The sequence below is a fragment of the Streptomyces sp. NPDC051567 genome (assembly GCF_044454165.1).
In the GTDB taxonomy this organism is placed as follows: Bacteria; Actinomycetota; Actinomycetes; order Streptomycetales; family Streptomycetaceae; genus Streptomyces.
This window is the reverse complement of the sequence record NZ_JBITDK010000019.1, coordinates 1-50,571: the sequence shown is the minus strand read 5'-3', so window position 1 is coordinate 50,571 and position 50,571 is coordinate 1. Positions and strand designations below refer to the sequence as shown.

The following is a 50,571-nucleotide window of genomic DNA, read 5'->3' as shown; positions in this document are numbered from 1 at the left end:
GGGGGGCCGCCCGCCCGCCCCCCCCGGCGCGCCCCGCCCCCCGCCCCGGGGCCGCCCCCCCCCCCCCCCCGCGGGGGGCGGCCCCCCCCCCCCCCCCCCCCCCCCCGGCGCCCCCCCCCCCTCGACCGGCCCGGCCGGTCCTGGCTCGTCGGATGCGAGGCGCGGGCCTGTGTCAGCGGTCCTCGGGTTCGGCATGGGTAGCCGGAGCGGACGTGAGCCGCTCGGTCTCATCCTGTATTTCCGCGGCGATCTTCTTGAGTTCCGGCTCGAACTTGCGCCCGTGGTGGGCGCAGAAGAGCAGTTCACCGCCGCTCAGCAGGACGACGCGCAGATATGCCTGGGCGCCGCAACGGTCGCATCGGTCAGCGGCCGTCAGCGGGGTCGCGGGTGTCAGAACAGTAGTCACGTCGCCTCTTCTCTAGCTCGACGAGCTGTCGTACCAGGGTCAACATCCAACCAGGCCGAAAACGTTCCCGCTCGCGGCTTTTCCTCGAAACTTCCTTCCGAAGCTGGCCGGCTGTTGCCGGTTGGCGGCGAAGGAGCCGTATTGCGTTGCTTTACGGTTTCGCGTTGTCAGTCGTTCGCAGTCGGTCGCTTGTCGCAGTTCCATCCTCGCCGGCGTGAGTGCCGGGTTGTTCATGAGGACGTGCCCGAACCCTAAATGGTTCATGCCTGGAAGGGAACGTGATGTTTGCTTCACCCTCTTGGTGGATCGAACATCCGTGCGGATCTGGACTAGGCTGAGGAAGCCCCGAGGGTGGCGTTGCATCGGCTCTACCAGGCATCGGTACCCTTCGACCGGCAACCGAGCCACCCCTGCGCCCGACCGGGCCAGAAAAGAAATTCAGCGAGGAGCGAACTGCGTGACCGCCGACACGTCCGTGCCTTCCAGCGCGCTGCTGCCCGGAGCAGACCGGGACGGCTCCAACTACACCGCGCGGCACCTGCTCGTCCTCGAGGGCCTAGAGGCCGTACGCAAGCGCCCCGGCATGTATATCGGCTCCACCGACAGCCGGGGCCTCATGCACTGCCTCTGGGAGATCATCGACAATTCCGTCGACGAGGCCCTGGGCGGCTACTGCGACCACATCGAGGTGATCCTGCACGAGGACGCCTCCGTCGAGGTCCGGGACAACGGGCGCGGCATCCCCGTCGACGTCGAGCCCAAGACCGGCCTGTCCGGCGTCGAGGTCGTCCTGACCAAGCTGCACGCCGGCGGCAAGTTCGGCGGTGGTTCGTACGCGGCCTCCGGCGGTCTGCACGGAGTCGGCGCCTCCGTGGTCAACGCCCTCTCCGCCCGTCTGGACGTCGAGGTCGACCGCAACAGTGCGACGCACGCCATCAGCTTCCGGCGCGGCGTCCCCGGGGCCTTCGCCGAGCAGGGGCCCGACAGCCCCTTCGACCCCGCCAACGGGCTCCGCAAGGCCAAGCGGGTTCCCAAGGGCCGCACCGGGACCAGGGTCCGCTACTGGGCCGACCGCCAGATTTTCCTCAAGGACGCCCGGCTCAACCTGGAGAACCTTTACCAGCGCGCCCGCCAGACGGCCTTCCTCGTCCCCGGCCTGACCCTGGTCGTCCGCGACGAGCGGGGCATCGACGGGGCGGGCAAGACGGAGGAGACCTTCCGCTTCGACGGGGGCATCAGCGAGTTCTGCGAGTACCTCGCCCAGGACAAGGCCGTCTGCGACGTGCTGCGCCTGACCGGCACGGGCACCTTCAAGGAGACCGTCCCCGTCCTCGACGACCGCGGCCACATGACCCCCACCGAGGTCACCCGTGAACTCGGCGTGGACATCGCCCTGCGCTGGGGCACGGGGTACGAGTCCAACGTCAAGTCCTTCGTGAACATCATCGCCACCCCCAAGGGCGGTACCCACATCTCCGGCTTCGAGCGCTCCGTCGCCAAGACGGTGAACGAGGTGCTGCGCTCGGCGAAGCTGCTGCGCGTCGCCGAGGACGACGTGGTCAAGGACGACGCGATGGAGGGCATGACGGCCGTCGTCACCGTCCGCCTCGCCGAGCCGCAGTTCGAGGGCCAGACCAAGGAGGTCCTCGGCACCTCGGCTGCCACCCGGATCGTCGCCGCTGTGGTCGCCAAGGAACTCAAGGCGTTCCTGACCTCGGTCAAGCGCGACGACAAGCAGCAGGCCCGCGCGGTGATGGAGAAGATCGTCGCGGCTGCCCGGACCAGGATCGCGGCCCGCCAGCACAAGGAGGCGCAGCGTCGCAAGACCGCGCTGGAGACCTCCTCGCTGCCCGCCAAGCTGGCCGACTGCCGCAGTGACGACGTGGACCGCAGCGAGCTCTTCATCGTCGAGGGCGACTCCGCCCTCGGTACCGCCAAGCTCGCCCGGAACTCGGAGTTCCAGGCGCTCCTGCCGATCCGCGGCAAGATCCTCAATGTCCAGAAGTCGTCGGTCTCGGACATGCTCAAGAACACCGAGTGCGGTGCGATCATCCAGGTCATAGGAGCCGGTTCCGGCCGGACCTTCGATCTCGACGCCGCTCGCTACGGGAAGATCGTCCTGCTCGTGGACGCCGATGTGGACGGCGCGCACATCCGCTGCCTGCTGCTCACGCTCTTCCAGCGGTACATGCGGCCGATGGTCCAGGCGGGCCGGGTCTTCGCGGCGGTGCCGCCGCTCCACCGGATCGAGCTGGTCCAGCCGAAGAAGGGCCAGGACAAGTACGTCTACACGTATTCGGACAGCGAGCTGCGCCAGAAGCTGCTGGAGTACCAGCGCAAGAACATCCGCTACAAGGACTCGATCCAGCGCTACAAGGGTCTTGGCGAGATGGACGCGGACCAGCTGGCGGAGACCACCATGGACCCCCGCTTCCGCACCCTGCGCCGGATCAACATCGGCGACCTGGACTCGGCCGAGCAGGTCTTCGACCTGCTCATGGGCAATGAGGTGGCTCCGCGCAAGGAGTTCATCACCAGCTCCGCGGCGACCCTGGACCGCTCGCGCATCGACGCCTGACCCGGTCGCGGGCGGCGGGTGCCAGGTGTAGCGGTGCTCCGGGCGGCCGGCCTCGCCGTAACGCAGGGCGAGGGTGACCCGTCCGCTGCGGTCCAGGAGCTTCAGGTAGCGCTGGGCGGTCTGGCGGCTGATGCCCGCGCGGTCGGCGATCTGCTGGGTGGAGAGCGGGCCGTCGGCGGAGCGCAGCACCTGGCGGACCAGTTCCGCCGTGGTGGTGGAGTGCCCTTTGGGCAGCTCGTTCGGTGTCCGGGCGCTGGCCAGGGCGCCGAAGATCCGGTCCACCTGGTCCTGTTCCGCCTCGCCGCCGGTGTCCAGTGCGCGGCGCAGGCTCCCGTACGCCTCCAGCCGGGTGCGCAGGCCGGCGAAGGTGAAGGGTTTGACCAGGTACTGGAGTGCGCCGAGCCGCATGGCGGCCTGGACGGTGGCCAGGTCACGGGCGGCCGTGACCATGATCACGTCGGTGTGGTGGCCCAGCTGGCGCATCCGGCGGACCAGGTCCAGGCCGTTCTCGTCCGGCATGTAGTGGTCCAGCAGGACCAGGTCGATGGTCCGGGACTCCAGCAGCTCCAGGGCCTCGGCCGCCGAATGTGCCTGGGCCGTCACCTGGAAGCCGGGAACCTTCGCCACGTACGCCGCGTTGATCCGGGCAACACGCATGTCGTCATCGACGACCAATACGTGGATCGGGGTCTCGTTCACCGCAGGGCCTCCGGGAGTACGACGGAGAATTCCGCCCCTCCGTCCGCTGCTTCCCCGGCCCGTACCGTACCGCCCTGCCGTTCCGCGAGACGGCGGACGAGGGCGAGGCCCAGCCCGCGCTTGCGGTGGGCCTTGGGCTGCTTGGTCGACCAGCCTTCCGTGAAGATCTCCTCGCGGCGCGCGGCGGGGACCCCGGGGCCGCTGTCGCGCACCCGCAGGACGGCGGTGTGGCCCTTGGCCCGGATGTCGACCTCGACCAGGGGCGCGGCCGAGCCCGTGGCGGCGTCCAGGGCGTTGTCCACCAGGTTGCCGATGATGGTGACGAGGCCGCCCGGGTCCACGAGGCGGTCGGGGAGGAGGGTGGCCGGGGCCAGCCGCAGCGGGACGCCGCGTTCGGCCGCCACGGTCGCCTTGCCCACCAGGAGGGCGGCCACCAGGGGGTCGTGGACCTTCTCGGTGACCTGTTCGGCCGTGGTCCGGTGCACCCCGACGACCTCGGTGACGAACTCCACCGCTTCCTCGTGCAGGCCCAGCTCCAGGAGGCCGAGGAGGGTGTGGAGGCGGTTGGCGTGCTCGTGGTCCTGTGCGCGCAGGGCGTCGATCAGGCCCCGGGTGGAGTCCAGCTCGCGGCCCAGGCGCTCCAGCTCGGTGCGGTCGCGCAGCGTGGCGACGGCGCCGCCGTCCTCGGTGGGCATCCGGTTGGTGACCAGGACCCGGGAGCCCTGGACGGTGAGCAGGTCGTGGCCGGTGACCCGTCCGGTCAGGACGTCCGTGGTGCGGCCGGGGCCCAGGACGTCGTCCAGCGCGCGCCCGGCGACGGCGGCGGCCGAGTCCGGGGTGAGGCCCAGCAGCCGGGCGGCCTCGTCGTTGACGAGCCGGACGCGGCCGGCCCGGTCGAGGGCGATCACGCCTTCGCGGATGGAGTGCAGCATCGCCTCGCGCTCGGCGAGCAGGCCGGCGATGTCGGAGAAGGCCAGGTCCCGGGTCTGGCGCTGAATCCTGCGGGAGAGCAGGAAGGCGGCGAGCGCCCCCGCCGCGAGAGCGCCGCCCGCGTAGGCGAGGAGACCGGGGATGGCGCCGAGCAGCCGTTCGCGGACGCTGTCGTAGGCGATGCCGACGGAGACGGCGCCGACGATCTTCCCGTCGATGGTGAGGAGCGGGACCTTGCCGCGGGCGGAGCGGCCCAGGGTGCCCTGGTCGATCTCCATGACCTCATGGCCCGCGAGGGCGTCGCTCGGGTCGGTGGAGACGGGCAGCCCGATGAGGTCGGTGCTGGGGTGCGAGCGGCGGATGCCGTTCAGGTCGAGGACGACCACGTACTGGGCTCCGGTGGCCCGGCGAATCCGTTCGGCCGACGTCTGTACCGGGGTCCGCGCCGAGGGGCCGGAGGCCAGGAGCGCGGTGGCCAGGGACGGATCGGCGGCGGTGCTCTGGGCGATGGCCAGCGCGCGCCGCATGGCCTGGTCGTCCAGCTGGGCGCTGAGCGGGGCCAGGAAGAGTCCGGTGGCCAGCGCGACGACCCCGGCGGCTATGGCCAGCTGGGTCAGGAGGATCTGGGAGACGGCCCGTCTGGGCAGCCCCAGGCGCCGAGCACTCATGGGAAGGAACCGCATGAGGAGCAACGGTAGGTCGGCTTCGGCGTAAGCGGAATTTATCCGGTGCACGCAAGACGCTTGCGGGCGGTACGCGCAGCTTGCGGAGGTGTCGATGGACTGAGAGTGCGCCCTCCGCGGTGGTCCAGGGAACGGTTTAGCGCAAACTCTGGATGATCGGGCGTAAATCTCCGCTCGGTCCGGTGCGGATCGTCCATGTCAAGGGGCGGGAGCCTATGAGAAGGCACACCCGGCGGGGGTGGGCTCCGGCTGCTCCGATCAGGTGCGCTGCCACCGTTCCGAGTGCCGGCCGAGGCGGCGCGCCCCGGCGCTCCCGGGCGGCGGGTGTGCGTCGTGGACCAGACTCCACCGGACCGCAAGAAACTTGCACCACTTGCGTTATTCTTGCGCACATGACGCGACGACTTGCTCACGTGGCGAAGAAGGTGGGGGTCAGCGAGGCAACGGTCAGCCGGGTGCTCAACGGCAAGCCGGGAGTCTCGGAGGCGACCCGCCGCTCCGTGCTCACCGCCCTCGACGTGCTCGGTTACGAGCGCCCCAGCCAGCTGCGCGGCGAACGTGCCCGGCTGGTCGGACTGGTGCTGCCGGAGCTCCAGAACCCCGTCCTCCCGGCCTTCGCCGAGGCCATCGGCGGCGCCTTGGCCCAGCAGGGGCTGACCCCGGTGCTGTGCATCCAGAGCGCCGGCGGGGTTTCTGAGGCGGACCACGTCGACCTGCTGCTCCAGCAGCAGGTGTCCGGTGTCGTCTTCGTCGGCGGGCTCTTCGCGCACGCCGACGCCCCGCACGGGCACTACCGGCTGCTCTCCGAACGCAAGGTCCCGGTGGTACTCGTCAACGCCTCCGCCGAAGGCCTCGGCTTCCCATGCGTGGCCTGCGACGACGCCGTCGCGGTCGAACACGCCTGGCGCCACCTGGCCTCCCTCGGGCACGAGCGGATCGGCCTGGTACTGGGCCCGCCGGACCACGTCCCCTCGCTGCGCAAGCTGGTGGCCGCCCGCGCGGCGGCGGCCCTGACCGGCGCCAGGCTGCCCGAAGCCCATGTGGAACGGTCGCTGTTCTCCCTGGAGGGCGGCCACGCGGCCGCCTCCCGGCTGCTGGACCGCGGGATCACCGGGATCATCTGCGCGAGCGACCCCCTGGCGCTCGGGGCGGTACGGGCCGCCCGGCGCCGGGGTCTGGCCGTCCCCCGGGAGATCTCCGTGGTGGGCCACGACGACTCCGCGTTCATGAGCTGCACCGAGCCCCCGCTGACCACCGTCCGCCAGCCCGTCGAGGCCATGGGCCGGGCCGCGGTCGAACTGCTCACCGCGCAGATACAGGGGGCCGCCGTACCGCCGGGCGAGCTGCTCTTCGAGCCGGAGCTGGTGGTCCGCGGCTCCACCGCGCAGGCCCCCCGCGGGTAGCCCCGTACCCGCCCGGTCCGGACCGCTGTCGGGTTCTTGCGCGGTCCGCGCGGATGCCGTGCCCGCCGGGGGGCACGGCTGACTACGATCGTCCGGGTGAACAGCAGGCAGGCCATCCCCGTCGTCGTCCTCGCCGGATTCCTCGGCTCCGGCAAGACCACCGTCCTCAACCACCTCCTCGCCCACCGCGGCGGCACCCGGATCGGGGTCGTCGTCAACGACTTCGGGTCGATCGAGATCGACGCGATGTCCGTGGCCGGGCAGGTCGGCGACTCGATGGTCTCCCTCGGCGGCGGCTGCCTGTGCTGCGCCGTCGACGGCAGTGAGCTGGACGCGTACCTGGAGAAGCTCTCCGCCCCCGCCCAGCGCATCGATGTGATCGTCATCGAGGCGAGCGGCCTGGCCGAGCCCCAGGAGATGATCCGGATGCTGATGGCCAGTGAGAACCCGGCGATCCGCTACGGCGGCACGGTGCAGGTCGTGGACGCGGCCGAGTTCGACGCGACCCGCGCCGGACATCCGGAGACCGACCGGCACCTGGCCGTCGCGGACCTGGTGGTGCTGAACAAGACCGACCGGGTGGACGCCGTCGAGCGGGCCCGTATCGAGGACGTGCTCGACGGGCTCTCCGCTCCCGGCATCCCCGTCGTCGGCGTCGACCACGGCAGGATCGACCCCGAGCTGCTCTTCGACCGCCGCCCCTGGACGGAGACCCGCGGTCAGCTCTCCTTCGAGGACCTGCTCGCGCGGGCCGGGGACCACGGCGAGGGCGGGGGCGCCGACCACCGCGGGCACGCGCACGCCGCGTACGAGAGCGTCGAGTTCACCACCGGACAGGGCCTCTCCCCCCGCCGGTTCATCGACTTCCTCGACCGCAGGCCCGCCGGGCTCTACCGGATCAAGGGCTTCGTCCGGTTCGGCGTGCCCGGCCACGGCGAGCGCTACGAGGTCCACGCGGTCGGCCGCTTCCTGCGGTTCACCGTCGGCTCCTGGGCGCGGGACGAGCCCCGCCGCACGCAGCTGGTCCTGATCGGCTCCGGCATCGACGGCCCGGCGCTCCTGCGCGAGCTGGAGGCCTGCCGCGAACCGGACCCGCGGGAGGCGCGCCCCGAGAGCATGTGGGGCGTCCTGCGCTACGTGCCCCGCCGTGGGGGCGCGGACGAGGGGTGACGGCGCCGGAGTCGCGGTGGCCGCTCAGGCCACGTCGATGCCGTGCTCGCGCAACAGGTCCTCCAGGCCGCCCCGGTAGCCCTTGCCGCCGATCACGAAGTCCCAGTCGCCGTTGGCCCGGCGCCGGAACGAGCCGAGGACCAGGGCCGTCTCCCCGGCGCGGCCGTCCGAGACCTCCAGGCGGCCCAGTTCCTCCCCGGCCGGGTCCAGCAGCCGGACCTGCGCGTCGGTGAAACCGGCCAGGTCGGCGTCCGGGTTGACCTCCGGGTCGATCGCGGCGGCCAGGACCAGCCGGTCGGCGGCCACCGGCAGTGCGTCGAAGCCGACCTCCAGCGCCGCCTTGTCGGGCGCCGGGTGCGCCCGGGCCCGTACCGAACCGTCCGGGGTGCGCGGATTGTTGAAGAAGACGAAGTGGTCCTCGCTCAGCACCCGGCCGCCCGCGCAGACCAGCGCGCACACGTCCAGCGCGACCGACCCCGACCAGGACATGCCCAGGACATTGCGCCCGCCGCCGCCGCCGTCGTCGTTGCCGTCGTCCCCTTCGTTCCCGGCCGGGTCGGGCCCCGTCATGCGCTGGGCCGGGAGCGTCGGCGCCTCGGAACCGGAAGCCGCCCCCGTCGAAGCCTCAGAAGCACCGGACGCGCCGGAGCCGCCCAGCCGTCCCCGCAGCCCGTACTGGTGCAGCAGCTCCACGAGTTCGGCCCCGGGAACCAACTCCAGCGGCTTGCCGTTGGCAAAGGTGTACGACCCGGGTCCGAAGGACGAGGTGGTCACCAGCACCCCCTTGTTGGCCCCCGCGTCCTGGACCGTGCCGTACAGGTCCCGTACCGCCGTCGGCGGCACGGTGTTGCGGTAGCGCTTGACCTGCACCACGATCCGTCCGCCCCGGATCGGGGCCGGGTCCAGCGCCTCCACGTCGACCCCGCCGTCGCCCGACCGACGCGTGGTCACCGCCTCCATGCCCATCGCCCGGAACAGCTCGGCCACCAGGTTCTCGAAGGCGATGGGGTCCATCACGAAGAGGTCCGGCTCGTCCTGCCCGCCGTCCCCCCGGCCCGCCGCCGCGCCGCCGCCGTGGGTCACCACCCCGCCGCCGACCTCACCGGGCCGCCGACCGGCCCGGACCGGGGTGAGCTGGTCGGGGCGGGCCGACAACTGCCCCCGCAACCCGTCGACCAGGCAGTCCACCGCGCTCACCTGCGCCAGCCGCAGCTCCATGAACACGGGCCGCGCCACGAGCACACTGGCGAGCACGAGGTGGGCCCGGTGCCCCGTCACCGGATCGTGGTCGTCCACGAACCCGTTGACCACCACCGACTCCAGCGCGCCGAACTCGTCCGCCGCGTACAGCTCGCGCACCACCAGCAACACGCACTGCGCCAGCAGGTCCCGGTACAGGGCCCGCCGCTGCCCGGCCGGGCGGGCCGTCTCCTTGTCCTCGTCCGTGCCCGGCAGGTACCGGACGGACTTGACCGCGGGCACCACCTCGTACCGGGGCAGCTCCCAGTCGAGGACCAACTGCCGCGCCCCCGGGTCGTACGCGGCCGTGAGCTGCCGGGGAAGTTCCCGGGGCCAGGCCGTGGAGGCGTAGAGCGCGGCCGAGAAGTACTCCACCGCCGCCTCGGGGTCGCCCGTGCGCAGCGACCGCGCCAGCTCGGTGAGCCCGTCGTTGTGCGCGCGGATCGCGGCGAGCTGCCCGGCCGCCCAGGCGTCGTACTGCTCGCGGTAGGCCGCCAGTTGCCGCCGCCGCTGCGAATCGGCGGCGTGCGCGGCCTGCCACGCCTCGGTGTACCGGGCGTGCGCCTCCCGCTCGGCCCGTCCCCGCCCGCCCACCGACCAGCCGGACCGCGTCTGGAACTGCTCGATCCGGGGCATCTGCACGGGCTCCGCCAGGGCGCCGGGGGCGAAGGGTTCGAGTTGCTCGGGCCGGACCAGGGAGCCCGTCCGGAAGGCCGGAGCACGGCAGCCCGCGGCCAGCAGGCCCCGCAGGGTCTCCGTCTCCGCGTCGAGCCGCTCGGTGCGCCGGCGCGCCTGCGCCTCGCGCTGCTGCCGGTAGGCGGCCTGCTGTTCGCGCAGGCCCCGGGCCGTGTCCCGCTCCCAGGCCCGCCGGCGGCGTTCGGCCTCCCGCTGCTGGATCAGTTGTGTCTGCTGCTGTCGGCGCTGGGCCTCGGCCCAGTCCCCGATCGGTCCGCCCGGCCGACGACTCATCAGCTGTCTTCCCCCTGCCCCACCCGCCCGCGTCAACGGTGAAGACAGTAGTCGGCGGCCGGGGGACGAGGCCCCCCGGCCGCCGTACGTCCTACAGCGCGGCCCCGGCCAGTGCCGTGACGACGGAGGGCAGCGCGGCCCCCGAGCCGTCCCGGCGCGGGTCCACGGCCGGCAGCTCGGCCGGGGCGCCGTTCGCCCCCGCCGCGCGGACCGGCCGGGCCCCGGCCCAGGCCAGCACCAGCACGTCCTCGCCCTTCAGGAACCGCTGGCAGCGCACGCCGCCGGTGGCCCGGCCCTTGCGCGGGTACTGGTCGAACGGGGTCAGCTTCCCGGAGATCACCGAGTCGTCCAGCGTCCCCTGCGAGCCCGCGACCGTGAACACCACGGCGTCCCGGGCCGGGTCGACGGCCGAGAAGTGGATCACCTTGGCGTTCTCGGAGAGCTTGACGCCCGCCATCCCGCCCGCCGGGCGGCCCTGCGGGCGCACCTGGCCCGCCGGGTAGCGCAGCAGCTGGGCGTCGTCGGTGATGAAGACGAGGTCCTCCTCGCCCGTGCGCAGCTCCACCGCGCCGACGATCCGGTCACCGTCCTTGAGGGTGATGACCTCCAGCTCGTCCTTGTTGGCCGGGTAGTCCGGCACGACGCGCTTGACCACGCCCTGCTCGGTGCCCAGCGCGAGCCCCTGCGAGGACTCGTCCAGGGAGGTCAGACAGACCACCTTCTCGTCCGCCTCCAGCCCGGAGAGGAACTCCGCGACCGGGGCGCCGCCCGCCAGGTTCGGTGCCGCGTGGGTGTCCGGCAGCTGCGGCAGGTCGATGACCGACAGCCGCAGCAGCCGCCCGTACGAGGTGACCGCGCCCACATCGGCGCGGGCCGTCGCCGCGACCTGCGAGACGATCAGGTCGTGCCGGGCGCGGGCACCGTCCTCCTCCTCCGGCAGCGGCTCGCCGTTCGCCGTGCGCGCCAGCAGGCCCGTCGAGGAGAGCAGCACGCGGCACGGGTCGTCCGCGACCTCCAGCGGGACCGACGCCACCGCGGTCCCGGCCGACTCCAGCAGGACCGTGCGGCGCTCGGTGCCGAACTTCTTCGCCACCGCCGCCAGCTCCGAGGAGACCAGCTTGCGCAGCTCGGTGTCGGACTCCAGGATGCCCGTCAGCTCGTCGATCTCGCCGGTCAGCCGGTCCCGCTCGGACTCCAGCTCGATCCGGTCGAAGCGGGTGAGCCGGCGCAGCGGGGTGTCCAGGATGTACTGGGTCTGGACCTCGCTCAGCGAGAACCGCTCCATCAGCCGGGCCTTGGCCTGCGAGGAGTTCTCGCTGTCCCGGATGATCCGGATGACCTCGTCGATCCCGACGAGCGCCACCAGCAGGCCCTCGACCAGGTGCAGCCGGTCGCGGCGCTTGGTGCGGCGGAACTCGCTGCGGCGCCGGACTACCTCGAAGCGGTGGTCGAGGTAGACCTCCAGCAGCTCCTTGAGGCCCAGCGTCAGCGGCTGTCCGTCGACGAGCGCGACGTTGTTGATGCCGAAGGACTCCTCCATCGGCGTCAGTTTGTAGAGCTGCTCCAGCACGGCCTCCGGGTGGAAGCCGTTCTTGATCTCGATGACCAGACGCAGGCCGTGCGAGCGGTCGGTGAGGTCCTTGACGTCCGCGATGCCCTGGAGCTTCTTGGAGCCGACGAGGTCCTTGATCTTCGCGATGACCTTCTCGGGGCCGACCGTGAAGGGCAGTTCGGTGACGACCAGGCCCTTGCGGCGCGGTGTCACGTTCTCCACCGCCACCGTCGCGCGGATCCTGAAGGTGCCGCGGCCCTTCTCGTAGGCGTCCTTGATGCCCGAGAGGCCCACGATCCGGCCGCCGGTGGGCAGATCGGGACCCGGGACGAAGCGCATCAGCGCCTCCAGGTCCGCCCCCGGGTGGCGGATCAGGTGGCGGGCCGCCGCGATCACCTCGCCCAGGTTGTGCGGCGGCATGTTGGTGGCCATGCCGACCGCGATCCCGGACGCGCCGTTGACCAGCAGGTTCGGGTAGGCGGCGGGGAGCGCGACCGGCTCCTGCTCCTGGCCGTCGTAGTTTCCGGTGAAGTCGACGGTGTCCTCGTCGATCGACTCCGTCATCAGCGAGGCGGCGTCGGCCATCTTGCACTCGGTGTAACGCATCGCGGCCGGCGGGTCGTCGTTGCCGAGCGAACCGAAGTTGCCGTGGCCGTCGACCAGCGGCAGCCGCATCGAGAAGGGCTGGGCCATGCGTACGAGGGCGTCGTAGATCGACGCGTCACCGTGCGGGTGGAGCTTGCCCATGACCTCGCCCACGACACGGGCGCACTTCACGTAGCCGCGGTCGGGGCGCAGGCCCATCTCGTTCATCTGGTAGACGATGCGCCGGTGCACCGGCTTCAGGCCGTCCCGGGCGTCCGGCAGGGCACGGGAGTAGATCACCGAGTACGCGTACTCGAGGAAGGAGCCCTGCATTTCGTCGACGACGTCGATGTCGAGGATCTTCTCCTCGAAATCCTCCGGCGGCGGGGTCTTCGTGCTGCGGCGGGCCATCGCTGCGCGGCTCCTTAACCAAGAAAGGGATGTACGGGTGTCCTGCGGGTGTCCGAAGGGGGTTGACGCGGACCATTGTGGCCCGAGGCTCGGACAACGCCGACTCCGACCCAGGTGTGACCCGGGAACTTCTCCGGCGGCCGACGCGCTTGCATACAGTGGCAGGTCTGACAGAAATCTCTGCATCGCGATCGAAGGGACCACATGCCCATGGGTCACACGGCCACAGCTCAGGCCGGCTCCGGCGGCCTGACAGCGACCGAGCACCGGCTGGCCAACGGCCTGCGCGTGGTGCTCTCCGAGGACCACCTGACCCCGGTCGCCGCGGTCTGCCTCTGGTACGACGTCGGCTCGCGCCATGAAGTCAAGGGGCGCACCGGCCTGGCTCACCTCTTCGAGCACCTGATGTTCCAGGGCTCGGCGAGCGTACCGGGCAACGGGCACTTCGAGCTGGTCCAGGGGGCCGGCGGTTCCCTCAACGGCACCACGAGCTTCGAGCGCACCAACTATTTCGAGACGATGCCGACCCATCAGCTGGAGCTGGCGCTCTGGCTGGAGGCGGACCGGATGGGTTCGCTGCTGACCGCCCTGGACGACGAGTCCATGGAGAACCAGCGCGACGTCGTCAAGAACGAGCGCCGCCAGCGGTACGACAACGTCCCGTACGGCACGGCGTTCGAGAAGCTGACCGCCCTCGCGTACCCCGAGGGCCACCCGTACCACCACACCCCGATCGGCTCCATGGCCGATCTGGACGCCGCCTCCCTCCAGGACGCGCGCGAGTTCTTCCGTACGTACTACGCGCCCAACAACGCGGTGCTGTCGGTCGTCGGCGACATCGACCCCGAGCAGACGCTCGCCTGGGTCGAGAAGTACTTCGCCACCATCCCCGCGCACGACGGCAAGCAGCCGCCGCGCGACGGTGCGCTGCCCGAGACCATCGGCGGCGAGCTCCGCGAGGTGCTGGTCGAGGAGGTCCCGGCGCGGGCGCTGATGGCCGCCTACCGGCTGCCGCACGACGGCACCCGCGAGTGCGACGCCGCCGACGTGGCGCTGACCGTCCTGGGCAGCGGCGAGTCCTCCCGGCTCCACAACCGCCTGGTACGCCGTGACCAGACGGCCGTGGCGGCCGGTTTCGGCATGCTGCGCCTGGCCGGGGCGCCCTCGCTGGGCTGGCTGGACGTCAAGACCTCCGGCGGGGTCGAGGTGCCCGACATCGAGGCGGCCGTGGACGAGGAGCTCGCGCGGTTCGCCGCCGAGGGCCCGACGGCCGAGGAGATGGAGCGCGCCCAGGCGCAGCTGGAGCGCGAGTGGCTGGACCGGCTGAGCACGGTGGCCGGCCGCGCCGACGAACTGTGCCGCTTCGCGGTGCTCTTCGGGGACCCGCAGCTGGCGCTCACCGCCGTGCGGCGCGTCCTCGACATCACCGCCGAGGAGGTGCAGGCCGTGGCCGCGGCCCGGCTGCGCCCGGACAACCGCGCGGTGCTCGTGTACGAGCCGCTGCCGGACACCGGGGCCGACGGGGCCGACGATCACGCCGATCACGCCGATCACGCAGGGAACGACGAGAACGAGGGGGCGGAGCAGTGACCGACACCGCAGCCGTCACGATGACCTTCCACCCGCGCCCGCAGGCGGGCGCACCGCAGCCGTGGGCCTTCCCGGCCCCCGAGCGGGGCACGCTGTCCAACGGCCTGACCCTGCTGCGCTGTCACCGGCCGGGCCAGCAGGTGGTGGCGGTCGAGATCAACCTCGCCGCCCCGCTGGACGCCGAGCCCGAGGGCCTGGACGGGGTGGCGACCCTCATGGCCCGCGCGCTGTTCGAGGGCACCGACAAGCACTCCGCCGAGGAGTTCGCGGCCGAGCTGGAGCGCTGCGGCGCCACGCTCGACGCACACGCCGACCACCCCGGCATCCGGGTCTCCCTGGAGGTCCCGGCCTCCCGCCTGCACAAGGCGCTGGGCCTGCTCGCCGAGGCGCTGCGCGCCCCCGCCTTCGCCGACTCCGAGGTCGACCGGCTGGTGCGCAACCGGCTCGACGAGATCCCGCACGAGCTGGCCAACCCGCAGCGCCGCGCCGCCAAGGAGCTCTCCAAGGAACTCTTCCCGGCCTCCCTGCGGATCTCCCGCCCGCGCCAGGGCACCGAGGAGACGGTGGCCCGCGTCGACTCCGGGGCCGTGCGCGCCTTCTACGAGGCCCACGTGCGCCCCGCCACGGCCACCGCGGTGGTCGTCGGCGACCTGACCGGCATCGACCTGGACGCCGTCCTCGCGGACACCCTGTCCACCTGGACCGGCGACACCGCCGAGCCGCGGCCGGTCCCGCCGATCACGGCGGACGACACCGGCCGGGTGGTCGTCGTCGACCGGCCCGGCGCGGTCCAGACGCAGCTGCTGATCGGCCGGATCGGGGCGGACCGGCACGACCGGGTCTGGGCCCCGCAGGTGCTCGGCACGTACTGCCTGGGCGGCACCCTGACCTCCCGTCTGGACAAGGTGCTGCGCGAGGAGAAGGGGTACACGTACGGCGTGCGCGCCTTCGGCCAGGTGCTGCGCTCCACCGCCGACGGCAAGGGCGCCTCGATGCTCGCCATCAGCGGCTCGGTGGACACCCCCCACACCGGCCCGGCGCTGGAGGACCTCTGGAAGGTGCTGCGCACCCTCGCCCAGGAGGGCCTGACCGACGCCGAGCGGGACGTGGCGGTGCAGAACCTGGTGGGCGTGGCCCCGCTGAAGTTCGAGACGGCGGCCTCCGTCGCGGGCACCCTCGCGGACCAGGTCGAGCAGGAGCTGCCGGACGACTACCAGGCGCAGTTGTACGCGCGGCTGGCCGGGACCGGCACGGTGGAGGCGACGTCGGCGGTCGTGAACGCCTTCCCCGTGGACCGGCTGGTCACGGTCCTGGTGGGCGACGCGGCGCTGATCGAGGAGCCCGTGCGGGCCCTCGGGATCGGTGACGTGACGGTCGTCACCAACTGAACCGGGCGGCCCGGCCGGACGGCCGGGCGGGAGGGCTCCGACGGATTGTCCGCCGGGGCCCTCTTTGCCTGTTTGGTGGGGACGTTGCTCGTATGTGATGTGACGTACGCAACAAAAAGGCTCGCGTGTTTGGCGATCGGCTGATGATCCGCCTAGCGTCAGCCGTGCTGTCCGTCATTTGTGCCCGCCGCACCGGCGGCACCGGGCAGCGATCGCCGAGTCCCCGTCAGGCGCGAGCCTGGGGAGCCGGGGACCCACATCAGTCCCTGGGGTGAATCGGACCGCCTCGCAAGAGGAGGTCCGTAGGAGACCTTCCTGCTCCGAACCCGTCAGCTAACCCGGTAGGCGAGAAGGAAGGAAAGGATCAATCCCTTCATGGCGTTTGGCAGCAGTCGTGTCGCCGGTAAGCACCGTGGTTCCAGCCGTCTGAGCCGCAAGACCGCCGGTTATGCCGGTATAGCCGCCCTCGCCACCACGGGCGTCGTCGGCACTCTTGCCGCTCCGGCCTTCGCCGCGGACACCGACCACAAGATCCAGGACACCGGCCTCAACGCCGTCGTCGTCGCCGAGGACCTCGCGGGCGAGATCGAGAGCCAGGCCGCGTCCCAGCAGTACGCCGCCGAGACGGCCGCCTTCACGGCGCAGGCCGACGCCCTCAGGGCGCAGGCCGAGGCGGACGCGAAGCAGCAGGCCGCCGAGGCCCGGCAGCTCGCCGAGGTCAAGGCCAAGGCCGAGCGCGACGCCAAGGAGCGCGCCGAGCGCGAGGCCGAGCGCAAGCGCGCCAACACCTTCGTCTCCCCGATCGCCGGCTCGTACGTCAGCACCCAGTACGGGGCGGGCGGCAGCATGTGGTCCTCCGGCAGCCACACCGGCATCGACTTCCACGCCGACCTGGGCACCGTGATCCGGGCGGTCGGCGCGGGCGTCGTCGTCGAGTCGGGTGACGGCGGCGCGTACGGCAACAACGTCATCATCAAGCACAACGACGGCACCTACACCCAGTACGGCCACATGTCCCGGCTGAGCGTCTCCGCCGGCCAGCAGGTCTTCGCGGGCCAGCAGATCGGCCTGGCGGGCAACACCGGCAACTCCAGCGGCGTGCACCTGCACTTCGAGGCCCGCACCAGCGCCCAGTACGGCTCGGACATCAACCCGCTCGCGTACCTGCGCTCGCACGGCGTCAACATCTGACCCGCGCCCCCGTTCCACCGACGACCCCGGCTCCCCGAGCCGGGGTCGTCGTGTTCGTGCGCCGTTCCGTATTTCCGGCCGTCGTCTCCGGCCGCTCTCGGAAATGCGGGTGTGTTGCCATAGGGTCGCAGCACACGCGTCAATGGCGGGTGTGCGGCAATTCCGTCACCCGTCAATGGCGGCGGAAGTCGTGAAGAGGCGGAGGTCCGGTCTTGCGTATTCCCGCGCACACGGTATGCACAGCGATCCGCGACGACATCGTCTCCGGGTTCTTCGGTCCGGGCGGCAGGCTGACCGAGGAGGCGCTGGCCCGCCGGTACGGGGTCTCGCGCGTCCCGGTCCGCGAGGCGCTGCGGACGCTGGAGTCCGAGGGGTTCGTCACCACGCGGCGCCACGCGGGCGCCTGTGTGGCCGAGCCGACCGCGCAGGAGGCCGCCGACCTGCTGGAGCTGCGGGCCCTGCTGGAGCCGCTGGCCGCGGCCCGTGCGGCCCGGCGGCGCACCGAGGCCCACCTCAGGGTGTTGCGCGGACTGGTCCGGCTGGGCCGGGAGCGGGCCGGTCAGGGCCAGGTGGAGGACGTACGGGCGCTGGGCGGCTGGTTCCACGAGACGCTGGCCCAGGCGTCCGGCAGCCCGGGGCTGATCGCGCTGCTCACCCAGACGCGCCGCAAGATCGCGTGGATGTACGTGGTGGAGTCCTCCGCGGGGGCGGTGCGGTCCTGGGCGGAGCACGGCGCGATCGTGGACGCGGTGGCGCGGGGGGACGCCGAGCGGGCGCGCGCGACGACCGCGCTCCACTGCGACCGGACGGCCGGGTCCCACCGGCCGCGGGTCCGGCCCGCGGTGAGGACTTCGCAACCTGCCGTCAACATGTCGGGCGGCCGGTATTAACAGGGGCCGGATAGAAAGGGCGGGTGGCCGTGCGGGGCCGCCGTAATTCCGGTGACACGAAACCGTGCCGTGCCGTATTGCGGACCCGTTCGCGCCGCATTCATGCCGGTGCATTCAGGCCGCCGCATTCGGTCGGTGTATTCGGGTCGGCGCATTCCGGGCCGGACCGTACTCCAGTTGATCTCCAGCGGATCTCCGGTCGACTCCGGTCGACTCCGGTCGCGGCGCGGCCCGGCGGGACCGCGTCGCGGCCGCGCGGGACGCCGTCCCCCACCGGCTGTTCCGCGCGTGCGGGCCGCCGGGCCGCGCCGCGACCGGCCGCGCCGCGGCGGGCAGTCGGCGCCGGTGCCGTCCGGCGCCGCCCGTCCGGCGCGGGAAACAGCGAAGCCGCAGCCTCCGGTGGAGCGGTGGCTGCGGCTTCGCCGCGGGTCGGACCGGAAAGGCCCCGACGGGATCTGGAAGGACCCGGCAGAAGGGGTCAGACGGTCTCCGGGAGCTGCTCAAGGCCCTCGGCGACCAGCTTCGCGAGGCGGTCCAGCGCGGCGTCCGCACCCTCGGCGTCGGAGGCCAGGACGATCTCCTCGCCACCCTGGGCGCCCAGGCCCAGGACCGCCAGCATGGAGGCGGCGTTGACGGGTTCGCCACCGGCCTTCGCGATGGTCACCGGGACGCCGGAAGCGGTCGTCGCGCGGACGAAGATCGAGGCGGGACGAGCGTGCAGGCCCTCGGCCCAGCCGACGTTGACGCGGCGCTCTGCCATGGTGATGCCCTTCAAGTGCTTATGGTTGTCTAGACCAGTCTCTCATGACGCTCGGAATGCTCCGACCGACTTCGGACCCGGACCTCCCTGCCGTTCGGCCCTCCCCAGCTTGCACCGGAGCCCCCCGTCGCGCCGCACGCGCCGCGCCAGGGCGGACCGGTGGACCCCGGCCTTAAGGTGGCCCCATGACCACCGAGTCGGACCCTTCGTACCCGGCCCACTGGGAGGCGGACGTCGTCCTGCGCGACGGCGCCACCGCCCGGATCAGGCCGATCACCACCGAGGACGCCGAGCGACTGGTCAGCTTCTACGAACAGGTCTCCGACGAGTCGAAGTACTACCGTTTCTTCGCCCCGTACCCCCGCCTCTCCGACCGGGACGTGCACCGCTTCACGCACCACGACTACGTCGACCGGGTCGGGCTCGCCGCGACCGTCGGCGGGGAGTTCATCGCCACCGTCCGCTACGACCGGATCGGCGCCGACGGCCGGGCCGCCGGCGCCCCCGCCGACGAGGCCGAGGTCGCCTTCCTCGTCCAGGACGCCCACCAGGGCCGCGGGGTCGCCTCCGCCCTCCTCGAACACATCGGCGCGGTGGCCCGGGAGCGCGGCATCCGCCGGTTCGCCGCCGAGGTGCTGCCCGCCAACACCAAGATGATCAAGGTGTTCACGGACGTCGGCTACCAGCAGAAACGCAGCTTCGAGGACGGCTCCGTCCACCTCACCCTCGACCTCGAACCGACCGCCGAGTCCCTCGCCGTGCAGCGCGCCCGCGAGCAGCGCGCCGAGGCCCGCTCCGTGCAACGCCTGCTCGCCCCGGGCTCCGTCGCGGTGATCGGGGTCAGCCGGTCCGGCGCGGGCGTCGGCGCGGCGGCCCTGCGCAACCTGCGGGACAGCGGCTTCCGCGGCCGGCTCCACGCGGTCAACGAGGCCGTCACCACCGGCCTGCTGGACGGCGTGCCCGCCAGCTCCTCGCTCGACGGCATCGGCGCCCCCGTCGACCTCGCGGTGGTCGCGGTCCCCGCGGAACGGGTCCCGGAGGCGGTCGCGGCCTGCGGCGAGCACGGGGTGCAGGGGCTGGTCGTCCTGTCCGCCGGGTACGGCGAGAGCGGCCCGGCCGGCCTCGCCCGCCAGCGCGAGCTGCTGCGGCAGGTGCGTTCGTACGGGATGCGGCTGATCGGGCCCAACGCGTTCGGGGTGATCAACACGGCCCCCGAGGTGGCGCTCAACGCCTCGCTGGCGCCCGCGCCGATGCCCAGGCGGGGCAGGGTCGGACTGTTCACGCAGTCCGGGGCGATCGGGATCGCGCTGCTGGCCGGGCTGATCCGCCGGGGCGAGGGAGTCTCCTCCTTCGTCTCGGCCGGGAACCGGGCCGACGTCTCCGGCAACGACATCCTCCAGTACTGGTACGACGACGCCGACACGGACGTCGCCCTGCTCTACCTGGAGACCCTCGGCAACCCGCGCAAGTTCACCCGCCTCGCGCGGCGCACCTCGGCCGTGAAACCGGTGGTCGTGGCCAAGGGCGGCCGGCACACCCCGGCCGGGCACGTCGTCCCCGGGACCCGGCTGCCGGACGCCACCGTCTCGGCCCTGCTGCGGCAGGCGGGGGTGATCCGGGTCGACACGGTGACCGCGCTGGTCGACGTGGGCCTGCTGCTCGCCTCGCAGCCCCTGCCCGCCGGGCCGAGGGTCGCGATCCTCGGCAACTCCGAGTCCCTCGGGGTCCTCACCTACGACGCCTGCCTGACGGAGGGGCTGCGCCCGCTGCCGCCGCTGGACCTGACGACGGCGGCGGCGCCGGCCGACTTCCACGCCGCCCTGGTCGCCGCGCTGGCCTCCGACGACTGCGACGCGGTGGTCGTCACGGCCATCCCGTGGGTGAGCGAGCACGCGCTCGCCGACGACCTGGCCGAGGCCCTGCGCGAGGCCCTGGCCGAGGTGCCGGGCAAGCCGGTGGCGGTGGTCCAGGTCGAGCTGGGCGCCCTGGTCGAGGCGCTCTCCGCCGCCCGGGACACCGGCCCCGCACGCTCCCCGGCCCCCCGCTCCACCCCCGCCCCCCGCCCCGCCGCGTCCGGGGCCGCGTCCGGGGCGGGGGCCCGTACCGGGTCCGGCCCGGGGGAGGAGCCCGGGGCGGCCGGCCGCATCCCCAGCTACCCCGCCGTCGAGCGGGCCGTACGGGCCCTCGCCGAGGCCTTCCGCTACGGCCGGTGGCGGCGGGCCGCCGCCGAGGCCGGGCAGGTGCCCGAGTACGAGGACATCGACGAGTCCGGGGCCGCCGCCCAGCTCGCCGGGGTCCTGGCCGGAGTCAAGGGCCGGGCCGGTCTGGAGCTGGACGACGGGGCCGCCCGCGAACTGCTCGGGCGGTACGGCATCCACGTCCTGCCCACCCTGCCCGCGCCCACCCCCGACGCCGCCGCGGAGGCCGCCCGGAGCCTGGGCTACCCCGTCGCGCTCAAGACCACCGCCCCCCACCTGCGCCACCGCGCGGACCTGGGCGGCGTCCGGCTGGGCCTGGCGGGCGAGGCCGAGCTGCGGCGCGCGTACGCGGAACTCACCGAGGCCCTCGGCCGCCCCGCCGAGCTGCGGCCCGTGGTCCAGGCCATGGCGCCCCGGGGCGTCGACACCGTGGTCCGCTCCGTCGTCGACCCGGCCGCCGGCTCCGTCCTCTCCTTCGGGCTCGCCGGTGTCGCCTCCGAGCTGCTCGGGGACACCGCCCACCGTCTCGTTCCGGCCACCGACCGGGACGTCGCCGCGCTCATCCGGTCCATCCGGGCCGCGCCCCTCCTCTTCGGCTGGCGCGGCAGCGACCCCGTGGACACCGCCGCCCTGGAGGAGCTGCTCCTGCGCCTGTCCCGCCTCGTGGACGACCACCCCGAGGTGACGGGTGTCTGCCTGGAGCCCGTCGTGGTCGCCACCGAGGGTCTCTCCGTGCTCAGCGCCGCCGTCCGCGTCGCCCACCCGCCCGCCCGCGACGACCTCGGGCCCCGCACCCTGCCCAGTTACTGACCGGCCAGACCTGACGGGACCGGGTCCGGCGCGGCCGGGGTGCCCCGTACGGGCCTTAGGATGGACCTCATGGCGAAATCCGGTACGACGACCCAGGGGCTGCGCACGGCGATCGAGCGCAGCGGCTACTACCCGGCCCTCGTGGCCGAGGCCGTGGAGGCCGCGGTGGGCGGCGAGCCGATCTCGTCGTACCTGGTCCACCAGGAGACGACCTTCGACTCCAACGAAGTGCGCCGCCACGTCACCGTGCTGGTCCTGACCGGCAACCGCTTCATCGTCAGCCACACCGACGAGCAGGCCGCCGACGCCGGTTCCCCGTCCCCGTACGCGACCACCTCCACCGAGTCGGTCAAGCTCTCCAGCATCTCCTCCGTGGTGCTCAGCCGTGTCGTCGCCAACCCGGAGTCCTACACCCCCGGCACCCTGCCCCGCGAGGTCGTGCTGACCATCGGCTGGGGCGCCGTCTCCCGGATCGACCTGGAGCCCGCCGCCTGCGGGGACCCGAACTGCGACTCCGACCACGGCTACACCGGCAACTCCACCGCCGACGACCTCAGCCTGCGCGTCAGCGAGGCGGGCGACGGCCCGGAGGCCGTGCGCCAGACCCTCGTCTTCGCCCAGGCCCTCAGCGAGGCGACGGCGGCGACCTCCACCCCCGCCCGCTGATGCCGTACTCCGCAGCGCAGCACTGGCAGGAACCGGAACTGCTCGACCCGGCCGCCGCCCCCCTCCCGGAGTACGGGAGCGGCTCCCTCGCCGACCTGCTGCCCACCCTCGCGGCGGGCCAGGGCGTCCCCGGCTGCGCCGCGACCATCGCCGAGCTGACCCCGGCCGACCGGAACTGCGTGTTCCTGGTCGACGGCATGGGCTGGGAGCAGATCAAGGCCCACCCGGACGAGGCCCCGTACCTCACCTCGCTCCTGTCCACCTCGCGCGGCGGCACCGGCCGTCCGCTCACCGCCGGGTTCCCGGCGACCACCGCGACCTCGCTCGCCTCCGTCGGCACCGGTCTGCCGCCCGGCCGGCACGGCCTGCCCGGCTACGCCGTCCGCAACCCGGCCACCGGCGCCCTGATGAACCAGCTCCGCTGGTACCCGTGGGTCGAGCCCCGGACCTGGCAGCCCTACCCGACCGTCTTCCAGCTCGCCGACAAGGCCGGTGTGGCGACCGCCCAGGTCTCCTCCCCGGCCTTCCGGACCACCCCGCTGACCAAGGTCGCGCTGAGCGGCGGCGCCTTCCACGGCCGGATGACGGGCGAGGAGCGCATGGACCTCGCGGCGATCCAGCTCGCCGCCGGTGACCGCTCGCTGGTGTACACGTACTACAGCGAGCTCGACGGGGCCGGGCACCGCCACGGCGTGGACTCCGACGCCTGGCGCGGCCAGCTCATGTACGTCGACCGGCTCGTCCAGCGGCTCGCCGAGCAGCTCCCGCCGCGCACCGCGCTGTACGTGACCGCCGACCACGGCATGGTGGACGTCCCCTTCGACGAGGACTCCCGCATCGACTTCGACGAGGACTGGGAGCTGGGCGCGGGCGTGGCCCTGCTGGGCGGCGAGGGCCGGGCCCGGCACGTGTACGCGGTGCCGGGCGCGCAGGCCGACGTCCTGACCGTGTGGCGCGAGGTGCTCGGCGACCGGTTCTGGGTCGCGAGCCGCGAGGAGGCCCTGGAACTGGGCTGGTTCGGTCCGCCCGGGGAGTGCGACGAGCGGGTGCTCGGGAGGATCGGCGACGTGGTCGCGGCGGCGCAGGCCGATGTCGCGATCACCGCGTCGGTGAAGGAGCCCAACGAGTCGGCGCTCACCGGAATGCACGGCTCCATGACCCCGGCCGAGCAGCTCGTCCCGCTGCTGGAAGTCCGTACCTCCTGACCGGAGCCCCCGCCCGGCCCCACCCGACCGCCACTGCCTCCCCCCGGCCTGCCCGACCCCGAAAGGTCACCCTCCGCTGATGTCCGAATTGGTATTTTTCTCCGGAACGATGGATTGCGGGAAGAGTACGCTGGCGCTCCAGATCGGACACAACCGTTCGGCCCGCGGGCTCCAGGGCGTGATCTTCACCCGTGACGACCGGGCGGGCGAGGGCAAGCTCTCCTCCCGCCTGGGCCTGGTGACCGAGGCCGTGGAGGTCTCGGACGGCATGGACGTCTACGGGTACCTGGTCGATCTCCTCTCCAAGGGCGGCAAGGCCGACTACGTGATCGTCGACGAGGCGCAGTTCCTCGCGCCGGGCCAGATCGACCAGCTCGCGCGGGTCGTGGACGACCTGGGGATGGACGTGTTCGCCTTCGGCATCACCACCGACTTCCGCACCAAGCTCTTCCCGGGCTCGCAGCGGCTGATCGAGCTGGCCGACCGGATCGAACAGCTCCAGGTCGAGGCGTTGTGCTGGTGCGGCGCCCGCGCGACCCACAACGCCCGTACGGTGGACGGCGCGATGGTGGTCGAGGGCGCCCAGGTCGTGGTCGGCGACGTCAACCGCCCGGCCGGGGAGATCGGTTACGAGGTCCTCTGCCGCCGTCACCACCGCCGCCTGATGACCTCGGCGGCGGCCCACGCCGGCGCCCTCTCCCCGGACGTCCTCCCGGTCAACCACGCCTGAGCGCCCGACCGCCTTCCCACGGGCGGGCCGGCCCGGAGCACGCGGAAGGCCGGCGGAGCGGGTGCTCTGCCGGCCTTCCGGTCAGGAGGTCAGGTCGTCAGCGGGGCAGCGGGGCGGCGGGTCAGGGAGTCGTCTTGCCCACCTCCAGGTCCGCGGTCGGGTCCTTGACCGTGCCTCCGGGCGGGCCCGCGGGCGTGCTCGTGTTGTTCTCCGGCTTGGGGTCCTCGGTCAGGGCGTCGACGGTGGCGGTGTTGCGGATGTCCGAGCCGTTCCCGGTGTACGCCGGGTCCAGCTTCACCTTGATCACCCAGGTCATCGAGGCACCCGGGGCCAGGGTCGGCAGCGGGCCGCAGACGACGGTCTGCTCGGAGTCGCAGGTGGCGTCGCCCGACACGTAGCTCAGCGCGGTCGGCAGGGTGTCGGTGACGGTGATCTGTTCGGCCTGCGAGGGGCCGTTGTTGGTGACGGTCAGGGCGTAGTCGAAGGTCTCGCCCGGGGCCACGGGGGTGGTCTGGACGGGCTTCTTGGTGATGGCGAGGTCCGCGGCGGGGTCGGCGACGTGGCCGCCGGGCACGGTCGCGGTGCCCTTGTCGTTCTCGCTCGCGGGGTCGATGTTGTCGGCCGTCACCTGGGCGGTGTTCAGCAGGTCGCTGCCGTCACCGCTGTAGTCGGGGTTCACCTTGACGGTGAGCAGGTACTCGACGGTCTCGCCGACCGGGAGCGGGGCGGTGCGCCTGCACGACACCAGGTGTCCGGCGACGGTGCACCCGGCGGGGGAGGACGTCACGTACGAGAGGCCCTCGGGGAGGTTGTCGGTGAGCTTGACGTTGAACGCGTCGGCCGACGGACCGTTGTTGGTGACCCGGATGCGGTAGACGAAGGTCTCACCCGGCACGGGCGGCTTGGTGCCCAGGGCCTCCTTGGTCACCGCCAGGTCCGCGGTCGGCTTGTTGACGGTGCTGCCGGGCAGGCCCGCGGGGCTGCTCGTGTTGTTCTCCGGCTTGGGGTCCTTGGTCTGCGAGGTGGCGGTCGCCGTGTTGCGCACGTCCGATCCGTCGCCGGTGTAGGCGCTGTCGAGGCGGACGGTGAACCGCCAGGTCCGGGACGCCCCGGGTTCCAGTACGGCCACCGGGCCGCAGCTGACCGTACCGGCCGTGGCCGTGCAGCCGTCGGGGGAGGAGACGAAGGCGAGCTGCGTGGGCAGCGTGTCGGTGATCGTGGTGGAGACGGCCCGGGAAGGCCCGTCGTTGGTCGCGGTCACCACGTAGTCGAAGGTCTGTCCGGGGGCGATCGGGGTGTCGGTGGCCGGCCGCTTGGTCGTCCACACGTCGGCCTGCGGGACGGTGACCCCGCCCGGCGGCAGCACGGGGTGCGAGGTGTTGTCGGTGGGCTCCGGGTCCTTGGACGCGGAGGAGGAGGTCGCGGTGTTGCGCAGGTCGCTGCCGTCCCCGGTGTAGGCGGCGCTCAGCTTCACCTTGAAGATCCACACCACCTCGCCGCCCGGGACGAGGCGGGCCAGCGGACCGCAGGTGACGGTCTGTCCGGCCGCCGCGCACGGGTCCGCCGAGGAGACGAAGGTCAGCCCGGCGGGCAGGGCGTCGGTCACCACGACGTTGCGCGCGTCGGAGGGGCCCTTGTTGGTCGTACGGATCTCGTACTCGTACTCCTGGCCCGGAACCGTCGGCCCCGCGCCCAGCGGGATCTTGACGGTGGCCAGGTCCGAGACGGGGTCGAACGGACCCGGCGGCAGCACCGGATCGGGCTTGTTGTTGTCGGGATCGGGATCGGTGGCGTCCGAGGTGCCGACGGCGCTGTTGCCGAGGTCGGAACCGTCGCCCTGGTACGAGGGGCTCAGCCGGGTCTGGAAGCTCCAGCTCTTGGTCTGGCCGGCGGCCAGCTGGGGCTCGGGCCCGCAGGTGACGGTCCGGCCGGTGGCGGTGCAGCCGTCGGAGGAGCCCACGAAGGACATCCAGTCGGGGAGCTTGTCCGTCGCGATGACGTTCCGGGCCACCGACGGGCCCTTGTTCTTCGCGGTGAGGGTGTAGGTGACCAGGTCACCGGGGGCCTTGGCCTGTTGTGCCGTCACCTCGACCGTGTGCCCTGCCCGGGGCAGGGCGGACGCGGGGACCGGTCCGGCCCACAGTGCCGCGGCGCAGAGCAGCGGGGCCAGGGCCCGCACCGCCGGCCGCCGGCCTGGTGTCGTCGTCATCGCGCATCGTTTCCGTTTCGTGCGGGAGAGGACCGTGCAGAGCGCTGCACGGGAGTTCGGGGGAGTTCAGGAGAGTTCGGGGCAGTTCGGGGCAGTTCGGGGGAGGGCGCCGGGTCAGTCCGCGGTGGCGCGCTTGGAGAGTTCGATGTCGGCGGTCGGCGGGCGGACGCGTCCGCCCGGCGTACCGGCGGACCCGCTGTTGTCGAGCGGATCGGGGTCGGCGGTGTCGGAGCGGACGGTCGCGGTGTTCCGCAGCGCCGTGCCGTCCCCCGAGTACGCCGGGTCGAGCCGCACGGTGAAGGTCCACGACCGGCTCCCGCCCGGCGCCAGCACCGCCTCGGGGCCGCAGGTGACGTTCTGCCCGGCGGCGGTGCACCCCGGGGCCGGGGAGACGAAGGCGAGCGCCGGGGGCAGCGGGTCGGTGACCGTGACCTGCCGGGCCACGGACGGGCCGCCGTTGCGCACGGTCAGGGTGTACGCGAACGTCTCCCCGGGCGCGACGGGCGGGACGTTCGCGGCGGCCTTGACCAGCGAGAGGTCGGCCTGCGCGGCCGTCACCCCGCCGGGCGGCGCGGTGGCCCCGCTGGTGTTGTTCCCCGGCCGCGGGTCGGTGACGGCGTGCCGGACCGTCGCGACGTTCCCGAGGTCCGAGCCGTCCCCCTGGTAGGCCGGGTCCAGCCGTACGCGCACGGTCCACGAGGTGCTCGTCCCGGCGGCCAGGGCGGCGCGGGCCGGGCAGGACAGCTGCTGCCCCGAGGCCGTGCAGCCGTCGGGGGAGGAGACGAACCCCAGCGGCCCGGGAAGGGTGTCGGCGAGCTGGACCGCGGTCGTGTCGGAGGGCCCCAGGTTGCGTGCCGTGATCCGGTAGTCGAACTCCTGGCCAGGGGCCACCGGCCCGGACCCGACCCCCTCCTTCTCCGCGGCCACGTCGGCGCGCGCGGTCACCACCGTGCCGGGGGCCGTGGCGCTGTTGTCGGCCGGATTGGTGTCCGCGCGGTCCGCCGGGGCGGTCACGGTGACCGTGTTGTTCAGGGTGGTGGGCTGGGCCGGGGCCGTGCCGGTGATCGTGTAGGTGACGGAGCCGCCCCGGGCGAAGTCGGCCGTCGTGTCGAGGGTGTTCCCGCTGCCGGAGGCGCTCGTGCACCTGCCCCCGGGACCGGCGAGGCAGGTCCAGGTCACGCCGGTCAGACCGGGCACGACGTCGCGCACGGCGGCGCCGATGACCTCGTTGGCCACGCTGTTGGAGACGGTGACGGTGTAGGTCACCGGTCCGCCGCCCGCCGGGACGCTCGCGGGGGTTCCCGTCTTGGTGACGGTCAGGTCCGCCGGCACGTTGATCTTGAGGTCGTCGATCTCGTGCACGTTCGTCGCGGCGCCGGTGCTCGCGGAGAAGCCCACCTTGAGGGTGGCGGGCAGCGCCGGCTGGCCGGCGATGGTCGTGACGTCGTAGTCGCTGATCAGCTTGTTCATGCTGGTGCCGGGGCCGCTGTCGGCCCACACCGACAGGAGCATCTTCCCGCCGGCGCCGGGCAGCAGGGAGACGCGCACCGTGCGCTCGTTCGCGCGGCTGCCGGTCTCCACGGTCCCGCCCGGTCCGTCCGCGGCCGTGGCGTAGCGGTAGCCCGTCACGCTGTTGCCCCCGCCGCGCACCACGATCTTGTTGGCCTGACCGCCCGGCCCGCCGTTGCCGACCGCGGCCGAGGAGAAGTTGCCGAACTCGTCCAGTCCGATGCCGAGGTAGGAGCCCGGTACGCCCGCGGTCGTGCAGCGGGACGCCGCGCCCGTGCAGGCGTAGCCGAGGGCGCCGCCGGGCGGGCCGACCCGGTCGACCGCCGTGCCGTCGGTCAGGTAGAACGACAGGCCGTCACCCCGCCTGCCGTCGAAGGCGGTTCCGCCGTAGCTGGCGTAGCTGAACTCGGCGACGATGCCGAGGCTGGAGGGGAAGGCGTCCTTCATCTTCCAGGTACCGGCCTGGTTGGTGCTCGCGGACGTCAGCCGCAGCCAGCCGCCCCCCGGATAGCTCGCGCTGCCGCTGGTGGTGCCCAGGTTGGTGGAGCTGTCGAACATCTCGTCGACGGGGAAGGCGAGCGTCCGGGCCCCGGGGCCGTCGGACTGCCCGGCCGCCGTGCCCACCGGGGACAGGACCAGCGCGACCGCGCACAGCAAGGGGGTGGCGGCCCTGCGCCACCAGGCACTCCAGGGCATGGTCATACCGGAACGTCCCTCGTCTTCTCGCTCGGTGGTTGCACCCCCGGACGCGGCCCGCCACGGAGGCCGCGGCGGCCCGTCGCTCACGTGCGCCCCCGGAACGCCGTCCGCAGCGCCCCGCCACCGGCCACCAGGGCGACCGAGGCCCACAGCAGCCAGGGCGGGACCCCGGCGCCGGAGTCGGCCAGACCCTCCCGGCCGTCGTGGTGGTCCTTCCCGTCGTGGTGGTCCCCGCCCCGGTCGGACACCAGGCACAGCCGGCCGCCGTCCGGCCCCGTGGTACCGGGGTCGTTGGCGTTGTCCGAAAGGTCGGGGTCGAGGCTCGCGGAGGTCACGCGGGCGATGTTCTCGATGGGCGTGCACCGGCCGGCCGGGGGCTGGGCCCGCTCGGCGGTGGCCGCGCGCACGGTGATCCGGAACTGCGCCGTCCCACCGGCCGCCAGGCGCTCCACCTGAGGACACACCACCAGCCGGTCCTCCCCTTCCGGGATCGCGCAGCCGTCCGGCGAGGAGAGCAGCACCAGCGAGGACGGCAGCCGGTCGGTGACCTGGAGCCCGCGTGCCGTGGCCGGGCCGTGGTTGCGCACCGTGATCAGGTACGTGAACTTCTCGCCCGGCCTGACGTGTTCGCGTCCCGGCGCGAGCAGCGCGGTCTTGCGCAGCGACAGGTCCGCCTCCCGCGCGGCGGGCGGAATCTCCAGGCCCGTCAGCGTCGCCGTGTTGTTCCCGGAATCGGGGTCCGGGGTGTCGGAGCCGACGATCGCCTCGTTGACGATGTCCGCACCGTCACCGCGGTAGTCGGCCGACAGCCGTACGGTGATCACCCAGCTGTGGGACCTGCCCACCGCCAGGGTGGCCAGCGGCCCGCACGTCACCGCCCCGCCGTCCGCGGAGCAGCCGTCGCGGGAGCCGACGAACTCCAGGGCGGCGGGCAGCCGGTCGGTGACGCGCACCTGCCGGGCGGTGGACGGCCCGTGGTTGGTCACCGTCACGAGGTAGTCGAAGGTCTCCCGCCGTGACGGGCCGCCGCTCTCCCGGTGCTCCCGGGCGCCGGAGGTCCCCCGGCGCACCACGCCCGATACCGTCAGGTCCGCGCTCCCGGGGGTCCGTGCGGCGGGAGGCGCCCCGGCGCCGGTCGCGGCCGTGGGTGCGGCAGGTGCCGCAGGCACCGCCGGGGGAACGGTGGTTGCGGGAGACGCGGAGGGTACGGGGGGTGCGGGAGACGCGGGTGGTACGGCGGATGCGGCGGGAGGTGCGACGGGTGCGGCGGACGCCACGGGTGCGGCGGGGGCCGTGTCCCCGGGTGCGGCGCCGCCGTGCGCCGACGCCACCGAGGGCGTCAGGGGCAGGAGCCAGCACGCCGCCACCGCGCCGACCGCGCCCAGCCTGCGCCCGCAGGAGCGACCAGGGTGTTTTCTGACGGCACGTGGCATCGGTTGCCCTTCGGTGAAGCCGGCCGGTCTAAGGAGGAGCAGCGCGGTCAGCTATTCACAGAAATGGGCAGAAAGGGTGCAGCGACGTTGATCGTCTCTGGCTAATGGGTGATCAGATTCAGTCGGTCGGCCGCACGGCCGTACTGCCGCACCGCCCCCGGAGGCGGGCGCCCCTACGGCCGGGACCGGACGAGGGTGAAGACCGCGCCCTCCGGGTCCGCGACCGTGGCCAGCCTGCCGCTGAGGCCGTCGCGGGGCGGCGCCAGGACGCGCCCGCCCAGCTCGGTGACGCGGGCGGCGGCCAGGTCGGTGTCCTCCACCTCGAAGTACGCCATCCAGTGCGGCCCCCGGTCGTGCGGGAGCGAGCGCCCCACCCCGTGCACGCCTGCGACCGGGCGGCCCGCCAGGGACAGGGTCAGGTAGTCGAAGTCGGCGGTGGCCGTGGAGTGCGCCCGCGCCTCGTGGCCGAAGACGTGCTCGTAGAACGTGCCGACCGCCGAGGCGTCCTGGGTGACCAGCTCGTTCCAGACCGGGGTGCCCGGCGCGCCGTGACCGAGGCTGCCCGGATGGGCGTCGGCCTGCCAGAGCCCGAAGATCGCGCCCAGCGGGTCGGAGCAGATCGCCATCCGCCCCGCGACCCCGGCGTCCAGCGGGCCCACCGCGACCGTGCCGCCGCAGGCGCGGACCGCCTCGGCCGCCACGTCCGCGTCGTCCGTGGCAAGGTACGTCGTCCAGGCCACCGGAAGCTGCCGGTCCGGCGGCATCTCACCGATCCCGGCCACCTCGCGCCCGTTCAGCAGGGCCCGGACGTACGGGCCGAGCTGATCGGGGCCCGGTACGTACTCCCAGCCGAACAGGTCGGTGTAGAACTCCTCGGTGGTCCCGAGGCTGTGCACCATCAGGCTCACCCAGCACGGTGTACCGGGCGTGCGCCGCGTTGCTTCCGCTGCCTCGGTCATGTCAGCCGTCTCTTTCGTCGGGTCGCTTCCTGGGGCTGATGCTTCCACTGCGCGGGGCCCGGCGCGCCCCGACCGGGCCGCACGGCGGGGGCGCGGGACAGAGATGACCGAATCGGGGTGCCCCGCCGATGTCGGGCGTGTTACGGGGCTCCGGGCGGGGAGGAGGATGGGCCGTATGACTGAGAAATCCACGATCCTCTCCGCCGCCGCCCTGGCGGCCGAGCTGGCCGGCCCCCGCCCGCCCGTACTGCTCGACGTCCGCTGGCAGCTCGGCGGCCCCGGCCGGCGCCCCGCGTACGAGGCCGGTCACCTGCCGGGCGCGGTCTACGTCGACCTGGACCGCGAACTGGCAGGTCCGGCCGGGTCGGGCGGACGGCACCCGCTGCCGGACCCGGAGGCGTTCGGCGCGGTGATGCGGCGGGCCGGGGTCTCCTCGGACGGCCCGGTGGTCGTCTACGACGGCGGCCAGGGCTGGGCGGCGGCCCGGGCCTGGTGGCTGCTGCGCTGGACGGGGCACCCCGGGGTGCGGGTGCTGGACGGGGGGCTGGCCGCGTGGACGGCGGCGGGCGGCGTGGTGACGGCCGGGGCGGTGCATCCCGTCGAGGGTGATTTCAAGCCAACTCCGGGCGCGGTGGGGCTGTTGGACGCGGACGCGGCGGGCGCGCTGGCCGGGTCGGGGCTCCTGCTGGACGCCCGCGCGGGGGAGCGGTACCGGGGCGAGGTCGAGCCGATCGACCGCGTCGGCGGCCACATCCCGGGCGCGGTCTCGGCCCCGACCACGGAGAACGTCGGCCCGGACGGGCTGCTGCGGCCGGCGCCGGAACTGCGGGCCCGCTTCGCGGAGCTGGGCGCTTCCGGTGGTACTCCGGTGGGCGTGTACTGCGGCTCCGGGGTGTCGGGGGCGCACCAGGTGCTGGCGCTGGAGGTGGCGGGCATCCCGGCCGCGCTCTACGCGGGCAGCTGGTCCGAGTGGTCCTTCGACCCGGCCCGCCCGGTGGCCACCGGCCCGGACCCGAGGTAGCCGGTCCGGCGGCCCCCGCGGCGCTGCGGGGGCCGCCGCGCGGACGGCCGTCGCGACCACGGTCAGGCGGTCGCCGCCGCGGTCACTCCTGCTTCTTGCGGCGGGTGCCGAAGACGATCTCGTCCCAGCTCGGGACCGCCGCGCGGCGGCCGGGGCGGACCCCGTCGGCCTCGGCCTGGCGGTCGGTGGTCCCGGTGAGCCGGTCGTGGTGGCCCGCGACCGTACGGGGCATCAGCACATCGGCGTACGCGGCGCCCGCGCCCGCCGAGGCGGCCGGAGCGGGGGGTTCCTCGGCCTCCGCCTCGTCCGACGGGTCGCCGCGTTCGGGGACCACCAGGTCGCCGCGGAAGCTCGGGACCGCCTCCAGCAGGCTCGTGAGGGTGTCCCGTTCCTCGTCCGCGTCCGGTGCGAGGGGGCGCTCGAACGGCCGGTCCAGGGCGCGGTCCAGCGGCCGGTCCCGGGGCAGCCGCGCGATCCTGGGCACGAACGGGAAGCTCGGTTCCGGTACCGCCGGCAGGTCGTCGGCCTCACCGATCAGGGAGCGGGCCTCGTCGTCCACGGCCGCGACCAGCCGACGCGGCGGGTCGTAGCTCCAGCTCGCCGAGTGCGGCTCGCCCGCGACCCGGTAGACCAGCAGGACCTCCCAGGTGCCGTCGTCGCGGCGCCAGGAGTCCCACTGGGCGGCTTCCTTGTCGGCCCCGCGCAGCGTCAGCCGTTCCTGCACGGCCTCGCCCAGCAGGGGGCCGGTGTTCTCGCCGGGACGGCGCACGGGGGTCTTGCGGGCCCGCTCCGCCATGAAGGCGCGCTCGGCGAGGACGGGGCCCTCGAAGCGGCGGACGCGTTCGACGGGGATGCCGGCGAGCTGGGCGACTTCCTCCGCGGAGGCACCGGCCCGTATCCGGGCCTGGATGTCGCGGGGGCGGAGGTGGCTCTCCACCTCGATCTCGATCTGGTTCAGCCGCGCGCGGTCGTTGCGTACGGCGGCCCGCAGTCGCTCGTCGATCGCAAGCGTGTACTCCGTGCTGTCCGCAGCCTTGAGCACCAGTCGTGTGCCGTCGTTGGAGACGGCCACGACACGCAGTTCGGGCATGGGGACCTCCCGGGTGGTGCCTGCCGACGTCACGTGCGTCGCTGCTTCCGCTAGTCGAGTGTGGCGTGCCCGGGTGCAGCCTGCCACAACCTTGCCGAGTTCTCCCGGCGCGTCGGGCGCGTGCCCTTGTTCGCGGAGCTGGCACGGTCACCCGTTGGGCACGCACAGTGACCGAATGGTTACTGTGTGCAGCAGGAACCCGTGCGATGCCGCGGCAACGCCGGTCTTGAGTGCCGTTTCTTCATCGATCGGCCCCTCTCCCGAGTCCGGACGTCCATGAGGAAGGACGGCCCCAGGGCTCGCCACAGTACTCCATTCGGGCCACCTGGGTGGACCGCCGCGCCGCCGAACTTCTCCCGGGCGGCGGCGGTGGGAACGCCCCTCACCGGGCCGTACCTGCGGCCCGTTCGTTTTCGGGTGTCCTGCTTCACAGAATCCCCAGAAACGGAACTATTCGTTTCGCTCGGGTGTCGGTACCTGCTGTAAGCGCTGAGGCTGAGGCGGACGAGGCAGGCAACCCGGGGGACGGGATGGGGCAGAGGACGACGCGGGACACCACAGTGACGGAGGAGGTCCAGGAGGCGGCGGGGCGCAAGAAGCTCGACCTGAGCGTGGCTCAGGTGGCGGCCAGCTCCCTCGCCACCGTCGCGGCGGCGCTCCTCGCCTCGGAGCTGGGCGTCTACGGGACCATCCTCGGCGCCGGAGTGGTCAGTGTGGTCGCGACCGCGGGCGGGCCCGTCATCCAGCACTTCTTCCGGCGCACCGGCGACCAGTTGCGCGAGAGCGCCCGGCCCGGTCCCCGTCCGCCGGGGCGGCGGGCCCCGGCGGGTGCGGAGCCGCTCCCCGGGGGGTTCGGCCGGGCCACCGTGCACGGCACCCGGGGCCGCCGGCGCCGGCGCACGGCGGCCCTTGCGGGCGCCGTCTTCGCCCTCTCGCTCGGCGCGCTCGGGACGTACGAGGCGGTGGCCGGGACCTCGGTCAGCAGCGACGGCGCCACCCTCTTCTCCGGCGGCACCCGCACGGCCCCCGACCACCGCCCCGCCCCGCCGGCGCGGGAACCGGGCAAGGGCGCCGGGGAGAAGGGGAACAAGGAGGACAAGGGGAACGAGGGAGGAAAGGGAGGAGCGCAGGACGGGACGCAGGACGGCGACGGCGGGCGGAGCCCGGCGCCCGGGAACTCCCCGGGCCCCCCGGCGCCGCAGGACGGCGGCGACCGGAGCCCCGGCCCGGTGCCCCCGCCCTCCGGGGACCCGGCCCCGGACCCGTCCACGGCGCCGACCACCTCCGTGACCCCGCTCCCGTCCGCCCCGCCGGGCTCGACGGTCCCGCCCGGCCCGGCCCCGTCCGGCGCCGGGCCGCGCGACGGCTCCTGACCGGCCACGACCACGACGGGGGCGCGGCCGGGACGGGGCCGCCCGCGGCTCACTCGCCCAGGACCCGCCGCAGGTAGTCGTTGCCGAACACCCGGTCCGGGTCCAGCCGGTCACGGACCGCCGCGAACTCGGCGAACCTCGGGTAGACCCCGGCGAGGTACTCCGCGTCCCGGGTGTGCACCTTGCCCCAGTGCGGCCGTCCGCCGTGCGCCGTGAAGATCCGCTCCGCCGCGGTGAAGTACTCCCGGTAGGGCGTGCCCCGGTACATGTGCACCGCGAGGTAGGCGCTCTCGCGCCCCGAGGCCGTCGACAGGGGGATGTCGTCCGCCGGGGCCGTCCGTATCTCGACCGGGAAGCTGATCCGCAGCCCCGAGCGGTCGATCACGGCCCGCAGCTCCCGCAGCGCCGCGACGGCCCGCTCGCGGGGGAGGGCGTACTCCATCTCCACGAACCGGACCCGGCGCGTGGAGGTGAACACCCGGTACGGGACGTCCGTGTAGGTGCGCGCCGACAGGGCGCGGCTGGCGACGCGGGCGACGGCGGGGACGGTGGCGGGGACCGCGCGGCCGAGCGAGTTGACGGCCTGGAAGAGGCCGTTGGACAGCAGCTCGTCCTCGATCCAGGCGCTGACCGGTCCGGGCGGGGCGGCCGGGCCCTGGCTGCGGTTGTTGCGCTTGGTGTTGCAGTTGCCGGTGTGCGGGAACCAGTAGAACTCGAAGTGCTCGTTCTCCGCCACGTGCTGGTCGAACTCGGCCGTCACCCGGTCGAAGCCCATGGGCTCCTCACGGGCGGTCAGGAAGAAGAGCGGCTCGACGGCGAAGGTGAGCGCGGTGACGACGCCGAGCGCCCCGATGCCCGTCCGGGCCGCCGCGAAGACCTCCGGGTGCTCCTTCTCGGAGCAGGTCAGCAGCCGGCCGTCGGCCGTGACCAGCTCCAGGCCGCGGACCAGGGCGGAGAGGGAGGCCGAGTCGCGGCCGGTGCCGTGGGTGCCGGTGGCGGTGGCCCCCGAGACGGTCTGCTCCATGATGTCGCCCATGTTGGCGAGCGAGAGCCCTTCCCGGGCCAGGGCCCGGTTCAGGTCCCTGAGCACCGTGCCCGCCCCCACCGTGACGGTGGAGGCGGACCGGTCGATCGCGGTGATCCCGGCCAGGGCGTGCGGGCGCAGGAGGACTCCGCCGGTCGCGGCGGCGGCGGTGAAGGAGTGGCCGGAGCCGACCGCCTTCACCCGCTGCCCGTCCGCGACGGCCCGGCGGACCGCCTCCCGCAGCTCCTCCACCGTGCCCGGGCTCACCACCCGGGCGGGGGTGGCGCTGACGTTGCCCGCCCAGTTACGCCACGTGGTCGGACTGTTCTTCCTTGCTGTCCTCATCGGCAGCCGGCTCCTCCCCTAGCGCCGACCTCGTCAGCCGGCGGTAACCCGCGAACGCCACCACCGCCGCGGCGGCCCCCGCCGAGATGGAGACCACGTACCCGGGCCGCGCACCGGCCGCGTCGATGACCCAGCCGGCCGCGGACGAGCCGAGCGCGATGCCGACCGCGAGGCCGGTGCTGATCCAGGTCATGCCCTCGGTCAGCTTCGCGCGGGGTACGTGCGCCTCGATCAGGGCCATCGTGGTGATCATCGTGGGAGCGATGGCGAGGCCCGAGACGAAGAGCGCCACGGCCAGGATCGGAAGGTTCCCGGCCAGTAGGAGGGGGATCATACTCACGGCCATCGCGGCCACGCCCAGCACCCACCTGACCTCGGCCCGCCCCTTGAGGTGCAGGAGGCCGAAGACGATGCCGGCGATGCAGGAACCGGCCGCCCAGACGGCGAGGACGAGGCTGGCGGCGGCCTTGGAGCCCTGCTCCTCGGCGAAGGCCAGGGTCACCACGTCGATGGAGCCGAAGATCGCGCCGGTCGCCACGAAGGTGGCCATCAGGACCTGGAGCCCGGGGGAGGCCAGGGCCGAGCGCCGGTCGGAGTTCTCGTCACGGGGGTGCAGCGGCGGCTCGGTGGCGCGCTGCGCGGTCAGCCACCAGACGCCGGCCAGCAGACAGACCGCCGCGACCAGCGGGCCCGCCTCGGGGAACCAGGTGGTGGAGAGGCCGATGGCGATGATCGGGCCGAAGATGAAGCAGATCTCGTCCATGACGGACTCGAAGGAGTACGCCGTGTGCAGCTCGCGGGGGGAGTCCCGGTAGATCGCCGTCCAGCGGGCACGGATCATCGAGCCGACGCTCGGCACCCCGCCCGCGGCGGCCGAGAAGACGAACAGGGTCCAGTCCGGGGCGCCGTTCGCGGCGCAGAGCAGCAGTCCGGAGACCGCGGCGACGGCGATCAGGGTCGCCGGGCGCAGGACCCGCCGCTGGCCGTACACGTCGACCAGCCGGGAGACCTGCGGGCCGACGACGGCGGCCGAGAGGGCGAGGGTGGCGGTGAGCGCGCCGGCCAGCGCGTAGCGGCCGGTGAGCTCGGAGATCATGGTGAGGATGCCGATGCCGACCATGGACAGGGGCATCCGGCCTATGAGGCCGGCCGCGCTGAACTCCTTGGAGCCGGGTGAGGCGAAGATCGCGCGGTAAGGACTGGGCAAGGTGCCCTCCGTAAGGGAAGTCATTGGCCCATACAGGTTATGGCCGCCGACAAGGCACCCGCACGGGGAAAATCCAGACAGTTCAACTTAGGGTCACCTTACCGGCGATGCGGGCCGGTTCGGGGCCGGGCCGGTTCCCGCGCGGGGAGGCCGGGTGGCAGGATGCGACGCATGTCAGACCAGCTCTTCCCGCCGCCCGGCGGGCCCGCCGCCCCCTACGACGCCCTGCTGCTGCTCTCCTTCGGCGGCCCCGAGGGACCCGACGACGTCGTGCCGTTCCTGGAGAACGTCACGCGCGGGCGCGGCATCCCGCGCGAGCGGCTCAAGGAGGTCGGGCAGCACTACTTCGGCTTCGGCGGGGTCAGCCCGATCAACGGGCACAACCGCGCGCTGCTCGACGCGCTGCGCGAGGACTTCACCGCCCAGGGCCTGGACCTGCCGGTCTACTGGGGCAACCGCAACTGGGCCCCGTACCTGACCGACGTGCTGCGGGAGATGGCCGCCGCCGGGCACCGCCGGATCGCCGTGCTCACGACCAGCGCGTACGCCTCGTACTCGGGCTGCCGGCAGTACCGGGAGAACCTCGCCGACGCGCTGGCCGTGCTCGCCCGGGAGGGGACGGCGGTGGCGGAGCTGCCGCGGGTGGACAAGCTGCGGCACTACTTCAACCACCCCGGCTTCGTCGGCCCGATGACCGACGGGGTCCTCGACGCGCTCCGGTCGCTGCCGCCGGAGGTCCGGGGCGGCGCCCACCTGGTCTTCACCACGCACTCGATCCCGGTCGCCGCCGCCGACACCTCGGGCCCGGCCGGGGACCACACCGTCCGCGGCGGGGGCGGGGCCTACGTCCGCCAGCACCTGGACGTCGCGCGGCTGATCGCGGAGGCGGTGCGGGCCGGGACGGGCACCGAGCGCCCCTGGGAACTCGTCTACCAGTCGCGCAGCGGCGCCCCGCACGTCCCCTGGCTGGAACCGGACGTCTGCGACCACCTGGAGGCGCTGCACGCGGCGGGCGCCCCGGCGGCGGTGATGGTGCCCATCGGCTTCGTCTCGGACCACATGGAGGTCCTGTACGACCTCGACACGGAGGCGACGGCGAAGGCGGCGGAGCTGGGCCTGCCGGTCGCCCGCTCGGCGACGGTCGGCGCCGACCCGCGGTTCGCGGCGGCGGTACGGGAACTCCTGCTGGAACGGGCCGCGGCCGAGCGGGGCGAGCCCGTGGAGCGGTGCGCGCTGGGGCTGCTGGGCCCGAGTCACGACCGGTGCGCCGTGGACTGCTGCCCGGCGCGGGCGCCCCGGCCGGCCGCCGCGGACAGCCCGTACGCACAGGAAGTGGGACCGTGATCTCCGAAGAGCTGAAGGCCGTACTGCTGGACGTGGGCCTGGAGGCCGCCCGCCGGGCGGGGACCCTGCTGCGCGACGGCCGGCCGGCCGATCTGGCGGTGGCGGCGACGAAGACCAGCCCGATCGACGTGGTGACCGAGATGGACATCGCGGCGGAGAAGCTGATCACCGCCGTCCTCGCGGAGCGGCGGCCCGGGGACGGGCTGCTGGGCGAGGAGGGCGCGGACACCCCGGGCACCACCGGGGTGCGGTGGGTGATCGACCCGCTGGACGGCACCGTGAACTACCTGTACGGGCTGCCGAGCTGGGGCGTGTCGATCGCGGCCGAGTACCGGGGCGAGACGGTGGTGGGCGTGGTGGCGGCGCCCCTGCGCGGCGAGACCTACCACGCGGTGCTCGGCGGCGGGGCCTGGCTGGACCGCACCCGGCTGACCTGCCGGGGGCCCGCGCCGCTGGACCAGGCACTGCTGGGGACCGGGTTCGGTTACGTCCGGTCCCGGCGGGAGCACCAGGCGGAGGTCGCGCGGCGGATCATCCCGCTGGTGCGCGACATCCGGCGGGGCGGGTCGGCGGCGCTGGACCTGTGCGACGTCGCGGCCGGCCGGATGGACGGCTACTACGAGCGCGGGCTGAACCCGTGGGACCTGGCCGCGGGCGAGCTGATCGCCCGGGAGGCCGGGGCGGTGACCGGGGGCCGGCCGGGGCGGCCCGCCTCGGGGGAGCTCGCGCTGGCGGCGACACCGGCCGTGTTCGCCTCGCTCCAGCCGGTGCTGGAGGAGGCCGGGGCCTGGCACGACTGAACCCGGGCCCGTCATGTCCCCGGCCGGCCGGGGACATGACGGAACCCCGGCCGCCCGCTGGAGCGGCCGGGGCCGGGCGGGCAGAATCAGTGGGCGGGAGCGGGAGCGGAGACCGCGACGCCGTGCTCGGCGGCGAGCCGCTGGAGGTCCTCCAGCTCCGCCAGTTCCACTTCCGCGAGGAAGTCGTCGCCCGCCTCGCGGGCCTGCCTGAGGTCCGTCTGCGTGGCCCTGATGCGCTGCAGGAGACCTGCGGTGAATGCGTCCATGGTGGGTGCGCCCCCTCTTCATGGGTCGGCGGCGGCATGAGGCAGTGCGCCGTCAGGAGTGGTGGTGGGGTGTGCTCTCGTCCTCCCCGGAGCCCGGGTCCCAGAAACCTCGTAAGGGTGGGGAATCATCACTTCCGCCCGCTCGGAGTGGACCGGACGGCGTCTTACAGCCGGTTTACGGCCGAAACGGGCAGGATGGGCGGCGCCATACACATGTGCCCACTGGGCTCGGAGGAAGGAAACGACGTGCGCGTACTCGTCGTCGAGGACGAGCAGCTGCTCGCCGATGCGGTGGCCACCGGCCTGCGCCGGGAGGCCATGGCCGTGGACGTCGTGTACGACGGCGCGGCCGCCCTGGAGCGGGTCGGGGTCAACGACTACGACGTGGTCGTGCTCGACCGGGACCTGCCCCTGGTCCACGGGGACGACGTCTGCCGCCGGATCGTCGAGCTGGGGATGCCCACCCGGGTGCTGATGCTGACCGCCTCCGGTGACGTGAGCGACCGGGTGGAGGGGCTGGAGATCGGGGCCGACGACTACCTTCCCAAGCCCTTCGCGTTCAGCGAGCTGACCGCCCGGGTGCGGGCGCTCGGGCGGCGGACCACCGTCGCCCTGCCGCCCGTGCTGGAGCGCGCCGGGATCAAGCTGGACCCGAACCGGCGCGAGGTCTTCCGTGAGGGCCGGGAGGTGCAGCTGGCGCCGAAGGAGTTCGCGGTGCTGGAGGTCCTCATGCGCAGCGAGGGGACGGTGGTCTCCGCCGAGCAGCTGCTGGAGAAGGCGTGGGACGAGAACACCGACCCCTTCACCAACGTCGTGCGGGTGACCGTCATGACCCTGCGGCGCAAGCTCGGCGAGCCGCCGGTCATCGTGACCGTGCCCGGTTCCGGATACCGGATCTGACGCGGGTGCCGACGACCGCGGCGCCACCCCCGGCGCCACCGAAACCGACCTGGGACCCCGGCCCGCCCGAGGGTCCCTTCCCTTGGCTGCGGCCGACCATCCGGATACGTCTCACGCTGCTGTACGGCGGGATGTTCCTGATCGCCGGCATCCTGCTGCTGTCGATCATCTACCTGCTGGCCGCGCAGGCGCTGCGGGAGGGCAACGCGCCCCCGTACACGATCGTCGGCGGGCAGAACGTCAAGGTGACCAGCACGAGCTGTCCCGGCGTGGTGGGCGTCGACCAGTCGTACGACCAGTTCAACACCGCGATCAGCCAGTGCAGCATCGAGCAGCGCACGCACGCCCTGGACGACCTGCTGCGCCGGTCGCTGATGGCGCTGCTGGGCCTGAGCATCATCGCCTTCGCCTTCGGCTACGCGATGGCCGGCCGGGTCCTCTCACCGCTCGGCAAGATCACCCGGACCGCCCGCCGGGTGGTCGGCTCCGACCTGACCCGGCGGATCGAGCTGGACGGGCCGGACGACGAGCTCAAGGAGCTCGCCGACACCTTCGACGAGATGCTCGACCGGCTGGAGCGGGCCTTCACCGCCCAGCAGCGGTTCGTGGCGAACGCCTCGCACGAGCTGAGGACCCCCCTCGCCATCAACCGGACGCTGCTGGAGGTGCACCTCTCCGATCCGGCGGCCCCCGTCGAGCTCCAGCAGCTCGGCAGGACCCTGCTGGCCACCAACGAGCGGAGCGAGCAGCTGGTGGAGGGCCTGCTGCTGCTCGCCCGCAGCGACAGCCAGATCGTCGAGCGCAAACCCGTGGACCTGGCGGAGGTCGCCTCGCGCGCCCTGGACCAGGCGTGCGGGGAGGCCGAGACGAAGGGGGTGCAGATCCGCGGCGAGCGGGAAGCGGCCGTCGTCCAGGGCAACGGCGTGCTGCTGGAGCGGATCGCCCTCAACCTGGTGCAGAACGCCGTCCGGTACAACGTGCCGGAGGGCGGCTGGGTGGAGGTCACCACCGAGGTCCAGCACGGGCTGGCGGTCCTCGTCGTGTCGAACACGGGTCCCGTGGTTCCCGCGTACGAGGTGGACAACCTCTTCGAGCCCTTCAGGAGGCTGCGTACGGAGCGCACGGGCAGCGACAAGGGTGTGGGGCTCGGGCTCTCCATCGCGCGCTCCGTGGCGCGCGCACACGGCGGCAGGATCCAGGCGGTCCCCCGGCCGGGCGGTGGTCTCGTGATGCGTGTCACGCTTCCCTTGTGAGACCTTCGCCGCGTGTTCGCTGTCAGCGGAACGCGTGGCGTGTGAAGGTAATCATTTCTGTGTGATCGATCACATTGTCGGGCATGGGGTCATGTGTGTTCGGTGGCCCCGAGACGGCCGGAACGCCCGGGAAGTCCGGGTTTCCGGCCCCCACGCAGGCGGAAAGTACACCGGGTGGCGTTTGTGCACGACGCCCCCCGGACCGTGTACGGTCCCGGTCGTCATCCCAGCCAATTGCTCCTTCGGGCGTGCGGCTGGGTGTCGATTGAGTAACAGACCTTGATGTGAGGCAAAATCTCCGCCTCGGGTCGGGCACAAGTCCGGCCTCTCGCGCGTTACGTGCGCTGAGACACGCGTGACATGCGCAGTGAGACAACCGCTAACACCCAGAGGGGGAGAGCGAACAATGGCAACGGACTACGACACCCCACGCAAGACCGACGACGACGTCGACAACGACAGCATTGAAGAGCTGAAGGCCCGGCGTAACGAGAAGTCGTCCACGGCTTCCGACATGGACGAGTTCGACTCGGTCGAGAGCCTTGAACTGCCCGGAGCGGACCTCTCCAACGAGGAACTCGCCGTCCGGGTCCTGCCCAAGCAGGCCGATGAGTTCACCTGCATGAGCTGCTTCCTGGTGCACCACCGCAGCCAGCTGGCCCGCGAGAAGAACGGTCAGCCGATCTGCCGCGACTGCGACTGAGAGGCGTCGGCCGTGACAGGCTCGACACCATTTCGGAAGCTGCGCTTCCGTAGAACTGGTGATCCGGCGGAGACGCAGGTGGCAACCACGGACCCGGAAACGGGTCCGGGAGCCCCCGGCGTACCCGCCGTGCCCTCCGACACCGCCGTGGCGGTGCCGTCGGCCTCCGAGGCCGACGAGGGGTCCCGGCACCCTTCCGGGGCCCGTCGGCTGCAAGCCGTCAAGAACGGTGTACGCAAGGGCGGCGAAAGTGCCAGGGCCGCCGCCCTCCGCCTCACCGACCTGATCATCGAGAACGCCCCCCGCGTTCCGGTTCGGGACCTCGCGACCCTGCGCGCGCAGTTCCCGGGCCTCGGTCCCGATCAGCTTGCCGACAAGCTGATCGCGGGCGCCGCCAACGGCACCTCGACCGTCGGCGCGGGCATCGGCGCGGCGGCCATGCTGCCCGTGCCGCCCGCGATGACGGCGGAACTGGCCGCCGAGGTCACCGGCGTCGCGGCGATCGAGCTCAAGCTCGTCGCCGAGCTCTACGAGGTCTACGGCCTCCGCCCGCCCGGCACCGCCCGCGAGCGCAGCCTCGCCTACCTGACCGCGTGGACGCAGGAGCGCGGGATCGACCTGACCAAGCCGACGACGCTGAACCTGGCGCTCGGCGGGCAGATGAAGCGCGAACTGCGCCAGCAGATCATGAAGCGCATGGTCCGCAACCTGCCGAACCTGATGCCCTTCATGGTGGGCGCCGTCGTCGGAGCGGTCATGAACCGCCGCGACACCAGAAAACTCGCCGAGAAGGTCCGGGCGGACCTGCGCGTCCGCGCCGTGCCCTGGGAGGCGCTGGAGCGGCTGCCGCCCCTGGAACAGCCCGCCCGGCCCCTTCCCGAGGCCACCCGGGCCGCCCTGGAGCGTGTCCACCCGCAGGACTGAGCGCGGTCCCCGGGCGGCGCCGGACCCGGACCGGTCCGGCGCCGCCCGGGGACTCCTCGTACCGTGCCCCGCTACCCCTTCGCCGCCCGGATCGCCGCGGCCAGCGCCTGCGGCTCACGGGTGGAGAGGTAGACGTACGGGGTCGGGTCGGCCGGGTCGGTGATCTCGACGCGGACCGCCGTCAGCACGTAGCTGCGCATCAGCATGAAGGCGCGCACGTCGGCCTTGTAGGTGCGCCAGGCGCGCGACTCCTCGGCGTCCAGGACCTCGGGCTCCCCCAGGGCCGTCACCGGGATGCGCGCGTCCCCGGCCGTCAGCGCCCCGTTCACCACGCGCACGCGCGCGGAACCGTACGAACTCACCGCCATCCCCGCCAGCGCGGTGCCCCCGACCAGCCCGGTCAGCAGCGGCAGCAGACCCAGCGGGAGCAGCATCAGCGCGCAGGCGATGCCGATCAGGACGGCGATGCCCCACCAGGAGCGGGGGGCGGTCAGACGTTCGTCGTGGTGCGCGGGGGAGAGCTGCATGGGGCCAAGCCTGCCACGAGGCGACCGGCGGGTAGCCGCGCGGGTAAGGTCTGCGCCTGTGAGTGGACGAAACACAGCGCTGACGCCCCCGGCCGATGCCACCGCGCCGGTCCGGCACCCCGACGCCCCGGCACCCGGCGAGCTCCTCGGTGCGCACTACGAGCACTGTTTCGGCTGCGGTGCGGGCCAGCCGCACGGACTCCACCTGGAGGCCCGCGCCGGCGACGGCGTCCGCGTCACCGCCGAGTTCACCGTCAAACCCGCCCACCAGGGCGCGCCCGGTCTCGCCCACGGCGGTGTCCTGGCCACCGCGCTCGACGAGACGCTCGGCTCCCTGAACTGGCTGCTGCGCGTCATAGCGGTGACCGGGAGGCTGGAGACCGACTTCGTGCGGCCCGTGCCCGTGGACACCGTGCTGTACCTGGAGGCCGAGGTCACCGCCGTCGCCGGACGGAAGATCTACTCCACCGCGGTCGGCCGGACCGGCGGTCCGCGGGGGCCGGTGGCCGTGCGCGCCGACGCCCTCTTCATCGAGGTCAAGATCGACCACTTCATCGACAACGGGCGGCCCGAGGAGATCCGGGCCGCCATGTCCGACCCCGACCAGGCCCGGCGCGCACGCGCCTTCGAGGTGAACCCCTGATGTCCGTACAGAACGCCCCCGTCGACGTGCTGATCAAGCTGGTCGACCCCGAGGTACCCGTCCCCGCCTACGGCCACCCCGGCGACGCCGGCTGCGACCTGGTGACCACCGAGGCCGCCGAGCTCGCCCCCGGCGAGCGGACCGTGCTGCCCACCGGGGTCTCCATCGCCCTGCCGGACGGGTACGCCGCCTTCGTGCACCCGCGCTCGGGCCTGGCCGCCCGCTGCGGGCTCGCGCTCGTGAATGCCCCGGGGACGGTGGATGCCGGGTACCGTGGAGAGATCAAGGTGATCGTGGTCAATCTCGACCCGCGCGAGAGCGTCCGGTTCGAGCGTTTCGACCGCATTGCCCAGCTGGTTGTCCAGCGGGTCGAGAAGGTGCGCTTCCACGAGGTGGCGGAACTTCCCGGCTCGGCCCGGGCCGAGGGGGGTTTCGGCTCCACCGGCGGTCATGCGGCCGTGGCCGGAACCGGCGCTGGTCAGCAGGGTGGGAATGGCTACGCTTCGGTCGTAACCGACCGGGAAGGACAGTGACGTGTTCGGACGTCGCAAGAAGAACGACTCCGTCAAGGACGACGGCGCGGCCGAGCAGGTCGTCGACGGCGTGGAAGGCGTGGACGCCGATGAGCGGGACGACGCCGCCGGGGAGCCGGACGGCGCCAGGCCGCGCCGCCTGAACCTGCCGCCGGCCCCGCGGCCCGACGGCCCCTGGGACGTCTCCGAGGTGCTCGGGGACCCGGCCGACGGCCGGGTCGACCTCGGCGGCATCCTCGTGCCGGGTGTCGAGGGCATGGAACTGCGCGTGGAGGTCGCCGGGGACGCGATCGTCGCCGCGACCGTCGTCCTGGGCGACAGCGCCGTGCAGCTCCAGGCGTTCGCCGCGCCCAGGAAGGAAGGCATCTGGGGCGAGGTCCGCGACGAGATCGCCACGGGCATCACCCAGCAGGGCGGCATCATCGACGAGGCCCAGGGCCCGCTGGGCTGGGAGCTGCGCGCGCAGGTCCCCGTACCGCTCCCGGACGGCCAGACCGGCGCCCAGCTGGTGCGCTTCGTCGGGGTCGACGGGCCGCGGTGGTTCCTGCGCGGTGTCATCTCCGGCCAGGGCGCGGTGCGCCCCGAGTCGGCGGGTGTGCTGGAGCAGATCTTCCGGGACACCGTCGTCGTCCGCGGCGACGGCCCGATGGCCCCCCGTGACCCGATCGTCCTGAAGCTGCCCAACGACGCCCAGATGGTGCCGGACGGCGTGCAGACGGAGGAGCAGGAAGGCTCCCGCTTCGGCGGTGGCATGGGCCAGCTGGAGCGCGGCCCGGAGATCACCGAGGTCCGCTGACCCGCCCGCGGCACGGGGCGGGACGTACGCGTGTCACCGGCCGGTGGGCCCTGACCCCTCGGGGCGGGGCCCACCGGCCTTCGCACGGGGGCGTCAGGGATCTGTCAGGGATGGGCGACGGCACGGGCATCGGTGCGTGAACAGCACGGATGTCCCTGAGAATGGGCGCATGGGACGCGGCAAGCTCAGGATCTATCTCGGCGCGGCACCCGGTGTGGGCAAGACCTACGCGATGCTCTCCGAGGGCCACCGCCGGAGGGAACGGGGCGCCGACTGCGTCGTCGGCTTCGTCGAGCACCACGGGAGGCCGCGCACCGAGGTGATGCTGCACGGCCTGGAACAGGTGGAGCGCAGCGAGCTGACCTACCGCGGCGCCGTCTTCACCGAGATGGACGTGGACGCGGTCCTCGCCCGGCGGCCCGCCATCGCGCTCGTGGACGAGCTGGCGCACACCAACATCCCGGGTTCGCGCAACGCCAAGCGCTGGCAGGACGTGGAGGAACTCCTCCAGGCGGGCATCGACGTCGTCTCGACCGTCAACATCCAGCACCTGGAGTCCCTCGGCGACGTGGTCGACTCGATCACCGGGGTCCGGCAGCGCGAGACGGTGCCGGACGAGGTGGTGCGTCGGGCCGACCAGGTCGAACTGGTCGACATGTCCCCGCAGGCGCTGCGGCGGCGGATGGCCCACGGCAACATATACAAGTCCGACAAGGTCGACGCGGCCCTGTCCAACTACTTCCGGCCCGGCAACCTCACCGCCCTGCGCGAGCTGGCCCTGCTCTGGGTCGCCGACCGGGCCGACGAGTACCTCCAGCAGTACCGCGGCGAACACGACATCCGCTCCACCTGGCAGGCCCGCGAACGCATCGTCGTCGGACTCACCGGCGGACCGGAGGGCCGCACCCTCATCCGCCGCGCCGCCCGGATGGCGGCCAAGGGCTCCGGCAGCGAGATCCTCGCCGTCTACATCGCCCGCAGCGACGGGCTGACCGCGGCCTCCCCGAAGGAGCTGACGGTCCAGCGGACCCTGGTCGAGGACCTCGGTGGAACGTTCCACCACGTCATCGGCGACAACATCCCCGACGACCTGCTCGAATTCGCCCGCGGGGTCAACGCCACCCAGATCGTCCTCGGCTCCAGCCGCCGCCGCTCCTGGCAGTACGTCTTCGGCCCCGGCGTCGGCGCCAGCGTGGCCCGCGACTCCGGGCCCGACCTCGACGTGCACATCGTCACGCACGAGGAGGTCGCCAAGGGGCGCGGACTGCCCGTGGTCCGGTCCGCGGCCCGGCTCGGGCGGACCCGGATCATCGCCGGCTGGGTGGTCGGAGTCTGCTTCCCCGTCCTGCTGGCGGTGGTGCTCACCCATGCGAACGCCGATCCCGGCCTCGCCAACGACATGCTGCTCTTCCTGGCGCTGACCGTGGCCGCCGCGCTGCTGGGCGGGCTCTTCCCGGCGCTCGCCTCGGCGGCCGTCGGCTCCCTGCTGCTGAACTACTACTTCGCCCCGCCGCTGCACCGCTTCACCGTCTCCGACCCCAAGAACATCGTCGCCATAGCCGTCTTCTTCTGGGTGGCGGTCTCGGTGGCCTCGGTGGTCGACCTGGCCGCCCGCCGCACCCACCAGGCAGCGAGGCTGCGGGCCGAGTCCGAGATCCTCTCCTTCCTCGCCGGCAGCGTCCTGCGCGGCGAGACCAGGCTGGACGCGCTGCTGGAGCGGGTGCGCGAGACCTTCACCATGGAGTCCGTGGCCCTGCTGGAACGCGCGAGCGACGTCGAGCCCTGGAAACAGGCCGGCAGCGTCGGCCCCAACCCGGTCGCCCGGCCCGAGGACGCGGACGTGGACATGCCCATCGGCGACCATCTGGCCCTGGCCCTCTCCGGACGGGTCCTCCCCGCCGAGGACCGCCGGGTGCTCGGCGCCTTCGCCGCGCAGGCCGCCGTGGTGCTGGACCGCCAGCGGCTGGTCGGGGAGGCCGAGGAGGCCCGCCGGCTGGCCGAGGGCGACCGCATCCGCACCGCGCTGCTCGCCGCCGTCAGCCACGACCTGCGCACCCCGCTGGCCTCCATCAAGGCATCGGTGTCCTCGCTGCGCTCCGACGACGTGGAGTGGTCCGAGGAGGACCGGGCCGAGCTGCTCGAAGGCATCGAGGCGGGCGCCGACCGGCTGGACCACCTGGTGGGCAACCTGCTGGACATGTCCCGGCTCCAGACCGGCACCGTGACCCCGCTGATCCGGGAGATCGACCTCGACGAGGTGGTCCCGATGGCGCTGGGCGGCGTACCGGAGGACAGTGTGGTGCTGGACGTGCCCGAGTCGCTGCCGATGGTGGCGGTGGACCCGGGGCTGCTGGAGCGGAGCGTGGCCAACGTCGTCGAGAACGCCGTCAAGTACAGCCCGGCGGGGGAGACGGTGCTGGTGGCGGCCAGTTTCCTCGGCGACCGGGTCGAGGTCCGGGTCGTCGACCGCGGGCCCGGCGTGCCCGACGAGGCCAAGGACCGGATCTTCGCCCCCTTCCAGCGCCACGGGGACGCCCCGCGCGGGGCCGGGGTGGGGCTCGGCCTCGCGGTCGCCCGGGGCTTCGCGGAGGCCATGGACGGCACCCTCGCCGCCGAGGACACCCCCGGCGGCGGGCTCACCATGGTGCTCACTCTGCGAGCGGTGACACGTGGACGCGTACCGTCACATGTCACGGTGGACGGCGAGGGCCACAGCCGGGTACACCCCGGACCGGGGCCTGAACCCGGACCCGGCCCCCTTCCCGGCCTCCCTCCCGGACCCGGCCCCGCGTTCTCTCCCGACTCCGACCCCGACTCCGACCCCGACTCCGACCCCGACTCCGACCCCGACTCCGACCCCGACTCCGACCCCGGTCACGAACGTGACCGGAACCGACAGAAAGCAGGCCCTCCATGACCCGGGTGCTCGTAGTGGACGACGAGCCGCAGATCGTCCGAGCCCTCGTGATCAACCTGAAGGCGCGCAAGTACGAGGTCGACGCCGCCGCCGACGGCGCGAGCGCCCTGGAGCTCGCCGCCGCGCGCCACCCCGACGTCGTCGTCCTCGACCTCGGCCTGCCCGACATGGACGGGGTCGAGGTCATCAAGGGCCTGCGCGGCTGGACCCGGGTGCCGATCCTGGTCCTCTCCGCCCGGCACAGCTCCGACGAGAAGGTCGAGGCGCTGGACGCGGGCGCCGACGACTACGTCACCAAGCCCTTCGGCATGGACGAGCTCCTGGCCCGGCTGCGCGCCGCCGTCCGCCGGGCCGAGCCGGGCGCGGGCTCCGGCGAGGACGAGGTGATCGTGGAGACCGAGGGCTTCACGGTGGACCTCGCCGCCAAGAAGGCCGTGCGCGGGGGACGTGACGTACGCCTGACCCCCACCGAGTGGCACCTGCTGGAGGTCCTGGTCCGCAACGGCGGCAAGCTCGTCAGCCAGAAGCAGCTCCTCCAGGAGGTCTGGGGGCCCTCGTACGGCACCGAGACGAACTATCTGCGCGTCTACATGGCGCAGCTGCGCCGCAAACTGGAGGTGGACCCCTCGCACCCGCGGCACTTCATCACCGAACCGGGCATGGGATACCGCTTCGAGAGGTAGCGGGGGCGCCGGTACGCTTCCTGTATGAGTGCTGAACCGCGTCCCGAGAAGCCCGTGAAACCGGCCAGGCCGGCGGGCCGGTTCCGCCGGATGATAGAGCGGCTGTCCACCTCGCAGGAGGATCTGCACTCCGCGGAGCTGCAGGAGGACGCAGAGGCCGCCGGGTGCACGCGGATCTGTGACTGCCACGACCGCCAGATAGTCAAGGTGACCGGCACGCTGCGTACGGTCACCCTGAGGCCGCGGGCGGGCGTCCCCGCCCTGGAGGCGGAGCTGTTCGACGGCTCCGCCGCGCTGGACGTGGTCTGGCTCGGCCGTCGCTCGATCGTGGGAATCGAACCCGGACGGCGCATGATCGCCTCCGGGCGGGTTTCGATGAGCCATGGGCGCCGGGTCCTCTTCAACCCGAAGTACGAACTCCGACCGCTCGGACAGGAGCAGTAACCGGTGACGTCACTCGACAAACCGACCACCCCAGAATCCGCCGACGCAGGCACCGACCAGAAAGCGGTGACCCAGGCAGCCCTCTTCGACGCCTTCGGGGGCATCCGGGGCACCGTGGAGACGATGCTCCCCGGCCTGCTCTTCGTCATGATCTACACGATCAACAAGGACGTGCAGATGTCCGCCGTCGCGGCGGGCGCGGTCGCGGTCCTGCTGGTGGTCGTGCGGCTGATCCGCAAGGACACCGTCAAGCACGCCTTCAGCGGCGTCTTCGGCGTGGGCGTGGGCGTGGCCTTCGCCCTCTTCACGGGCAGCGCGAAGGGCTTCTACCTGCCGGGCATGATCTACGGCGTCTGCCTGGGCGCGGCGTTCACGATCTCCGCGCTGGTGGGCTTCCCGCTGCTCGGCGTGATCCTGGGCCCCGTCTTCAAGGAGAACCTCTCCTGGCGCACCCGCAACCCGGGGCGCAAGAAGGCGTACGTCAAGGCCAGCCTGGCCTGGGGCATCGTCTTCCTCGCCAAGTACGCGATCCTCTTCCCGCTGTACTGGTGGGGCGACGAGACGCAGCTCGGCTGGGTACTGATCGCGCTGAAGCTCCCGCCGATGGTGCTGGCGGTGTACTTCACCTGGCTCTTCCTGGCGAAGGCCCCGCCGCCCATCGACGTGATCGCCGAGTGGGAGGCGCAGGAACAGGCGGAGAAGGCGGAGAAGGCCGAGAAGGCGGAGCAGGCCCGGAGGGCCGCCGCCCAGGAGCCGGGGGTCTGACCCCGTCCGCCGGGAGATGACGACCGCACGACGGAGGGGCGGGGGGGGGGGGGGGGGGCCCCCCCCCCGCCCGCGCCGCGGGGGGGGGGGGGGGGGGGGGGGGGGGGGGGCGGGGGGGGGGGGGGGGGGGGGGGGGCGGGGGGGCCGCCCC

The 50,571-nt window shown here is 73.1% G+C and carries 40 protein-coding genes, 1 pseudogene and 1 riboswitch; of the genes and pseudogenes, 26 read left to right on the top strand and 15 right to left on the bottom strand.

Annotated features, from left to right (window positions below; all coding sequences use genetic code 11):
* Positions 1–172: 172 nt before the first annotated feature.
* Entirely contained in the window at positions 173–406 is a 234-nt protein-coding gene (locus ACIA5F_RS20910; protein ID WP_399355076.1) for a hypothetical protein, read from the bottom strand.
* A gap of 457 nt (positions 407–863) precedes the next feature.
* Between ACIA5F_RS20910 and ACIA5F_RS20905 the strand changes: the two genes are divergently transcribed.
* Entirely contained in the window at positions 864–2,984 is a 2,121-nt protein-coding gene (locus ACIA5F_RS20905) for a type IIA DNA topoisomerase subunit B (protein ID WP_399355074.1), read from the top strand.
* 21 nt (positions 2,985–3,005) lie between these two features.
* On the opposite strand, the pseudogene ACIA5F_RS20900 reads toward ACIA5F_RS20905, so the two are convergent.
* Both ACIA5F_RS20900 and ACIA5F_RS20895 read right to left on the bottom strand, forming a co-directional pair.
* Positions 3,006–3,641, bottom strand: a pseudogene (locus ACIA5F_RS20900) (response regulator); the annotation flags it as partial.
* A gap of 38 nt (positions 3,642–3,679) precedes the next feature.
* Positions 3,680–5,281, bottom strand: coding sequence for an ATP-binding protein (locus ACIA5F_RS20895; RefSeq protein WP_399355072.1), 1,602 nt, complete (start codon positions 5,279–5,281; stop codon positions 3,680–3,682).
* Between the two features lie 407 nt (positions 5,282–5,688).
* Between ACIA5F_RS20895 and ACIA5F_RS20890 the strand changes: the two genes are divergently transcribed.
* Both ACIA5F_RS20890 and ACIA5F_RS20885 read left to right on the top strand, forming a co-directional pair.
* Positions 5,689–6,699, top strand: coding sequence for a LacI family DNA-binding transcriptional regulator (locus tag ACIA5F_RS20890; protein ID WP_399355070.1), 1,011 nt, complete (start codon positions 5,689–5,691; stop codon positions 6,697–6,699).
* A gap of 96 nt (positions 6,700–6,795) precedes the next feature.
* On the top strand, positions 6,796–7,869 hold the full coding sequence (locus ACIA5F_RS20885; protein WP_399355068.1) for a CobW family GTP-binding protein: 1,074 nt from the start codon (positions 6,796–6,798) through the stop codon (positions 7,867–7,869).
* Between the two features lie 24 nt (positions 7,870–7,893).
* Here the strand turns inward: ACIA5F_RS20885 and ACIA5F_RS20880 are convergent, their stop codons facing one another.
* Both ACIA5F_RS20880 and ACIA5F_RS20875 read right to left on the bottom strand, forming a co-directional pair.
* Positions 7,894–10,077, bottom strand: a complete 2,184-nt coding sequence (locus tag ACIA5F_RS20880; protein ID WP_399355066.1) for a restriction endonuclease — start codon at positions 10,075–10,077, stop codon at positions 7,894–7,896.
* Positions 10,078–10,168: 91 nt separating this feature from the next.
* Positions 10,169–12,625 carry a DNA topoisomerase (ATP-hydrolyzing) subunit A gene (locus tag ACIA5F_RS20875; protein ID WP_399355064.1) on the bottom strand — a complete coding sequence of 819 codons (2,457 nt, stop codon included), beginning with the start codon at positions 12,623–12,625 and terminating at the stop codon, positions 10,169–10,171.
* A 210-nt stretch (positions 12,626–12,835) separates the two neighbouring features.
* Between ACIA5F_RS20875 and ACIA5F_RS20870 the strand changes: the two genes are divergently transcribed.
* From ACIA5F_RS20870 to ACIA5F_RS20855, 4 genes are all read left to right on the top strand, one after another.
* Positions 12,836–14,215 (top strand): M16 family metallopeptidase, encoded by a 1,380-nt coding sequence (locus ACIA5F_RS20870; protein ID WP_399355183.1) that lies wholly within the window; start codon positions 12,836–12,838, stop codon positions 14,213–14,215.
* Positions 14,212–15,603, top strand: coding sequence for a M16 family metallopeptidase (locus ACIA5F_RS20865; protein ID WP_399355062.1), 1,392 nt, complete (start codon positions 14,212–14,214; stop codon positions 15,601–15,603). Before ACIA5F_RS20870 ends, ACIA5F_RS20865 begins: the two co-directional genes overlap by 4 nt.
* Before the next feature lie 203 nt (positions 15,604–15,806).
* Positions 15,807–15,966, top strand: a riboswitch (cyclic di-AMP (ydaO/yuaA leader).
* 12 nt (positions 15,967–15,978) lie between these two features.
* On the top strand, positions 15,979–16,794 hold the full coding sequence (locus ACIA5F_RS20860; protein ID WP_399355060.1) for a M23 family metallopeptidase: 816 nt from the start codon (positions 15,979–15,981) through the stop codon (positions 16,792–16,794).
* A 212-nt stretch (positions 16,795–17,006) separates the two neighbouring features.
* Positions 17,007–17,684 carry a GntR family transcriptional regulator gene (locus tag ACIA5F_RS20855; protein WP_399355059.1) on the top strand — a complete coding sequence of 226 codons (678 nt, stop codon included), beginning with the start codon at positions 17,007–17,009 and terminating at the stop codon, positions 17,682–17,684.
* A gap of 478 nt (positions 17,685–18,162) precedes the next feature.
* Here the strand turns inward: ACIA5F_RS20855 and ACIA5F_RS20850 are convergent, their stop codons facing one another.
* Positions 18,163–18,444 carry an HPr family phosphocarrier protein gene (locus tag ACIA5F_RS20850; protein WP_399355057.1) on the bottom strand — a complete coding sequence of 94 codons (282 nt, stop codon included), beginning with the start codon at positions 18,442–18,444 and terminating at the stop codon, positions 18,163–18,165.
* A 185-nt stretch (positions 18,445–18,629) separates the two neighbouring features.
* Here ACIA5F_RS20850 and ACIA5F_RS20845 point away from each other — a divergent pair, with 185 nt between their 5' ends.
* The 4 genes from ACIA5F_RS20845 (at position 18,630) to ACIA5F_RS20830 (ending at position 24,053) form a co-directional block, all read left to right on the top strand.
* On the top strand, positions 18,630–21,452 hold the full coding sequence (locus ACIA5F_RS20845) for a GNAT family N-acetyltransferase (protein ID WP_399355055.1): 2,823 nt from the start codon (positions 18,630–18,632) through the stop codon (positions 21,450–21,452).
* A gap of 69 nt (positions 21,453–21,521) precedes the next feature.
* Complete coding sequence (locus ACIA5F_RS20840) at positions 21,522–22,118, top strand: DUF5998 family protein (protein WP_073909804.1); 597 nt, start codon at positions 21,522–21,524, stop codon at positions 22,116–22,118.
* Positions 22,118–23,323, top strand: a complete 1,206-nt coding sequence (locus ACIA5F_RS20835; protein ID WP_399355053.1) for an alkaline phosphatase family protein — start codon at positions 22,118–22,120, stop codon at positions 23,321–23,323. Before ACIA5F_RS20840 ends, ACIA5F_RS20835 begins: the two co-directional genes overlap by 1 nt.
* 79 nt (positions 23,324–23,402) lie before the next feature.
* Positions 23,403–24,053 (top strand): thymidine kinase, encoded by a 651-nt coding sequence (locus ACIA5F_RS20830; RefSeq protein WP_399355051.1) that lies wholly within the window; start codon positions 23,403–23,405, stop codon positions 24,051–24,053.
* 121 nt (positions 24,054–24,174) lie between these two features.
* On the opposite strand, the gene ACIA5F_RS20825 is transcribed toward ACIA5F_RS20830, so the two are convergent.
* The 4 genes from ACIA5F_RS20825 to ACIA5F_RS20810 all read right to left on the bottom strand — a co-directional run bounded on the left by ACIA5F_RS20825 (position 24,175) and on the right by ACIA5F_RS20810 (position 30,862).
* Complete coding sequence (locus ACIA5F_RS20825) at positions 24,175–26,262, bottom strand: hypothetical protein (RefSeq protein WP_399355049.1); 2,088 nt, start codon at positions 26,260–26,262, stop codon at positions 24,175–24,177.
* A 114-nt stretch (positions 26,263–26,376) separates the two neighbouring features.
* Positions 26,377–28,473 (bottom strand): hypothetical protein, encoded by a 2,097-nt coding sequence (locus ACIA5F_RS20820; protein ID WP_399355047.1) that lies wholly within the window; start codon positions 28,471–28,473, stop codon positions 26,377–26,379.
* Between the two features lie 80 nt (positions 28,474–28,553).
* Positions 28,554–29,543, bottom strand: a complete 990-nt coding sequence (locus ACIA5F_RS20815) for a DUF11 domain-containing protein (protein WP_399355045.1) — start codon at positions 29,541–29,543, stop codon at positions 28,554–28,556.
* A 533-nt stretch (positions 29,544–30,076) separates the two neighbouring features.
* Complete coding sequence (locus ACIA5F_RS20810) at positions 30,077–30,862, bottom strand: VOC family protein (RefSeq protein WP_399355043.1); 786 nt, start codon at positions 30,860–30,862, stop codon at positions 30,077–30,079.
* 175 nt (positions 30,863–31,037) lie between these two features.
* Between ACIA5F_RS20810 and ACIA5F_RS20805 the strand changes: the two genes are divergently transcribed.
* Positions 31,038–31,883 (top strand): sulfurtransferase, encoded by an 846-nt coding sequence (locus tag ACIA5F_RS20805; RefSeq protein WP_399355041.1) that lies wholly within the window; start codon positions 31,038–31,040, stop codon positions 31,881–31,883.
* Positions 31,884–31,965: 82 nt separating this feature from the next.
* Here ACIA5F_RS20805 and sepH read toward each other — a convergent pair whose 3' ends face one another.
* Positions 31,966–33,006, bottom strand: a complete 1,041-nt coding sequence (gene sepH / locus ACIA5F_RS20800; RefSeq protein ID WP_399355039.1) for a septation protein SepH — start codon at positions 33,004–33,006, stop codon at positions 31,966–31,968.
* Positions 33,007–33,503: 497 nt separating this feature from the next.
* Between sepH and ACIA5F_RS20795 the strand changes: the two genes are divergently transcribed.
* Positions 33,504–34,346 (top strand): hypothetical protein, encoded by an 843-nt coding sequence (locus ACIA5F_RS20795; protein ID WP_399355037.1) that lies wholly within the window; start codon positions 33,504–33,506, stop codon positions 34,344–34,346.
* A gap of 49 nt (positions 34,347–34,395) precedes the next feature.
* Here ACIA5F_RS20795 and ACIA5F_RS20790 read toward each other — a convergent pair whose 3' ends face one another.
* Together ACIA5F_RS20790 and ACIA5F_RS20785 are read right to left on the bottom strand one after the other, a co-directional pair.
* Positions 34,396–35,715, bottom strand: a complete 1,320-nt coding sequence (locus ACIA5F_RS20790; RefSeq protein WP_399355035.1) for a D-arabinono-1,4-lactone oxidase — start codon at positions 35,713–35,715, stop codon at positions 34,396–34,398.
* Complete coding sequence (locus ACIA5F_RS20785) at positions 35,675–36,922, bottom strand: MFS transporter (RefSeq protein WP_399355033.1); 1,248 nt, start codon at positions 36,920–36,922, stop codon at positions 35,675–35,677. Before ACIA5F_RS20785 ends, ACIA5F_RS20790 begins: the two co-directional genes overlap by 41 nt.
* A gap of 171 nt (positions 36,923–37,093) precedes the next feature.
* Here ACIA5F_RS20785 and ACIA5F_RS20780 point away from each other — a divergent pair, with 171 nt between their 5' ends.
* Together ACIA5F_RS20780 and ACIA5F_RS20775 are read left to right on the top strand one after the other, a co-directional pair.
* Positions 37,094–38,266: a ferrochelatase gene (locus ACIA5F_RS20780; protein WP_399355031.1), complete on the top strand. Its 1,173-nt coding sequence runs from the start codon at positions 37,094–37,096 to the stop codon at positions 38,264–38,266.
* A complete protein-coding gene (locus ACIA5F_RS20775) occupies positions 38,263–39,066 on the top strand; it encodes an inositol monophosphatase family protein (protein WP_399355029.1) in 804 nt (267 codons plus the stop codon). Before ACIA5F_RS20780 ends, ACIA5F_RS20775 begins: the two co-directional genes overlap by 4 nt.
* Before the next feature lie 86 nt (positions 39,067–39,152).
* Here the strand turns inward: ACIA5F_RS20775 and ACIA5F_RS20770 are convergent, their stop codons facing one another.
* Positions 39,153–39,332, bottom strand: a complete 180-nt coding sequence (locus ACIA5F_RS20770; RefSeq protein ID WP_399355027.1) for a hypothetical protein — start codon at positions 39,330–39,332, stop codon at positions 39,153–39,155.
* Between the two features lie 246 nt (positions 39,333–39,578).
* Here ACIA5F_RS20770 and ACIA5F_RS20765 point away from each other — a divergent pair, with 246 nt between their 5' ends.
* The 4 genes from ACIA5F_RS20765 (at position 39,579) to ACIA5F_RS20750 (ending at position 43,112) form a co-directional block, all read left to right on the top strand.
* Complete coding sequence (locus tag ACIA5F_RS20765; RefSeq protein WP_399355025.1) at positions 39,579–40,232, top strand: response regulator transcription factor; 654 nt, start codon at positions 39,579–39,581, stop codon at positions 40,230–40,232.
* Positions 40,233–40,237: 5 nt separating this feature from the next.
* Positions 40,238–41,485: a sensor histidine kinase gene (locus ACIA5F_RS20760; RefSeq protein ID WP_399355023.1), complete on the top strand. Its 1,248-nt coding sequence runs from the start codon at positions 40,238–40,240 to the stop codon at positions 41,483–41,485.
* 406 nt (positions 41,486–41,891) lie between these two features.
* A complete protein-coding gene (locus ACIA5F_RS20755) occupies positions 41,892–42,188 on the top strand; it encodes a DUF4193 domain-containing protein (protein ID WP_399355021.1) in 297 nt (98 codons plus the stop codon).
* A 12-nt stretch (positions 42,189–42,200) separates the two neighbouring features.
* Positions 42,201–43,112, top strand: coding sequence for a hypothetical protein (locus ACIA5F_RS20750; protein ID WP_399355019.1), 912 nt, complete (start codon positions 42,201–42,203; stop codon positions 43,110–43,112).
* Between the two features lie 71 nt (positions 43,113–43,183).
* Here the strand turns inward: ACIA5F_RS20750 and ACIA5F_RS20745 are convergent, their stop codons facing one another.
* Positions 43,184–43,639 carry a DUF3093 domain-containing protein gene (locus tag ACIA5F_RS20745; RefSeq protein ID WP_399355017.1) on the bottom strand — a complete coding sequence of 152 codons (456 nt, stop codon included), beginning with the start codon at positions 43,637–43,639 and terminating at the stop codon, positions 43,184–43,186.
* 58 nt (positions 43,640–43,697) lie between these two features.
* Between ACIA5F_RS20745 and ACIA5F_RS20740 the strand changes: the two genes are divergently transcribed.
* The 7 genes from ACIA5F_RS20740 (at position 43,698) to ACIA5F_RS20710 (ending at position 50,420) form a co-directional block, all read left to right on the top strand.
* Positions 43,698–44,282: a PaaI family thioesterase gene (locus tag ACIA5F_RS20740; protein WP_399355015.1), complete on the top strand. Its 585-nt coding sequence runs from the start codon at positions 43,698–43,700 to the stop codon at positions 44,280–44,282.
* A complete protein-coding gene (dut, locus tag ACIA5F_RS20735) occupies positions 44,282–44,815 on the top strand; it encodes a dUTP diphosphatase (RefSeq protein WP_399355013.1) in 534 nt (177 codons plus the stop codon). Before ACIA5F_RS20740 ends, dut begins: the two co-directional genes overlap by 1 nt.
* A 1-nt stretch (position 44,816) precedes the next feature.
* Positions 44,817–45,611 carry a DUF3710 domain-containing protein gene (locus ACIA5F_RS20730; protein WP_399355011.1) on the top strand — a complete coding sequence of 265 codons (795 nt, stop codon included), beginning with the start codon at positions 44,817–44,819 and terminating at the stop codon, positions 45,609–45,611.
* A 169-nt stretch (positions 45,612–45,780) separates the two neighbouring features.
* Positions 45,781–48,528 (top strand): ATP-binding protein, encoded by a 2,748-nt coding sequence (locus ACIA5F_RS20725; RefSeq protein WP_399355009.1) that lies wholly within the window; start codon positions 45,781–45,783, stop codon positions 48,526–48,528.
* Entirely contained in the window at positions 48,525–49,211 is a 687-nt protein-coding gene (locus ACIA5F_RS20720) for a response regulator (RefSeq protein ID WP_399355007.1), read from the top strand. Before ACIA5F_RS20725 ends, ACIA5F_RS20720 begins: the two co-directional genes overlap by 4 nt.
* A 24-nt stretch (positions 49,212–49,235) precedes the next feature.
* Positions 49,236–49,655: an OB-fold nucleic acid binding domain-containing protein gene (locus tag ACIA5F_RS20715; protein ID WP_399355005.1), complete on the top strand. Its 420-nt coding sequence runs from the start codon at positions 49,236–49,238 to the stop codon at positions 49,653–49,655.
* 3 nt (positions 49,656–49,658) lie between these two features.
* Entirely contained in the window at positions 49,659–50,420 is a 762-nt protein-coding gene (locus ACIA5F_RS20710; RefSeq protein WP_399355003.1) for a DUF3159 domain-containing protein, read from the top strand.
* Positions 50,421–50,571 lie beyond the last annotated feature (151 nt).

What these genes read in the sequence shown, in the direction of transcription:
- ACIA5F_RS20830 (WP_399355051.1), top strand. Translation starts at nt 23,403, where the DNA reads ATGTCCGAATTGGTATTTTTCTCCGGAACGATGGATTGCGGGAAGAGT.
- ACIA5F_RS20875 (WP_399355064.1), bottom strand. Translation starts at nt 12,625, where the DNA reads ATGGCCCGCCGCAGCACGAAGACCCCGCCGCCGGAGGATTTCGAGGAG.
- ACIA5F_RS20780 (WP_399355031.1), top strand. Translation starts at nt 37,094, where the DNA reads ATGTCAGACCAGCTCTTCCCGCCGCCCGGCGGGCCCGCCGCCCCCTAC.
- ACIA5F_RS20820 (WP_399355047.1), bottom strand. Translation starts at nt 28,473, where the DNA reads ATGACCATGCCCTGGAGTGCCTGGTGGCGCAGGGCCGCCACCCCCTTG.
- ACIA5F_RS20770 (WP_399355027.1), bottom strand. Translation starts at nt 39,332, where the DNA reads ATGGACGCATTCACCGCAGGTCTCCTGCAGCGCATCAGGGCCACGCAG.
- ACIA5F_RS20860 (WP_399355060.1), top strand. Translation starts at nt 15,979, where the DNA reads ATGGCGTTTGGCAGCAGTCGTGTCGCCGGTAAGCACCGTGGTTCCAGC.
- ACIA5F_RS20725 (WP_399355009.1), top strand. Translation starts at nt 45,781, where the DNA reads ATGGGACGCGGCAAGCTCAGGATCTATCTCGGCGCGGCACCCGGTGTG.
- ACIA5F_RS20880 (WP_399355066.1), bottom strand. Translation starts at nt 10,077, where the DNA reads ATGAGTCGTCGGCCGGGCGGACCGATCGGGGACTGGGCCGAGGCCCAG.
- ACIA5F_RS20835 (WP_399355053.1), top strand. Translation starts at nt 22,118, where the DNA reads ATGCCGTACTCCGCAGCGCAGCACTGGCAGGAACCGGAACTGCTCGAC.
- ACIA5F_RS20870 (WP_399355183.1), top strand. Translation starts at nt 12,836, where the DNA reads ATGGGTCACACGGCCACAGCTCAGGCCGGCTCCGGCGGCCTGACAGCG.
- ACIA5F_RS20745 (WP_399355017.1), bottom strand. Translation starts at nt 43,639, where the DNA reads ATGCAGCTCTCCCCCGCGCACCACGACGAACGTCTGACCGCCCCCCGC.
- ACIA5F_RS20890 (WP_399355070.1), top strand. Translation starts at nt 5,689, where the DNA reads ATGACGCGACGACTTGCTCACGTGGCGAAGAAGGTGGGGGTCAGCGAG.
- ACIA5F_RS20805 (WP_399355041.1), top strand. Translation starts at nt 31,038, where the DNA reads ATGACTGAGAAATCCACGATCCTCTCCGCCGCCGCCCTGGCGGCCGAG.
- ACIA5F_RS20840 (WP_073909804.1), top strand. Translation starts at nt 21,522, where the DNA reads ATGGCGAAATCCGGTACGACGACCCAGGGGCTGCGCACGGCGATCGAG.
- dut (WP_399355013.1), top strand. Translation starts at nt 44,282, where the DNA reads ATGTCCGTACAGAACGCCCCCGTCGACGTGCTGATCAAGCTGGTCGAC.
- ACIA5F_RS20845 (WP_399355055.1), top strand. Translation starts at nt 18,630, where the DNA reads ATGACCACCGAGTCGGACCCTTCGTACCCGGCCCACTGGGAGGCGGAC.
- ACIA5F_RS20790 (WP_399355035.1), bottom strand. Translation starts at nt 35,715, where the DNA reads ATGAGGACAGCAAGGAAGAACAGTCCGACCACGTGGCGTAACTGGGCG.
- ACIA5F_RS20795 (WP_399355037.1), top strand. Translation starts at nt 33,504, where the DNA reads ATGGGGCAGAGGACGACGCGGGACACCACAGTGACGGAGGAGGTCCAG.
- ACIA5F_RS20715 (WP_399355005.1), top strand. Translation starts at nt 49,236, where the DNA reads ATGAGTGCTGAACCGCGTCCCGAGAAGCCCGTGAAACCGGCCAGGCCG.
- ACIA5F_RS20850 (WP_399355057.1), bottom strand. Translation starts at nt 18,444, where the DNA reads ATGGCAGAGCGCCGCGTCAACGTCGGCTGGGCCGAGGGCCTGCACGCT.
- ACIA5F_RS20825 (WP_399355049.1), bottom strand. Translation starts at nt 26,262, where the DNA reads ATGACGACGACACCAGGCCGGCGGCCGGCGGTGCGGGCCCTGGCCCCG.
- ACIA5F_RS20895 (WP_399355072.1), bottom strand. Translation starts at nt 5,281, where the DNA reads ATGAGTGCTCGGCGCCTGGGGCTGCCCAGACGGGCCGTCTCCCAGATC.
- ACIA5F_RS20755 (WP_399355021.1), top strand. Translation starts at nt 41,892, where the DNA reads ATGGCAACGGACTACGACACCCCACGCAAGACCGACGACGACGTCGAC.
- ACIA5F_RS20810 (WP_399355043.1), bottom strand. Translation starts at nt 30,862, where the DNA reads ATGACCGAGGCAGCGGAAGCAACGCGGCGCACGCCCGGTACACCGTGC.
- ACIA5F_RS20720 (WP_399355007.1), top strand. Translation starts at nt 48,525, where the DNA reads ATGACCCGGGTGCTCGTAGTGGACGACGAGCCGCAGATCGTCCGAGCC.